The sequence below is a fragment of the Bacillus sp. NPDC077411 genome, from assembly GCF_044543425.1.
GTDB classification, from domain to species: domain Bacteria; phylum Bacillota; class Bacilli; order Bacillales; family Bacillaceae_G; genus Bacillus_A; species Bacillus_A bruguierae.
Genome location: NZ_JBITWA010000002.1, coordinates 306,464 through 364,134, shown reverse-complemented (window position 1 = coordinate 364,134; position 57,671 = coordinate 306,464). Strand labels below are relative to the sequence as shown.

General features: G+C 37.6%; 55 protein-coding genes and 1 other annotated feature (2 of these 56 running past the window's edge). Of the genes, 5 read left to right on the top strand and 50 right to left on the bottom strand.

Annotation, left to right across the window (positions count from 1 at the left end; all coding sequences use genetic code 11):
- Window positions 1-73 carry the beginning of a translation elongation factor Ts gene (gene tsf, locus ACIGHG_RS05235; protein ID WP_336473207.1) on the bottom strand. Its footprint begins 815 nt before the window's first position, so the window shows 73 of its 888 coding nt (coding positions 1-73); its start codon is at window positions 71-73; its stop codon lies off the left edge, out of view.
- An 80-nt stretch (window positions 74-153) separates the two neighbouring features.
- A complete protein-coding gene (rpsB, locus tag ACIGHG_RS05230; protein ID WP_090912758.1) occupies window positions 154-855 on the bottom strand; it encodes a 30S ribosomal protein S2 in 702 nt (233 codons plus the stop codon).
- Window positions 856-1,205: 350 nt separating this feature from the next.
- Between rpsB and ACIGHG_RS05225 the strand changes: the two genes are divergently transcribed.
- The gene (locus ACIGHG_RS05225) at window positions 1,206-1,370 is read left to right on the top strand and encodes a hypothetical protein (protein ID WP_170857638.1); all 165 of its coding nucleotides are present in this window, start codon (window positions 1,206-1,208) and stop codon (window positions 1,368-1,370) included.
- A gap of 46 nt (window positions 1,371-1,416) precedes the next feature.
- On the opposite strand, the gene codY is transcribed toward ACIGHG_RS05225, so the two are convergent.
- The 30 genes from codY to ACIGHG_RS05075 all read right to left on the bottom strand — a co-directional run bounded on the left by codY (window position 1,417) and on the right by ACIGHG_RS05075 (window position 33,071).
- Window positions 1,417-2,196, bottom strand: coding sequence for a GTP-sensing pleiotropic transcriptional regulator CodY (gene codY / locus ACIGHG_RS05220; RefSeq protein ID WP_090912755.1), 780 nt, complete (start codon window positions 2,194-2,196; stop codon window positions 1,417-1,419).
- Window positions 2,197-2,273: 77 nt separating this feature from the next.
- On the bottom strand, window positions 2,274-3,671 hold the full coding sequence (gene hslU / locus ACIGHG_RS05215; protein WP_090912751.1) for an ATP-dependent protease ATPase subunit HslU: 1,398 nt from the start codon (window positions 3,669-3,671) through the stop codon (window positions 2,274-2,276).
- A gap of 22 nt (window positions 3,672-3,693) precedes the next feature.
- Window positions 3,694-4,236, bottom strand: coding sequence for an ATP-dependent protease subunit HslV (gene hslV / locus ACIGHG_RS05210; protein ID WP_090912750.1), 543 nt, complete (start codon window positions 4,234-4,236; stop codon window positions 3,694-3,696).
- Window positions 4,237-4,427: 191 nt separating this feature from the next.
- Complete coding sequence (gene xerC, locus ACIGHG_RS05205) at window positions 4,428-5,333, bottom strand: tyrosine recombinase XerC (protein ID WP_336473206.1); 906 nt, start codon at window positions 5,331-5,333, stop codon at window positions 4,428-4,430.
- Window positions 5,334-5,398: 65 nt separating this feature from the next.
- Window positions 5,399-6,703 carry an FADH(2)-oxidizing methylenetetrahydrofolate--tRNA-(uracil(54)-C(5))-methyltransferase TrmFO gene (gene trmFO / locus ACIGHG_RS05200; protein ID WP_336473205.1) on the bottom strand — a complete coding sequence of 435 codons (1,305 nt, stop codon included), beginning with the start codon at window positions 6,701-6,703 and terminating at the stop codon, window positions 5,399-5,401.
- Between the two features lie 51 nt (window positions 6,704-6,754).
- Entirely contained in the window at window positions 6,755-8,833 is a 2,079-nt protein-coding gene (gene topA / locus ACIGHG_RS05195) for a type I DNA topoisomerase (RefSeq protein WP_336473204.1), read from the bottom strand.
- A 380-nt stretch (window positions 8,834-9,213) separates the two neighbouring features.
- Window positions 9,214-10,101 (bottom strand): DNA-processing protein DprA, encoded by an 888-nt coding sequence (dprA, locus tag ACIGHG_RS05190; RefSeq protein ID WP_336473203.1) that lies wholly within the window; start codon window positions 10,099-10,101, stop codon window positions 9,214-9,216.
- Window positions 10,102-10,190: 89 nt separating this feature from the next.
- Entirely contained in the window at window positions 10,191-11,093 is a 903-nt protein-coding gene (gene sucD, locus ACIGHG_RS05185) for a succinate--CoA ligase subunit alpha (RefSeq protein WP_396547437.1), read from the bottom strand.
- Between the two features lie 20 nt (window positions 11,094-11,113).
- Window positions 11,114-12,274 carry an ADP-forming succinate--CoA ligase subunit beta gene (gene sucC / locus ACIGHG_RS05180; RefSeq protein WP_336473201.1) on the bottom strand — a complete coding sequence of 387 codons (1,161 nt, stop codon included), beginning with the start codon at window positions 12,272-12,274 and terminating at the stop codon, window positions 11,114-11,116.
- A 195-nt stretch (window positions 12,275-12,469) separates the two neighbouring features.
- Window positions 12,470-13,246, bottom strand: coding sequence for a ribonuclease HII (locus tag ACIGHG_RS05175; RefSeq protein WP_336473200.1), 777 nt, complete (start codon window positions 13,244-13,246; stop codon window positions 12,470-12,472).
- Between the two features lie 167 nt (window positions 13,247-13,413).
- Window positions 13,414-14,277 (bottom strand): ribosome biogenesis GTPase YlqF, encoded by an 864-nt coding sequence (gene ylqF, locus ACIGHG_RS05170; protein ID WP_336473199.1) that lies wholly within the window; start codon window positions 14,275-14,277, stop codon window positions 13,414-13,416.
- A gap of 22 nt (window positions 14,278-14,299) precedes the next feature.
- Complete coding sequence (lepB, locus tag ACIGHG_RS05165) at window positions 14,300-14,851, bottom strand: signal peptidase I (RefSeq protein ID WP_090912732.1); 552 nt, start codon at window positions 14,849-14,851, stop codon at window positions 14,300-14,302.
- 102 nt (window positions 14,852-14,953) lie between these two features.
- Entirely contained in the window at window positions 14,954-15,298 is a 345-nt protein-coding gene (gene rplS, locus ACIGHG_RS05160) for a 50S ribosomal protein L19 (RefSeq protein WP_035428999.1), read from the bottom strand.
- Window positions 15,299-15,439: 141 nt separating this feature from the next.
- Complete coding sequence (gene trmD, locus ACIGHG_RS05155; RefSeq protein ID WP_336473198.1) at window positions 15,440-16,174, bottom strand: tRNA (guanosine(37)-N1)-methyltransferase TrmD; 735 nt, start codon at window positions 16,172-16,174, stop codon at window positions 15,440-15,442.
- Window positions 16,174-16,689: a ribosome maturation factor RimM gene (rimM, locus tag ACIGHG_RS05150; protein WP_336473197.1), complete on the bottom strand. Its 516-nt coding sequence runs from the start codon at window positions 16,687-16,689 to the stop codon at window positions 16,174-16,176. Before rimM ends, trmD begins: the two co-directional genes overlap by 1 nt.
- A gap of 120 nt (window positions 16,690-16,809) precedes the next feature.
- The gene (locus ACIGHG_RS05145; RefSeq protein WP_090913677.1) at window positions 16,810-17,037 is read right to left on the bottom strand and encodes a KH domain-containing protein; all 228 of its coding nucleotides are present in this window, start codon (window positions 17,035-17,037) and stop codon (window positions 16,810-16,812) included.
- A 14-nt stretch (window positions 17,038-17,051) separates the two neighbouring features.
- Entirely contained in the window at window positions 17,052-17,324 is a 273-nt protein-coding gene (gene rpsP / locus ACIGHG_RS05140; RefSeq protein WP_090912726.1) for a 30S ribosomal protein S16, read from the bottom strand.
- Between the two features lie 101 nt (window positions 17,325-17,425).
- Entirely contained in the window at window positions 17,426-18,775 is a 1,350-nt protein-coding gene (gene ffh / locus ACIGHG_RS05135; protein ID WP_090912724.1) for a signal recognition particle protein, read from the bottom strand.
- Between the two features lie 12 nt (window positions 18,776-18,787).
- Entirely contained in the window at window positions 18,788-19,120 is a 333-nt protein-coding gene (locus ACIGHG_RS05130; protein WP_020059181.1) for a putative DNA-binding protein, read from the bottom strand.
- Between the two features lie 141 nt (window positions 19,121-19,261).
- Window positions 19,262-20,251, bottom strand: a complete 990-nt coding sequence (gene ftsY, locus ACIGHG_RS05125; RefSeq protein WP_336473196.1) for a signal recognition particle-docking protein FtsY — start codon at window positions 20,249-20,251, stop codon at window positions 19,262-19,264.
- A gap of 15 nt (window positions 20,252-20,266) precedes the next feature.
- Window positions 20,267-23,836 (bottom strand): chromosome segregation protein SMC, encoded by a 3,570-nt coding sequence (gene smc / locus ACIGHG_RS05120; RefSeq protein WP_396547509.1) that lies wholly within the window; start codon window positions 23,834-23,836, stop codon window positions 20,267-20,269.
- 55 nt (window positions 23,837-23,891) lie between these two features.
- Window positions 23,892-24,629: a ribonuclease III gene (gene rnc / locus ACIGHG_RS05115; RefSeq protein ID WP_090912720.1), complete on the bottom strand. Its 738-nt coding sequence runs from the start codon at window positions 24,627-24,629 to the stop codon at window positions 23,892-23,894.
- 60 nt (window positions 24,630-24,689) lie between these two features.
- Window positions 24,690-24,923, bottom strand: coding sequence for an acyl carrier protein (acpP, locus tag ACIGHG_RS05110; RefSeq protein WP_020059185.1), 234 nt, complete (start codon window positions 24,921-24,923; stop codon window positions 24,690-24,692).
- A 132-nt stretch (window positions 24,924-25,055) separates the two neighbouring features.
- Window positions 25,056-25,799: a 3-oxoacyl-[acyl-carrier-protein] reductase gene (gene fabG, locus ACIGHG_RS05105; protein WP_336473195.1), complete on the bottom strand. Its 744-nt coding sequence runs from the start codon at window positions 25,797-25,799 to the stop codon at window positions 25,056-25,058.
- Window positions 25,799-26,743 carry an ACP S-malonyltransferase gene (gene fabD / locus ACIGHG_RS05100; RefSeq protein ID WP_336473194.1) on the bottom strand — a complete coding sequence of 315 codons (945 nt, stop codon included), beginning with the start codon at window positions 26,741-26,743 and terminating at the stop codon, window positions 25,799-25,801. The genes fabG and fabD overlap by 1 nt, the downstream gene beginning before the upstream one ends.
- Window positions 26,744-26,758: 15 nt before the next feature.
- Window positions 26,759-27,751, bottom strand: coding sequence for a phosphate acyltransferase PlsX (plsX, locus tag ACIGHG_RS05095; protein WP_336473193.1), 993 nt, complete (start codon window positions 27,749-27,751; stop codon window positions 26,759-26,761).
- Complete coding sequence (gene fapR / locus ACIGHG_RS05090) at window positions 27,748-28,338, bottom strand: transcription factor FapR (RefSeq protein ID WP_090913673.1); 591 nt, start codon at window positions 28,336-28,338, stop codon at window positions 27,748-27,750. The genes plsX and fapR overlap by 4 nt, the downstream gene beginning before the upstream one ends.
- Before the next feature lie 87 nt (window positions 28,339-28,425).
- Window positions 28,426-30,474, bottom strand: a complete 2,049-nt coding sequence (recG, locus tag ACIGHG_RS05085) for an ATP-dependent DNA helicase RecG (RefSeq protein ID WP_336473192.1) — start codon at window positions 30,472-30,474, stop codon at window positions 28,426-28,428.
- 535 nt (window positions 30,475-31,009) lie between these two features.
- Window positions 31,010-32,686 carry a DAK2 domain-containing protein gene (locus tag ACIGHG_RS05080; protein ID WP_336473191.1) on the bottom strand — a complete coding sequence of 559 codons (1,677 nt, stop codon included), beginning with the start codon at window positions 32,684-32,686 and terminating at the stop codon, window positions 31,010-31,012.
- A gap of 22 nt (window positions 32,687-32,708) precedes the next feature.
- Complete coding sequence (locus tag ACIGHG_RS05075; protein WP_000021111.1) at window positions 32,709-33,071, bottom strand: Asp23/Gls24 family envelope stress response protein; 363 nt, start codon at window positions 33,069-33,071, stop codon at window positions 32,709-32,711.
- Between the two features lie 374 nt (window positions 33,072-33,445).
- Between ACIGHG_RS05075 and rpmB the strand changes: the two genes are divergently transcribed.
- Window positions 33,446-33,634 carry a 50S ribosomal protein L28 gene (gene rpmB / locus ACIGHG_RS05070; protein ID WP_012094952.1) on the top strand — a complete coding sequence of 63 codons (189 nt, stop codon included), beginning with the start codon at window positions 33,446-33,448 and terminating at the stop codon, window positions 33,632-33,634.
- A gap of 71 nt (window positions 33,635-33,705) precedes the next feature.
- Here the strand turns inward: rpmB and spoVM are convergent, their stop codons facing one another.
- The 17 genes from spoVM to ACIGHG_RS04985 all read right to left on the bottom strand — a co-directional run bounded on the left by spoVM (window position 33,706) and on the right by ACIGHG_RS04985 (window position 52,222).
- Window positions 33,706-33,786, bottom strand: coding sequence for a stage V sporulation protein SpoVM (gene spoVM, locus ACIGHG_RS05065; RefSeq protein WP_020059192.1), 81 nt, complete (start codon window positions 33,784-33,786; stop codon window positions 33,706-33,708).
- A gap of 63 nt (window positions 33,787-33,849) precedes the next feature.
- The gene (locus tag ACIGHG_RS05060; RefSeq protein WP_090912708.1) at window positions 33,850-34,491 is read right to left on the bottom strand and encodes a thiamine diphosphokinase; all 642 of its coding nucleotides are present in this window, start codon (window positions 34,489-34,491) and stop codon (window positions 33,850-33,852) included.
- Window positions 34,492-34,806: 315 nt separating this feature from the next.
- Complete coding sequence (gene rpe, locus ACIGHG_RS05055) at window positions 34,807-35,451, bottom strand: ribulose-phosphate 3-epimerase (RefSeq protein ID WP_090912706.1); 645 nt, start codon at window positions 35,449-35,451, stop codon at window positions 34,807-34,809.
- A 2-nt stretch (window positions 35,452-35,453) separates the two neighbouring features.
- Window positions 35,454-36,335 carry a ribosome small subunit-dependent GTPase A gene (gene rsgA, locus ACIGHG_RS05050; protein WP_336473189.1) on the bottom strand — a complete coding sequence of 294 codons (882 nt, stop codon included), beginning with the start codon at window positions 36,333-36,335 and terminating at the stop codon, window positions 35,454-35,456.
- A gap of 352 nt (window positions 36,336-36,687) precedes the next feature.
- Complete coding sequence (gene pknB, locus ACIGHG_RS05045; protein WP_336473188.1) at window positions 36,688-38,655, bottom strand: Stk1 family PASTA domain-containing Ser/Thr kinase; 1,968 nt, start codon at window positions 38,653-38,655, stop codon at window positions 36,688-36,690.
- Between the two features lie 8 nt (window positions 38,656-38,663).
- Window positions 38,664-39,416, bottom strand: a complete 753-nt coding sequence (locus ACIGHG_RS05040) for a Stp1/IreP family PP2C-type Ser/Thr phosphatase (RefSeq protein WP_090912699.1) — start codon at window positions 39,414-39,416, stop codon at window positions 38,664-38,666.
- 4 nt (window positions 39,417-39,420) lie between these two features.
- Window positions 39,421-40,509: a dual-specificity RNA methyltransferase RlmN gene (gene rlmN, locus ACIGHG_RS05035; protein ID WP_090912696.1), complete on the bottom strand. Its 1,089-nt coding sequence runs from the start codon at window positions 40,507-40,509 to the stop codon at window positions 39,421-39,423.
- 4 nt (window positions 40,510-40,513) lie between these two features.
- Window positions 40,514-41,848 carry a 16S rRNA (cytosine(967)-C(5))-methyltransferase RsmB gene (gene rsmB / locus ACIGHG_RS05030; RefSeq protein WP_090912694.1) on the bottom strand — a complete coding sequence of 445 codons (1,335 nt, stop codon included), beginning with the start codon at window positions 41,846-41,848 and terminating at the stop codon, window positions 40,514-40,516.
- Window positions 41,845-42,789 carry a methionyl-tRNA formyltransferase gene (gene fmt / locus ACIGHG_RS05025; protein ID WP_396547426.1) on the bottom strand — a complete coding sequence of 315 codons (945 nt, stop codon included), beginning with the start codon at window positions 42,787-42,789 and terminating at the stop codon, window positions 41,845-41,847. Before fmt ends, rsmB begins: the two co-directional genes overlap by 4 nt.
- A gap of 16 nt (window positions 42,790-42,805) precedes the next feature.
- Window positions 42,806-43,282: a peptide deformylase gene (gene def, locus ACIGHG_RS05020; RefSeq protein WP_090912690.1), complete on the bottom strand. Its 477-nt coding sequence runs from the start codon at window positions 43,280-43,282 to the stop codon at window positions 42,806-42,808.
- Window positions 43,283-43,422: 140 nt separating this feature from the next.
- Complete coding sequence (gene priA / locus ACIGHG_RS05015; protein WP_396547424.1) at window positions 43,423-45,828, bottom strand: primosomal protein N'; 2,406 nt, start codon at window positions 45,826-45,828, stop codon at window positions 43,423-43,425.
- Window positions 45,825-47,030: a bifunctional phosphopantothenoylcysteine decarboxylase/phosphopantothenate--cysteine ligase CoaBC gene (gene coaBC / locus ACIGHG_RS05010; RefSeq protein WP_336473185.1), complete on the bottom strand. Its 1,206-nt coding sequence runs from the start codon at window positions 47,028-47,030 to the stop codon at window positions 45,825-45,827. The genes priA and coaBC overlap by 4 nt, the downstream gene beginning before the upstream one ends.
- A 323-nt stretch (window positions 47,031-47,353) precedes the next feature.
- Complete coding sequence (rpoZ, locus tag ACIGHG_RS05005) at window positions 47,354-47,566, bottom strand: DNA-directed RNA polymerase subunit omega (protein ID WP_090912684.1); 213 nt, start codon at window positions 47,564-47,566, stop codon at window positions 47,354-47,356.
- A 1-nt stretch (window position 47,567) separates the two neighbouring features.
- Window positions 47,568-48,185: a guanylate kinase gene (gene gmk, locus ACIGHG_RS05000; RefSeq protein ID WP_090912682.1), complete on the bottom strand. Its 618-nt coding sequence runs from the start codon at window positions 48,183-48,185 to the stop codon at window positions 47,568-47,570.
- A gap of 13 nt (window positions 48,186-48,198) precedes the next feature.
- Window positions 48,199-48,462 carry an extracellular matrix/biofilm regulator RemA gene (gene remA / locus ACIGHG_RS04995; RefSeq protein ID WP_020059206.1) on the bottom strand — a complete coding sequence of 88 codons (264 nt, stop codon included), beginning with the start codon at window positions 48,460-48,462 and terminating at the stop codon, window positions 48,199-48,201.
- 66 nt (window positions 48,463-48,528) lie between these two features.
- Entirely contained in the window at window positions 48,529-49,404 is an 876-nt protein-coding gene (locus ACIGHG_RS04990; RefSeq protein ID WP_396547420.1) for a YicC/YloC family endoribonuclease, read from the bottom strand.
- 97 nt (window positions 49,405-49,501) lie between these two features.
- A complete protein-coding gene (locus tag ACIGHG_RS04985; protein WP_396547418.1) occupies window positions 49,502-52,222 on the bottom strand; it encodes a calcium-translocating P-type ATPase, SERCA-type in 2,721 nt (906 codons plus the stop codon).
- Window positions 52,223-52,326: 104 nt separating this feature from the next.
- Between ACIGHG_RS04985 and ACIGHG_RS04980 the strand changes: the two genes are divergently transcribed.
- The 3 genes from ACIGHG_RS04980 to ACIGHG_RS04970 all read left to right on the top strand — a co-directional run bounded on the left by ACIGHG_RS04980 (window position 52,327) and on the right by ACIGHG_RS04970 (window position 56,013).
- A complete protein-coding gene (locus ACIGHG_RS04980; protein ID WP_396547417.1) occupies window positions 52,327-54,036 on the top strand; it encodes an Rqc2 family fibronectin-binding protein in 1,710 nt (569 codons plus the stop codon).
- 250 nt (window positions 54,037-54,286) lie between these two features.
- Window positions 54,287-55,354 carry a M24 family metallopeptidase gene (locus tag ACIGHG_RS04975; RefSeq protein WP_396547415.1) on the top strand — a complete coding sequence of 356 codons (1,068 nt, stop codon included), beginning with the start codon at window positions 54,287-54,289 and terminating at the stop codon, window positions 55,352-55,354.
- Window positions 55,355-55,482: 128 nt separating this feature from the next.
- Window positions 55,483-56,013, top strand: a complete 531-nt coding sequence (locus tag ACIGHG_RS04970; RefSeq protein WP_336473181.1) for a DinB family protein — start codon at window positions 55,483-55,485, stop codon at window positions 56,011-56,013.
- Between the two features lie 91 nt (window positions 56,014-56,104).
- Here the strand turns inward: ACIGHG_RS04970 and ACIGHG_RS04965 are convergent, their stop codons facing one another.
- Window positions 56,105-57,451 (bottom strand): amino acid permease, encoded by a 1,347-nt coding sequence (locus tag ACIGHG_RS04965; protein WP_336473180.1) that lies wholly within the window; start codon window positions 57,449-57,451, stop codon window positions 56,105-56,107.
- Between the two features lie 148 nt (window positions 57,452-57,599).
- Window positions 57,600-57,671: a binding site (T-box leader), on the bottom strand; it runs 217 nt beyond the window's last position.

The window sequence follows — 57,671 nt, the reverse complement described above, 5'->3', positions numbered from 1 at the left end:
CTTTTTTGCAATCCATCATACCTGCGCCAGTTTTTTCGCGAAGTTCTTTTACCATTTGTGCAGTAATTGCCATACTTTTCATCCTCCTAAAATATGTATATACCTTAAAAAAGGTGATAAAAGGCCTACCCCCTTATCACCTTTCTAAATTTGTTACGCAGTAACAGTTTCTTCACCTTGTTTTGCTTCAAGGATCGCGTCTGCCATTTTAGATGTAAGAAGTTTTACAGCACGAATTGCATCATCGTTTGCTGGGATTACATGATCGATTTCATCTGGATCACAGTTTGTATCAACGATACCGATGATTGGAATGTTTAATTTGCGTGCTTCAGCAACAGCGATACGCTCTTTACGAGGGTCTACTACGAATAATGCATCTGGAAGACCTTTCATATCTTTAATGCCGCCTAAGAATTTTTCAAGACGCTCTAATTCTTTCTTAAGTTGTACAACTTCTTTCTTAGGAAGTACTTCGAAAGTGCCATCTTCTTGCATTCTTTCGATGTCTTTAAGGCGTTTAATACGCTTTTGAATTGTTTGGAAGTTTGTTAATGTACCACCTAACCAACGTTGGTTAACGAAGTACATACCAGCGCGAGTTGCTTCTTCTTTAATAGCATCTTGTGCTTGTTTTTTTGTACCTACGAATAATACGTTACCGCCGTTAGCAGCGATGTCTCTCATTACGTTGAATGCTTCTTCAACTTTTTTCACAGTTTTTTGTAAGTCGATGATGTAGATACCGTTACGCTCTGTGAAAATGTAACGTTTCATTTTTGGGTTCCAACGACGAGTTTGATGTCCGAAGTGAACACCAGCTTCAAGCAATTGCTTCATAGAAATTACTGACATAATTTAGTTCCTCCTAAATGGTTTTTGATATCCTCCGTTCACTTCATCTTTAAGCGAAACTACAAGCGTAGCACCAACACTTAAATCAATGAACGTGTGTACTTTGTACTGACACCACTGACAACTATATCACAACAAAATATCACAATCAAGTCGAAAATACATACATTGTCAAACTTTCTTTTTCATTGCTCTTTTTTTCTATGAAATCATTACTCACTCTTTATAACATTTCCATTTTTCATTCTGTTTACGCTAGTATTCCACTGAAAAAAATAGTTTTATGTCGATTTTTTAATTGGGATTTATGTATGAATCCCTTTTGATTTTTCAACATAGAGATTGCTGTTATGAAAAAAGAACCTGCACTCGCTTACTCTCTCTGGTTTTCACTGCGCATGTGGCAGAAAAAGGCCCTGACCGCTTCTATGCACGGTCAGTTCCTCTCTCCTCCCCCTAAAAAAGGATTTTATATCCGTTTTTCAGCTTGTATTTATATATGCTACTCCTACTAAAAAAAGCTCTTCTGCATTACACAGAAGAGCTTTTAGTCTATTGAAATTAGTTTGTTTTTAATTTTGCAAGTTCATGTAAAAACTTGTCATTTAATACTTTGATGTACGTTCCTTTCATACCTAAAGAACGAGACTCAATTACACCAGCACTTTCTAATTTACGAAGTGCGTTTACAATTACAGAACGTGTAATACCTACACGATCAGCAATTTTACTTGCAACAAGTAAACCTTCTGTTCCATTTAACTCTTCGAAAATATGTTCAATCGCTTCTAGTTCACTGTATGATAATGAACTAATCGCCATTTGTACAACCGCTTTACTACGTGCTTCTTCTTCAATTTCTTCCGCTTTTTCACGTAGAATTTCCATACCTACTACAGTAGAGCTATATTCAGCAAGAATTAAATCATCGTCTAAAAATTCTTGACCAAGACGCGCCAATACTAATGTACCTAGACGCTCACCACCACCAACGATTGGTACGATTGTTGTTAAACCTTGACCAAATAACTCTCTGTTTTCTACAGGGAACGCTGTATATTCACTGTTTACTTCTAAGTTTGGAGATGTTTCAGTTACATTGAATAAATTCTTTGTATACTCTTCTGGGAACTGACGCTCAGCAAGCATTTGTTTCATACGCTCGTTTTCGATTTGTTGGTGAATTGCATATCCTAATAATTTCCCGCGACGACTTACAACAAACACGTTCGCTTCAATTACTTCACACATCGTGTCAGCCATTTCTCTAAAGTTTACTGGTTTTCCTGCTGCGCTCTGTAATAACGCATTTAACTTTCTTGTTTTTGCTAATAATTCCATTTCTAAATTTCCTCCTACACATTATTCACATGCTTTTTAATCACTTGGAAACTAGGGCGAGTCACCTGATGATACTATTACAAAATAAACTGGCTCACATCTTTATTTTTAGCAATTGTCGCTAACTTTTCCTCTACATACTGAGGTGTTATCGTTACCTTTTCTAACGTAATTTCAGATGCTTCAAACGATAAATCTTCAAGAAGTTTTTCCATAATGGTATGGAGCCTTCTTGCTCCAATATTATCTGTGTCTTGATTGACTTGATAAGCAATCTCGGCAATCTTACGAATAGCTTCGTCAGAAAATTCAATTTCTATACCTTCAGTTTCCAATAATGCTATATATTGTTTCACTAAAGCATTATCTGGCTCTACAAGGATTTTCACAAAGTCCTCCGCTGACAATTTCGTCAACTCTACGCGAATTGGGAATCTTCCTTGCAGTTCTGGAATTAAATCTGACGGCTTTGACATATGAAAAGCGCCCGCTGCAATGAATAAAACATAATCCGTTCTTATCGGTCCATATTTTGTCACAACAGTCGATCCTTCCACAATCGGTAAGATGTCGCGCTGCACGCCTTCACGTGATACATCAACGCTATTCGATTGTTTACCAGCAATTTTGTCAATCTCATCAATAAAAATAATCCCAAGCTGTTCAGCACGATAAACGGCTTCTTGTGTAACTTCATCCATATCAATTAAGCGCTGTGCCTCTTCATTTGTCAAGACTTTTCTTGCTTCTTTTACAGAAACTTTACGTTTTTTCGTTTTTTTCGGCATAAAACTTCCAAGCGCATCTTGAAAATTCATGCCCATTTGTTCCATTCCCGTACCTTGAAGCATATCGAACATAGATGATTGCTGTTCCGTCACTTCAATTGTAATCATTTCTTCTTCGAGTAAACCCGAAGCAAGCTGCTTTTCCACTTCTTTTCGTTTTTGCTCAACTTCTCTCTCATCTTGCTGTTCTGATGTTGGAGCTGTGTTTTGATTTTGATATCCACCAAATAACATTTCTAACGGATTTTTAAATCCCGATTCTTTTTGCTTATGCGGCACTAAAATTTCAACAATTCGTTGGTTAGCTTGCTCTTCCGCTTTGTCTTTAACATGAATCATTTTTTCTTCTTTCACAATTCGAACGGAAGTTTCCACGAGATCACGAACCATAGATTCCACATCACGACCAACATAGCCTACTTCTGTAAATTTCGTGGCCTCTACTTTAATAAAAGGGGCACCAACAAGTTTTGCAATTCGCCTTGCTACTTCTGTTTTTCCAACCCCAGTCGGTCCAATCATTAAAATGTTTTTTGGTGCAATTTCATCACGAAGTCCTTCTGCCAATTTGCTGCGGCGATAACGATTTCTAAGCGCCACTGCAACTGCTTTTTTCGCATCTTTTTGACCAATGATATATTGATCTAGCTTTTCTACAATTTGTCGCGGAGTAAAATGTAAATGCATATAAAATGCCTCCCTTACAGTTCTACAGTTCTTCCACAATAATATTTTCGTTTGTATACACACAAATATTGCTAGCGATTTCTAAACTCGCCTTCGCAATTTCTCTCGCTGTAAAATGGGAACCTGCATGTTGTTTTAAAGCGCGTCCTGCTGCAAGTGCGTAATGTCCACCAGAACCAATTGCTAAAATGCCATCATCAGGTTCAATTACTTCACCTGTTCCTGAAACAAGCAATAGCGTATTTTTATCCATAACAATTAACATTGCTTCTAATTGGCGAAGCATCTTATCTCCTCGCCACTGCTTTGCCATTTCTACGGCAGCTCGCTGTAAATTACCATTGTATTCTTCAAGCTTTCCTTCAAACATCTCAAATAGTGTAAAAGCATCTGCTACAGAGCCTGCAAAACCAGCTAACACTTTACCATGAAATAACTTTCGAACTTTACGAGCTGTATGCTTCATAACAACAGCATTCCCAAGCGTAACTTGCCCGTCACCAGCCATTGCACATTCTCCATTATGGTGAATCCCAAATATCGTTGTAGCATGGAAGTTTCCCATAGCAAAAAAACTCCTTTATTTGTTTTTATCTGGCTATTAACAAGCAATTAAACCTTGAAATTCTGATAAATCAAAAAATAGTTAAAGGTTAACTACCCGTTAGAGCCTGATTGGTTCAACTAACTATTAGTGAGGAAGAAAAAGCCCTCTTCCATTAATAGAAGTTTCACTTTATAGCTTTTAAAAGCAATTTATGCGCGAGGATGGTGCATCATGTAAACCGAGCGCAATCTTTCTTTTGAGACGTGCGTATAAATTTGTGTCGCCGATAAATTCTCATGTCCTAATAATTCTTGTATAGCTCTTAAATCCGCCCCTTCATTTAACATATGGGTTGCAAATGTATGTCTTAACATATGCGGACTTATATGCATTGTAAGAGATGTTTTTTTTATTAGTTCATTTAAAACATATCGAACACCTCGATCAGTTAGCGGTGTGCCTTTCGCATTTAAAAACACCGTTTGCGAGTGTTCTTGCGATTTTTTCTCCAATTGTTTTCTCCCATTTTCTATATAAGTTACTAAAGCATCTTGTGCATAACTTCCGAAAGGAACATAGCGTTGTTTCTTTCCTTTCCCCATTACCAAAATCGTACCTGTTGAAAAATCAATATCCGTAAGCTGAAGCTTCACGAATTCGCTTACACGAATCCCCGTCGCATACATAAGCTCCAATAAAGCCTGATCTCGTTGCCCTAGTGGTTTAGAAGTATCCGAAACTTCGAATAACTTTTCTAATTCTTCATCGTACAAAAATTTTGGAATTGACCATTCTTTTTTGGGGAGCGCGGCAAGTGCAAATGGATTATCTTCCCGATATCCTTCACGCATCAAGAAGCGATACAGACTTCGTAAACTCGAGATTTTTCGTGCTACAGACTTCCTTGCTAACTTTTCATTATGTAAAGTTGTTAAATATAAACGAACATCAACGTACGTAACATTCTCAAAAGTCAAAATACCTTCTCGCCTCATAAATTGTACAAAATGTTCTAAATCATTTTGATAACTTGCAATTGTATATTTTGAATAATTTCTTTCAATTTGTAAATATCCGACGAATAATTGTAACATTTTATTCACATCTTCATTCATACTCTTCACCTCAATAAAGGCTACTAAATCGTATCACAATTTAGTAGCCTTTGCAAGAAATTTGACTAAATATTTACAAAATTTTGAATTGTTTCTAATGCGCGATTTGCATATGCTTCATTACGCTCTTGCTTCTTTTTAATTTTCTTTTCTAGCGGTGCAAATAGCCCGAAATTCGCGTTCATCGGTTGGAAGTTTTTCGCATTCGTCGTTGTAATGTAATTCGCCATACTCCCCATCGCTGTTACTGCTGGTAACACAGCCGGTTCTTCACCTTTCACAAGGCGAGCTGCATTTATGCCTGCTAACAAGCCCGAAGCAGCTGATTCTACATATCCCTCTACTCCAGTCATTTGTCCTGCAAAGAATAAATCATCACGATTTTTATATTGGTATGTTGGACGAAGTAATTTCGGTGAATTAATAAATGTATTACGATGCATCACACCGTAACGTACAATTTCTGCATTTTCTAGTCCAGGAATCAATTGTAACACTTCTTTTTGTGGTCCCCACTTTAAGTGTGTTTGGAAACCAACAATATTGTATAACGTTCCTGCTGCATCATCTTGACGTAATTGCACAACGGCATACGGTGTTTTCCCTGTTTTTGGATCTTCTAATCCGACTGGCTTCATCGGCCCAAATACTAATGTTTGTCTACCACGACTTGCCATTACTTCTACCGGCATACACCCTTCAAAGAAAATTTCCTTTTCAAATTCTTTTAATGGCACTGTTTCTGCAGCAATTAACGCATCATAAAAACGGTTAAATTCTTCCTCTGTCATCGGACAGTTTAAATATGCTGCTTCCCCTTTATCATAACGGGATTTTAAGTATACTTTCTCCATATCAATGCTATCTTTTTCTACAATCGGCGCTGCTGCATCATAGAAGTAAAAATAATCCTCGCCTGTTAGCTCTTTCAGTTGCGCTGCTAAACCTGATGAAGTAAGAGGCCCTGTTGCAATTACAGTAGGTCCTTCTGGAATTTCTGTAATTTCTTCATTCACTACCGTCACGTTCGGATGATTTTTCACATATTCCGTTACCTTAGCAGCAAATTCATGACGGTCAACAGCTAGCGCACCACCTGCTGGCACTGAACATTCGTCTGCTGCACGAATAATAACAGAATCCATACGGCGCATCTCTTCTTTAATTACACCAACCGCGTTTGTCAATGTATTTGCACGAAGCGAGTTACTACATACAAGCTCAGCAAATTTATCCGTATGATGAGCTGGTGTTTGTTTTACTGGTCGCATTTCATATAACCTTACTTGAACCCCGCGCTTTGCGATTTGATAAGCTGCTTCACTTCCCGCAAGACCTGCGCCAATTACGTTTACTACTTGTGTTGTCATATGTCTCACCTTTCTTTTTTCATTTCCCGAAAAAAATGTGAGCTGGTAGGCTCACATTTGTTGTTCTTCTTCATAATCACAAGAAATACACTGTACCTGAACGCCTTTTTTCAACTTCTTCTCAACAAGCATACCTTCACACTTTGGACATTTCCGACCAATTGGTTTATCCCAAGAAACGAAGTCACACTCTGGATATGTACCGCAGCCGTAAAAAAGACGTTTCTTTTTGTTGCTTCTTCGTTCAATAATTTGCCCTTCATTACATTTTGGACATGTAACACCGATTTCTTTTACAATCGGTTTCGTATTTCGGCAATCCGGAAAATTAGAACAAGCCATGAACTTTCCGAATTTACCCATTTTGAAGACCATTGGATTGCCACACAGTTCACAGTCTTCCCCGGCAGGTTCATCTTTAATTTCTACTTCGCGCATTTCTTTTTCCGCCTTTTCTAAACGCGGTTCAAAACCTTTGTAGAAATCATCGACAATTTGTACCCAATTTGCTTTTCCATCTTCCACTTCATCAAGATTTTTCTCCATATTGGCCGTAAACTCAATGTTAATAATTTCAGGGAAAAACTCTAAAATAAGTTCAATTACAATTTCGCCAAGTTCAGTCGGAACAAATCGCTTATTGTCTAACCCTACATACCCACGTTTTTGAATCGTTTCTAGCGTTGGTACATATGTAGACGGTCTACCAATTCCAAGTTCCTCTAACGTTTTTACTAGACGCGCCTCTGTATAACGTGGTGGCGGCTGCGTAAAGTGTTGTTTCGGTTCGACATCTTTAGAAAAGACTGTTTCCCCTATATCTAGATGCGGTAACATTCTATCCTTCTCTTCTGTCCCGTCATCTTTTGATTCCACGTACACCTTCATGAATCCCGGGAACTTCACAACAGATCCATGCGCACGAAATTGAACAGAATTGTTTATCAGTGTAGCTGTAACGGTATCCATTATAGCAGATGCCATCTGACTTGCAACAAATCGCTCCCAAATCAGTTTATATAAACGATATTGGTCACGACTCAAATAACTTTTTAGTTCGTCTGGTTTACGTAAGACAGATGAAGGGCGAATTGCTTCATGCGCATCTTGCGCATTTGGTTTTTTCGATTCTTTCTTTTTTTGTGCTCCTATGTAGTCTGCACCAAATGCTTCTTCAATATAAGAACGTGCTTCTTGCTGCGCAGTTTCTGAAATTCTCGTTGAATCCGTTCGCATATATGTGATTAATCCAACCGTTCCTTGCTTTCCAATATCGATACCTTCATAAAGCTGCTGCGCAAGCATCATCGTTTTCTTTGCTCGCATATTTAACTTTCTCGCAGCTTCTTGTTGCAGAGAAGATGTCGTAAATGGTAATGCCGGATTACGTTTCCGCTCTTTTTTCGTTACATTTTCAACCGAAAAAGCATTTTCTCGCATTTTTTCAATGATTTCATTTACTTGTTGTTCATTTGTTAATTCTACTTTTTCCCCGTTTATTCCATAAAAGGATGCTTCAAACGTCTCTTTCCCTTTTACAAATTCAGTTTTAATTGTCCAGAATTCTTCTGGGATAAACGCTTGAATTTCTTTTTCGCGTTCTATAATTAAGCGAACTGCAACAGACTGCACACGACCTGCACTTAATCCTTTTTTTACTTTCTTCCATAATAAAGGACTAATATTATAACCGACAAGTCTATCAAGTACACGTCTCGCTTGCTGTGCATCCACTAAATCCATATTAATTGCACGAGGGTGTTTAAAGGATTCTTTAATCGCATCTTTTGTAATTTCATTGAATACAACTCGGCAATCCGACTCCACATCTACATTCAGCGTATTTGCTAAATGCCAAGCAATCGCTTCTCCTTCGCGATCTGGATCGGCTGCAAGATACACTTTTTTTGCTTTTTTTGCCGCTGTTTTCAAATCTTTTAAAACAGGCCCTTTACCACGAATGGTAATATACTTTGGGGTGAAATTATTTTTCACTTCTATCCCCATTTGACTTTTAGGTAAGTCGCGAACATGGCCCATAGACGCGACTACTTTGTATTTTTTCCCTAAATATTTTTCAATAGTTTTCGCCTTAGAAGGCGACTCCACGATTACAAGGTAATCTGACATGCTAGTGCCTCCTTAAGAGGTGGATTCAAGTCTTCATCTTTATTCACACAAAAGTTCCTTCCTCAAAGTTCCTAAAACCTTTTTGGATGGATTATTGACTAATATTATTGATTTCTCTCGTTTTTGTCAATCAACAATGAATATAACATACAGTGACTATCTACTATTTGTCAATAATTGTTTAATAAAAAACATGAAATATACTTTATAAATTCAATTAAAAAGAGACATAAAACCCATTCTTTTTAGGTGGGCGAGAGCAACTGGCCATGTATAGGAGCGGTCAGGGCCTTTTTCTGCCACATGCAAAGTGCAAACAAAGGGAAAAAGCGAGTGCATACTCCTTTTTTCTGCATAGCAGTAATCTATATGTCAAAAAATCAAAATGGATTTATTTTATAATTTGAAAATTCTTCTATCACATCTTCGGCACATTGAATTAATTTTGCTCCTTGTTGAATGAGCTGATTCGTTCCAACCGCACTTTCAATATAATTAGGACCCGGCATAGCAAATACTTCTCTATTTTGCTCTAAGGCGTAATCTGCTGTTATAAGAGAACCACTCCGCACTTTCGCCTCTACTACAAGAACACCTTGACAAAGCCCGCTTATAATACGATTTCGTCTCGGAAAATACCATTTTTGCGGCGCATAATGCGGGGGATACTCCGTTACAAGCAAGATTTGCGCTTTCCATTTTTCATAAAAATCTCGATTCTTCTTTGGATACATATATTGTAAACCATGTCCTAATACTGCAATTGTCGCAAAACGGTGTTCTACTGCAATTTCATGAGCAATTGTGTCAATTCCATTTGCAAGACCACTCACGATTAGCCATTCATTGTTCATAAGCGGTTGTAAAATAGATTGTATGCTTCCTTTTCCATATAAAGACGGATTTCTCGTTCCAACAACAGCTAATTTTTTTGTCCATTGCAATATTTCCTTCTGTCCCTTTCCATATAAAATAAACGGGGGATCAGGAATTTGGCGCAATAAACTCGGATAATCATCATCCCATATCGTCATATAAAAAACGTGTTCATCTTGTAATTGTTGAATGCAAAAAGAAGGGGATGTTTTTTGGAGATAAGAAACAAGTGCAGAGGCTTTTTGCATAGGCAGCCCAAGATATTTTTCAATTTGAGGAGCTTGAAAGGAGTAAATTTCCGTTAACTGCGGATCAATAGCTAATAAACGCCTAAGTACTTTCCACTGATCTGCCAAGCAGTAATGAAGATGCAATAATCTTTCACGTTTCATATACATTCTCCTTACCCATAATTGTTATTATGTTAACTATAAAAAGGATAAAAGACACCCTCTTTTACAGAAGGTGTCTTTCTAAATAATTAATAATTTTTACAAGTTTCAAATAAGCCTTTTTCTTTTAAAACAGAAATTAAAGTTTCACCCATAACAGCTGGTGTTTCAGCAACTTTAATACCGCATGCTTCCATTGTTTTAATCTTTTCAGCAGCTGTACCTTTACCACCAGAAATAATCGCACCAGCATGGCCCATACGTTTTCCTGGAGGTGCTGTTTGACCACCGATAAAGCCGACAACAGGTTTCGTCATGTTCGCTCTTACCCATTCAGCAGCTTCTTCTTCTGCCGTTCCACCAATTTCACCAATCATAATAACAGCATGTGTCTCTTCATCTTCATTGAACGCTTTTAAAGCATCGATGAAGTTTGTGCCATTTACAGGGTCACCACCAATACCAACTGCAGTTGATTGGCCGATTCCTTCTTGTGTTAATTGATGTACAGCTTCATATGTTAACGTACCTGAACGAGATACGATACCAACATGACCTTTTTTATGAATGTATCCTGGCATAATACCAATCTTACACTCATCTGGCGTAATAACACCTGGACAGTTTGGTCCAAGAAGACGTGTCTTTTTGCCATGCATATATTTCTTAACATTTACCATATCCAATACAGGGATACCTTCTGTGATACATACTACTAAATCAATTTCTGCATCAACAGCTTCCATAATTGCATCCGCAGCAAAAGCAGGTGGAACGTATACAACAGAAGCATTTGCACCTGTCGCTTTTACAGCGTCTTCTACTGTATTAAATACTGGTACACCTTCGATTTCAGTACCACCTTTACCAGGCGTTACACCACCGACAATTTTCGTACCGTATTCAATCATTTGTTTTGTATGGAATAAACCTTGAGAACCTGTAATACCTTGTACAATAACTTTTGTATCTTTATTAACTAATACGCTCATTTTTTCTCCCCCACTTTCTATTAGCCTACTAGTGAAACAATTTTTTGCGCACCGTCTGCCATAGATTCTGCTGCAACAATATTTAAGCCAGATTCATTTAAAATTTTCTTTCCTAGCTCTACATTTGTACCTTCTAAACGAACAACAAGCGGTAATTCAAGACCTACTTGTTTTGTCGCTTCGATAACACCTTCTGCAATTACATCACATTTCATAATACCGCCAAAAATGTTAACGAAAATACCTTTTACATTTTTGTCAGAAAGAATAATTTTGAAAGCTTCTGTAACTTTTTCAGCTGTAGCACCACCGCCAACATCTAAGAAGTTAGCTGGGTCACCGTTATAATGTTTAATAATATCCATCGTTGCCATTGCAAGTCCTGCACCATTTACCATACAACCAATATTTCCGTCTAATGAAATATAGTTAAGGTCATACTTAGAAGCTTCTACTTCTTTCGGATCTTCTTCATCAAGATCACGAAGCGCTAAAATATCTTTATGACGATATAAAGCATTAGAATCAAAGTTTAATTTTGCATCTAACGCCATAACTTTTCCGTCACCTGTTGTAACAAGTGGGTTAATTTCTGCAATAGAACAGTCTTTTTCAATAAACGCACGGTATAAGCCCATCATAAACTTCACAGCTTGTCCAACAAGCTCGTTTGGAATATTGATATTAAACGCAATACGACGCGCCTGGAAGCCTTGCAGACCTACCGCAGGATCAATATATTCTTTAAAGATTTTTTCTGGTGTTCTCTCTGCTACTTCCTCGATTTCTGTTCCGCCTTCCTCAGACGCCATTAACACAACTTGAGAAGTCGCACGATCTAACACAAGACCAACATAATATTCTTTTTTAATATCGCATCCTTCTTCGATAAGTAAGCGCTTTACTTCTTTACCTTCAGGACCTGTTTGATGGGTTACAAGTGTTTTCCCTAAAATTTCCTCTGCATATGTACGAACTTCTTCTAAGTTCTTTGCTACTTTTACACCGCCAGCTTTGCCGCGTCCGCCAGCATGAATTTGTGCTTTTACTACACATACACTCGTTCCTAATTCTTTCGCTGCTTCTACAGCTTCTTCTACTGTGAAGGCAACCTTCCCGTTCGGAACACTTACCCCATAGTTTCTAAGGACTTCTTTACCCTGATACTCGTGGATATTCATGGTCCCATCCTCCCCTATTTTTCTGTTTTACTCGAAAAGTTTTTTAATGTTTTTAAACATTACATTAGTCATTGTATAAAATGATTGCCATGCTGTCTACAATAAAGTGTCAGAAAACTGAAATCGCTTTATTCTTTTTTTAAAAATAATAATGTTAATATACAAAAATAAAAAAATAAGCTGTGAATTCACAACTTATTGTTCAATCATATCTTTAATTGGAGCAAACGTTTTTCGGTGCTCATCTAACACACCATAAGCTTCAATCGCGTGTAAATGTTGTTTCGTTCCATAACCCATATGTTGCTCAAATCCATACTGTGGATACCGTTTTCCAAGTTCCTTCATCATACGATCTCTCGTTACTTTCGCAATTACAGATGCAGCTGAAATCGAAATACTTTTCGCATCTCCCTTAATAATAGACGTTTGCGGGATAGACGTCGGAAGTTCCATTGCATCAATTAGCAAATGCTCTGGTTTGCATGATAAATTACTTACAGCCTCTAACATCGCTTGTTTCGTTGCTTGATAAATATTTATCTCATCAATAACATGAGATGGAATAATCCCAATCCCAATTGCTAACGCCTGCTCTTTAATTCCATCATAAAACCGCTCACGCTTGGCCTCACTCAGTTTTTTCGAGTCATCCAAACCAGGCATATAGAAATCTTCTGGGAGCACAACAGCTGCCGCAACAACAGGCCCTGCTAAAGGTCCTCTTCCGACTTCATCAATACCAACAATAGATACAAGCCCATTTTGACGAAGTGTACTCTCATACGTTGACATCTTAGCGAATTTTTGTCTTTCTTTTTCTTTATCACCTTGCTGTTTTTTCCATTTTAAAATAAGTCTCTGCACACCTTTTCGTTCGTCTGCTAATAACATACTAAAACGCTCGTCGTCTTCTCGTTCAATTTCTTGTAATAAAGCTTCAATTTCTTGAATTGTTTGTTTTTTAGACATACGTAGTTCCTCCTACAAGTAAGAAAAGGTGCGCAATTGCGCACCTTTTCTCTCCCATTTAACAGCAGCAATTCTTATCTCTGCATTCAGAAAAATGAAAGATGCTAAACTAAAAATAACTACTCGTAAAATCCATCGAATGAGATGAACTAAATAGAAGTTTCGCTCTATGCTTCTTCCATTATTTCTTCTGGTGTCTCAAATGTCATTTTCCCAAGTTTACCAGCGCGAAGTTCACGAAGAACAAGTTCTGATGTTTTATCATAATCAACAAGTCCTCCGCCCATTAAACAGCCTCTATTTTTTCCAATCGCATCAAATAGCTCTACAATATCTTCTGGAATTTCATTTAACTTATAACGCTCTTTCAAACGTTCGGGATAATGTTTCTCCATAAAGCGAAGTGCATACACAACCACATCTTGCAAATTTAAAATAGAATCCTTAATCGCTCCAGTCGTTGCGAGACGAAGTCCAACCATTTCATCCTCAAATTTTGGCCATAAAATACCTGGTGTATCTAATAGTTCCATTTCTTTTCCTACTTTAATCCATTGCTGTGCTGTTGTTACGCCTGGACGATCGCCCGTTTTAGCAATATTTTTCTTCGCTAATTTATTAATTAATGTCGATTTTCCAACGTTCGGAATACCAACAATTAAAGCACGAATTGCTCTTGGTTTAATACCTTTTGCTATCATTTTATCAAATTTTTCTTTCACAAGTTCTTTACAAGCCGCTGTAATTTCTTTCATACCTTGTCCAGCTTGCGCGTTAATAGAGATTGCTTTATGGCCTTTTTCTCCAAAATAAGCGATCCATTCTTTTGTTACACGATCATCTGCCATATCCGCTTTATTTAAAACAACAAGTCTTGGCTTGTGCGTAATAATTTCATCAATCATTGGATTTCGTGATGATAATGGCAACCTTGCATCAACAAGTTCAATTACCACATCGATTAATTTTAATTTCTCTGTTACTTGGCGCCTTGCTTTAGCCATATGACCAGGAAACCATTGAATTACCATATTTCCACCTTCTTTTCTACATTCATTTTACAATACGTGCATCTTTTAACGGCCAATACAATATATTAGCTTTCCCAATTACCTGGTCTATTGAAATCGTTCCAATTGTACGACTATCCTTACTAAAACGGCGATTATCTCCTAATACAAATAATTCTCCTTTTGGAACTGTTGTCTTCCCTGTAATTTCTTCAAGCTTAAAATCATACGTTAATGGACCATCAGCAAGCTGCTTTTTCTGCTTCTCTAAATACGGCTCCTCATACGGCTTTCCGTTAATATAGAGTGTGTCATTTCGATATTCTATCTGATCACCAGGCAAACCAATAATACGTTTAATGTAATCTTTATCTTCTGTCGCTTGAAACACAATGATATCAAAGCGTTTTGGTTCTCCAATGTGATAACCTATTTTATTGACAATCATACGATCACGATCATGAAGAGTCGGTGCCATAGATACACCATCTACAAGAATCGGTGCAAAGAAAAACTGTCTAATAATCCAAGCTAAGACAACAGCAATCAAAATAGCTTTTGTCCATTCCCAAAGCGTACTTTTTTGTTTCGTCATGCGATTCCCCTCCACGGTTATGTAAGCTGTTTATTATATGTAAGTAAAAACACAGCTAGATTGGAAAAAGGGAGCTTGCAAATACAAGCTCCCATACATGTCTTATCGAATTTCTTTAATACGTGCTTTTTTACCGCGAAGGTTACGTAAGTAGTACAACTTAGCACGACGTACTTTACCACGGCGAAGTACTTCGATTTTCGCGATTCTTGGCGTGTGAACTGGGAATGTACGTTCAACACCTACACCGTAAGAAATCTTACGAACTGTGAATGTTTCGCTAATTCCGCCACCACGACGTTTAATTACAACACCTTCAAAAATCTGAATTCTCTCACGAGTACCCTCTACTACTTTTACGTGTACGCGTAAAGTGTCACCAGGACGGAATGAAGGTAAATCAGTTTTTAATTGATTTTTTGTAATTTCTGCGATTAATTGTTGCATATTCAATTCTCTCCTTCCAAACAGATGCTCATACAAAGTCATTTCATAAATTGCAGCGGAACACCGTTGTTAACGGCTACTCTCTATAAGTAGCACAAGTGTTATAATAGCATATTGCTCAGTTTGTTGCAATAGCATTTTTTACTTCTTTTCTTTAAATTCTGCTAACCATTTTTCCTCTTGTTTAGATAAACTACGTTCCCCTAATAAATCAGGGCGACGCATAAAGGTACGGCGCAATGATTCTTTTTGACGCCATTCTTCAATATATTTATGATTTCCAGACAGAAGTACATCTGGTACTTTCATTCCACGAAAATCCGCTGGTCTTGTATAATGCGGATGTTCTAGTAACCCTGTACTAAATGAATCTTCTATTTGTGATTGTTCATTTCCTAAAACATCAGGTAATAAGCGGACAACACTATCTGTAATAACCATAGATGCCAATTCTCCGCCTGTTAATACATAATCACCTATTGAAATTTCATCGGTTACAAGATGCTCACGAACACGCTCATCATACCCTTCGTAATGGCCACAAATGAAAATTAGATGTTCTTCTTCAGCTAATTCTTCAGCTTTTTTTTGGGTAAAACGCTCTCCTTGCGGACACATTAACACAACGCGTGGTTTACGTTCCGTTTCCTTTGTTAACTCTTCTACCGCATCGAAAATGGGTTGTGGTGTTAATACCATTCCAGCTCCGCCGCCGTACGGGTAATCATCCACACTATTATGTTTATTAGTTGAATAATCACGAAAATTAACAACTCTTAGCTGCACTGCTTCTTTTTCTTGTGCTTTTTTTAATATAGAAGAACCAAATACACCTGTAAACATTTCTGGAAACAATGTTAAAATATCAATTTTCATTACAGTAATCCTTCCATCACATGAATGGTCACAAGCTGTTCATTGATGTTTACTTGTAAGACAACTTCCTCAATATACGGAATTAAAATATCTTGGCCTTTTGGCTGTTTAATGACCCAAACGTCGTTTGCGCCAGGAGAAAGAATTTCTTTAATTGTACCAATTGTCTCTCCGTCTTCTGTTACAACTGTACAACCAATAATTTCATGATAATAATACTCTCCTTCAGCCAATTCTCCAAGCTGGTCCTCTGGGACTTTTAATAAAGAACCTTTCCACTGTTCTACTTCATTTACATTGTTATAGCCTTCGAATGTCAATAAATCAAAAGACTTATGACTACGATGAGAAGTAATCTTTACAGCTAATGGCTCAGCGCCCTTCTCTTGCCATATGTATAATATGTTTCCTATTTTATAACGCTCTTCTGGAAAATCTGTACGCGAAACGACACGCACTTCTCCTCTAACACCGTGAGTATTTACAATTTTTCCTACATTAAACCATTTCGTCATAAACAGCACGTCACCCCTGTTCGTTATATGTCGTTAGCATCTCCATTCTCTTTGCTGAAGATGCGATTTATCTTAAAATGTTAAAAAAGGGTGAGGAACAGATCCTCGCCCTTTTTATACTTATTGAATTTCCAGCGTGACTTTTTCATTTTGATGATGTCCCGCTGCATATAAGATCGTTCGAATTGCTTTTGCAACTCGCCCTTGTTTCCCAATGACTTTACCCACATCCTCAGGATGTACGGTTAATCGATACTTCATCTCTCCGTTGTACAGTTCCTGTGTAACCTTTACATCTTCAGGATGATCCACAAGGGGTTTAACAATTGTTTCGATTAACCCTGACATAGCCATTGCTTCAATTACTTACCTTGTTTAGATAAGTGGAATTTCTCCATGATGCCTTGCTTAGAGAATAGGTTACGAACTGTATCAGATGGTTTCGCACCGTTTCCTAACCATTTTAATGCTGCTTCTTCATTAATTTTAACTTCAGCTGGCTGAGCAACTGGATTGTAAGTTCCGATTTCCTCGATGAAACGTCCGTCACGAGGAGAACGAGAATCTGCAACAACTACACGATAGAAAGGAGATTTTTTAGCTCCCATACGTTTTAAACGAATTTTAACTGCCATTTATAAAGCACCTCCGAATATATTTCACACAGATAATAATATTAGCAAAAAGAGTGACCCTTTGTAAAGTATAATTTCTTAACAGAGCCATCTTTTTTTCCTTACATAAATGGAAACTTCAAACCACCTAGTCCTTTTTTCTTACCTTTTTGCATACCAGACATCGTTTTCATCATCTTTTTCATATCTTCAAATTGCTTCAAAAGACGATTGATCTCTTGCACAGTTGTACCACTACCTTTAGCAATACGTTTCTTACGACTAGCGTTAATGATTTCCGGTTGTTCACGCTCTAATTTTGTCATCGAGCGAATAATCGCTTCGATGTGTCCGATTTGCTTTTCATCAACTTGGACATTTTTTAATCCTTTAATTTTCCCAGCACCAGGAAGCATATTTAATAGCTCATCAAGTGGTCCTAATTGACGCACTTGTCCTAATTGCTCTAGAAAATCATCCAACGTAAAGGAAAGTGTGCGCATTTTTTGCTCAAGTTCTCTTGCCTTTTCTTCATCAACTGTCGCCTGCGCCTTTTCAATTAACGTCAGAACATCACCCATACCTAAAATACGCGATGCCATGCGTTCTGGATGAAATACCTCTAGTGCATCTAATTTCTCACCCATACCAGCAAATTTAATCGGTGTGTTTGTAACAGCTTTAATAGATAGTGCTGCACCTCCGCGCGTATCACCATCTAATTTCGTTAATACAACACCTGTTAAACCTAGCTGTTCATGGAAACTTTGCGCAACGTTTACCGCATCTTGTCCTGTCATTGCATCAACAACAAGGAAAATTTCATCCGGCTTTGTTACTTCTTTCACTTGTGCTAATTCATCCATAAGCTCTTCATCGATATGCAGTCGACCTGCTGTATCAATAAGAACATAATCATGATGATCTTCTTTTGCTTTTGCAATTGCTTGCTTTGCGATTTCAACAGGACTTACTTTGTCTCCTAAAGAGAAAACTGGCATATCCAATTGCTTACCGAGTGTTTCAAGCTGTTTAATTGCCGCTGGACGATAAATGTCAGCTGCAACAAGCATCGGTTTCCGATTATGCTTTTTACGAAGTAAATTCGCAAGTTTACCTGTTGTCGTCGTTTTACCCGCACCTTGCAATCCAACCATCATAATAACGGTTGGCGGACGGTTAGAGACAGCAATTTTACTCTGCTGGCCGCCCATTAATTCTGTAAGTTCTTCCTGTACCACTTTAATAACTTGCTGTCCAGGCGTTAAACTTTTCATTACATCTTGTCCGACAGCACGCTCAGACACACGTTTAACAAAATCTTTTACTACTTTAAAGTTAACGTCTGCTTCCAAAAGAGCAAGACGAACTTCTCTCATCATTTCTTTTACGTCGGCTTCAGATACTTTCCCTTTACCGCGAATTTTTTGCATTGTCTGTTGAAGTCGGTCGGCTAATCCTTCAAATGCCATATTGCCGCCCTCCTAATCTAAATTTTCGATAGCTTCAACAACTTGTTTTACTTGTTCATCTACATGCTCTTCTTCGCTGATTAGCTGCTTTAACTTTGCAACAAGTTGCTGCCTTTCTTGAAACTTTTGAAGTAATAATAACTTTTCTTCATATTCTTCAAGCATCGCTTCTGTCCGTTTAATGTTATCATACACTGCTTGGCGGCTTACTTCAAATTCTTCTGCAATTTCACCAAGCGATAGATCATCGAGATAGTAAAGTGACATATAACTTCTTTGTTTTGGCGTTAACAACGATTGATAAAAATCAAACAAATAATTCATTCTCGTTGTTTTTTCGAGCATGTTGAATCACCCTTTGTTAAGTGAATTACCTTTACATGAATTAGTTTACATGGAGAGTAAATGTGTGTCAAGTTTTTTTCTTAACAACTTAATTTAAATTCAAAAAGAAAGAGCGATAAACACCGCTCCCTCTTTTTCTACTTATTCCACTGCTGTTTCTACAAGGTCCGCAAATAATCCATATACATATTGTTCTGGATCAAATGCTTGCAAGTCATCCATTTGTTCTCCCAGACCAACAAATTTCACCGGTACATCCATCTCATTACGAATCGCCAATACAATTCCACCTTTAGCAGTTCCGTCCAATTTTGTTAGGACAATACCCGTTACATTTGTTGCCTCACGGAATGTCTTCGCTTGGCTTAAACCATTTTGTCCTGTTGTTGCATCAATGACAAGTAGTACTTCATGAGGAGCACCAGGAACTTCACGTTCAATTACACGTTTTACTTTCTCTAACTCTTTCATTAAGTTGACTTTGTTTTGCAAACGTCCCGCTGTATCACATAACAAAACATCAACTTTTCGCGATTTTGCAGCTTGAATTGCATCATACATAACAGCTGCTGGGTCAGAACCTGATCCTTGTTTAATTACATCTACACCAACACGTTCCCCCCACACTTCTAGCTGCTCGATTGCACCAGCACGGAATGTGTCGCCAGCTGCCAATAATACAGATTTTCCATCTGATTTAAATTTATGTGCCATTTTTCCAATAGTCGTTGTTTTTCCAACACCGTTTACCCCGACAAATAAAATAACTGTCAATGCGTTTTCTTGCACATTTAATTCATTATTAAAATTACCGTCACCTTTATAAATCTCAACTAATTTTTCAGAGATAACAGCTTGCACTTCTTTTGGGTCTTGAATATTACGATGCTTCACTTCGTCTCTTAATTGGTCAATTAACTCCATTACTGTGGACACACCCACGTCCGCACCAATTAAAATTTCCTCTAACTCTTCGAAGAACTCTTCGTCAACTTTACGATAACGATATACTAAATCATTTACTTTTTCAGCAAAAGAGTTTCTCGTTTTCTCTAAACCTTGTTTAAACTTCTCTGTTACCGTATCTGTTTGCTTCGAAATTTTTTCTTTTAATTTTTTAAAAAAACTCATTCTTTCCCATCCTTCCTATTTGCTCGTAACAAGCTCTTCTCCATCATCTAAACGAACGGAAACAAGCTTGGACACACCAGACTCTTGCATCGTTACACCGTATAATACATCAGATTCTTCCATCGTACCCTTTCGATGTGTAATAACAATAAACTGCGTTTCATTACTAAATTTTTTCAAATACTGCGCAAAACGAGCAACATTTGCTTCATCTAGTGCAGCTTCAACTTCATCTAGCACACAAAACGGTACAGGACGAACTTTTAAAATACCAAATAGCAACGCAATGGCTGTCAATGCTCGTTCTCCTCCAGAAAGAAGACCTAAATTTTGTAACTTTTTCCCTGGCGGTTGTGCAACAATATCAATTCCTGTATTTAATAAATCTTTCGGGTTTGTCATAACTAAATCTGCACGCCCACCGCCAAATAATTCACTAAATACAAACTGGAATTCTGTGCGAATTGCTTCGAACGTATAAGAAAAACGTTTTTTCATTTCTTCATCCATTTCGTCAATTACTTGATGCAACGTTGTTTTCGCTTCTTGCAAATCATCCCGTTGCTCTAATAAGAACGTATGACGCTCAGATACCCGCTCAAATTCATCAATGGCACCTATATTTACTGTACCGAGTTCTTCAATGGATAATTTAATTAATTTCACTTTTTTACGAGCTTCCTCGCTAGACATTGTCATCGTATATTTTTGTTTTGCAGCTTCAAAAGAAATGGTATACGTTTCCCGTAAATGTTGCAAGCGATTTTCTAACTCCACGTCTAAACGATTTATTTTCACTTCTTGATCTTTTAATACATCAAGCAAATATTTATGCCTACGTTTTGCTTCTTTTACCTCTAACTCTAGATGTTCTAATCGCCCTTGTAAATCAAGACGTTGTTCACGGCGTGAGCTAATTAATTCCACAGTTTGATTTCTATCGTGCGTTTTCTTTTCAATCATACTTGTAATTTGTTCTTCGCCGCTAGAATTCGATGTCATTTCTTGTTTTAAGAATGCTAAATCTTCTTTTGTCTTTATAAGATTCTTTTTCGTTTCATCTCGTTCTTTTGTAAGGCGTTCTACTGTCTCTTTTTGGTTTGATAATCGTTGTTGCTCTTCAGCTGCTTGTACTTTTAGCTCTGTAATCTCTTTCTGTACTTTTTCCTTCGAAGAATGCTGCTCGCTCTTTTGTTTTGTTAACTCTGTAATCGTTATATCGAGTTGCATAATTTTTTCTTGCAGCTCAGTAAGCGTTTCTTCTAGCTCAGTTTTTCGCCCTTGTATCTTTGCTTGATCTTGCAAAAATCCTTCTAGCTCTAAATCATAAATAGATAAACGCTCTTTAATGCGATGTTCTTCTAGCTCTAACTGATTCATTTCTTCTTTGTACTTTTGTTCGTCTACACGCTTTTCATCAATATATTGTCGAAGTTCCTTCAACTTCACTTCTTTTTCTTGTATTTCTTGTTTTAGCGCTCTAACATAGTTCTCTAGCTTCTCAGTCTTTTCTTCCATATCTATCAACTTTTCATTCCACTCTTCCAATTCTCGTTGACGTCCTAATAAAGAAGAATTTGTTTGCTTCACAGCACCGCCTGTCATTGAACCTCCTGGATTTACAAGATCTCCTTCTAATGTAACAATACGATAACGATACTGCAGCTGCTTTGCTAATTCATTTGCTCCTCTTAAATCATGGGCAACTATTACTGTACCTAATAAATTTGTAATCACATTTCCATATTTATTATCATACTGTACAAGCTCCGAAGCTATCCCTATAAATGAAGGATGCTGGTTTATAATACGAAGTTGCTCTATATTAAGCGCTCTGCCTTTTATAACACTTTGTGGTAAAAAAGTCGCACGGCCATGGCGATTTTGCTTTAAGAATGTAATTGCACGGCGCGCATGTTCTTCTGTTTGTACAACCACATGCTGCATTGCTGCTCCAAGTGCAATTTCCATCGCCACTTCATATTTTTTCGGTACAGTAAGAAGTTCTGCAATCGCACCTTCAATACCATGCAACTTGCTGTCACGCGCCTTTAATACTTCACGGACACCTTGATAAAAGCCCGAATAATCTTCTTGCATTTCTTCAAGCATTTCTTTACGAGAACGAGCTTGCTGAACATATTGATATGCTTGATACAGCTTGGTCTCATTTTCACTATATTGCTCTTTACATTTCCCAAGCGTAGCTTCCGTTTGCTGCATGCTCGACAACAGATTTGTGATTTGATCTTTTATATGTTCATATTTTTCAACAAAAGTTGATTTTTGCTGTGCAATCGCTATGCCCATCTGCACATATTTTTCATTTTCTTTATCAAGACGCTGATTTTTGAAATCTCGCTGTTTAAATTGTTCCTCTAACATAGAAAGTTCATTTCGATAGCTAGCTTGTTGATTTAAAAGTTCAATATAATCACCTTTTAAATGTTCAATTTTCTCATCCAAATTTTGTTCATATGTAGACAACAATTGTTCGCTGTCATGTAACTTCTGTTCTAACTCTTTCACATGACTTGCTAATTTTATTAATTCCCCTGTTCCTTGCATGGCACTTCCTTCATATGCAGAAACTTTTTCTGTTAATTCATGAATGAGTGTTTCTAACTGCGCACAATGTGTTGTTGCATTGCGCTTTCTTTCTTTCAGCAGTTCACGTTGTCCCTCTAACTTTTCAAGTTCTTTACTAGAAAGAAGAAGAACCTCTTGTAAAGATTGAACAGACTCATCAATAGCTTGTACATTTCCACGTACTTCTTCTAAATCCGCTTCATTTTTTTGAAGCAGTGTCGATAACTCCACTTCTTCATCTTTGTTATGTTCAAACTGCTCACGAAGCGCTTCCCATTTTTCATGTAATTCTTCAATTTCATACACAATTAATGCCGCTTCGACTTTTTCTAGTTCATCTTTTTTCTCTAGATAATCTTTCGCAATAGAAGCTTGTCTTTCAAGAGGTTCTACTTGTGTACTTAATTCATGAATAATATCTTCTACACGATTTAAATTATCTTGTGCCTCTGCTAATTTCCCTTCTGCTTTCTTCTTGCGAATTTTATATTTCAACACACCAGCCGCTTCTTCAAAAACACTACGGCGGTCTTCTGCTTTACTACTTAAAATTTCTTCCACTTTACCTTGACTAATAATAGAAAACGCTTCACGCCCCATACCGGAGTCCATGAATAAATCAACAATATCTTTTAAACGACAAGACTGTTTATTAATAAGAAATTCACTGTCCCCAGAACGATATACTCGTCTCGTTACGCTTACTTCGTTATATTCAATTGGTAAACGTTGGTCCTCATTATTTAATGTTAATGTTACTTCTGCAATATTTAACGCTTTACGTGTATCACTTCCAGAAAAAATAATATCTTCCATTTTCGCACCGCGCAGCGACTTTACAGATTGTTCACCAAGTACCCAACGAATTGCATCTGTAATATTACTTTTCCCGCTTCCATTTGGACCTACTACAGACGTTACGCCTGGTACAAAGTCAATCGAAACACGTTCCGCAAAAGATTTAAATCCAACTATCTCTAACCGCTTTAAAAACACGAAAGGCTTTCCCCCTTTATGCACAAGGAATCCCCCTAAGTATAAGGGGGATTCGCTATAAGTGCTCTTTTAATTTTTCCAACGCTTCTTGGGCAGCATGCTGTTCTGCCTCTTTCTTAGACTTCCCACTTCCAAGACCTAATGATTCGCCGTTTAATGTAACGCGCGATACAAATTCTCGATTATGAGCTGGTCCTTTTTCTTGCAGAATTTGATATTCTATATTCCCGCTACCATCACGCTGAATTAACTCTTGGAGTTGACTTTTAAAATCCATCACATGAGAAAAAGCACCTTCATTAATTTTCGGATAAACAACTGTTTTTAAAAATCCCCATACCTTGTCCAAACCTTGGTCCAGGTAAAGTGCGCCAACAAACGCTTCAAAGACATCCGCTAATAACGCTGGACGTTCACGCCCTCCTGTCATTTCCTCTCCTTTTCCTAAAAGGACAAGATTTCCAAATGATAGCTCATTTGCAAAACGAACGAGAGAAGGTTCACATACAATAGCAGCGCGAAGTTTTGTTAATTCTCCCTCACTCATTGTCGGATATTTTTGAAACAAATATTGCGAAACTGTCAGTTCTAATACCGCATCTCCAAGAAATTCAAGACGCTCGTTATCTTCATGTGGCTTTTTCCGATGCTCATTCACATAGGATGAATGCGTAAATGCTTGAATCAACAACTTTTCATTTGTAAATGTAATACCTATTTTCTCTTGAAACTTTTTAAAAGCCTCTCGATATTTAGCTTCATGCTTCTTATCTCTATACTTTCTGTACGGCATAGGTCCCTCCAGGTATATATGCTGAGAAAGCCCCGTATATAAACGGGACTTCATCAAGCATTATAGATGACTCTCTATGTAAGTCACAGCATCGCCAACAGTAGCAATCTTTTCTGCTTCCTCATCAGAAATTTCCATTTCAAACTCATCTTCTAGTTGCATCACAAGTTCTACTACATCTAGGGAGTCAGCACCTAAATCTTCTTTAAAGTTTGCAGCTGGTGTTACCTCTGTTTCGTCTACTCCTAAACGATCTACGATGATTTTCGTTACACGCTCTAAAACGTCTGCCATATTCATTCACCTCCTTTAAAAAGTATAGACAAACTACTACTTTTTTAAATTCATCCGCTCTTCTCAAGACATTATATTTAATATTGTACAGAAAAACGAGATGAAATCAACCTATTTCTACAGTTTCTTCTCTTACATTACCATGCCGCCGTCAACATGAAGTGTTTGTCCAGTAATATAACGACTCGCATCTGATGCTAAAAAGGCAACTGCATTTGAAATATCTTCTGCTTCTCCAAATTTTGCAATTGGAATTAACTTTAACATTTCGTTCTTCACATCTTCCGCCAATACCTCTGTCATATCTGTTACGATAAATCCAGGAGCGATCGCATTTACTGTAATATTACGACTTGCCAGCTCTTTTGCTGCAGTTTTTGTTAATCCAATTACACCAGCTTTTGCTGCAACGTAATTTGCTTGCCCCGGATTCCCAGTAACACCGACAACAGAAGCGATGTTAATAATGCGCCCATAACGTTGACGCATCATATAACGAGATACAGCCTTTGTACATAAAAAGACACCTTTTAAGTTTGTATTAATAACCGCATCCCATTCTTCCTCTTTCATACGCATTAACAAATTATCTCTCGTAATGCCAGCGTTATTTACAAGAATATCAATTTGGCCAAATGTATCAACAGTTTGTTTTACCATGTCAGCTACTTCTTCGCTACTAGCAACATTTGCTTTTATTGCCATTGCTTCTGAACCTAAATTTTTAATCTCATCAACAACTTCATTTGCTTTCATTTCGTTTCCTGCGTAGTTTACAACTACTTTTGCACCTTGTTTTGCTAAATCTAATGCGATGGCACGGCCGATTCCGCGAGATGCTCCCGTTACTAATGCAACTTTGTCTTTTAATAACATTAGCCTTCTCCTCTCAGTTTTGAAATGGTATCTTTCATCGTTTCCTCATCGTATATTGCATATACTTTCGTAGACGGAGCGATTGATTTCATAAGACCAGCTAAAACTTTTCCAGGTCCAATTTCAATAAATGTATCTACGCCAAGCTCCACCATACGTTCAATGGATGGGTACCATAATACAGGGGAATAAAGTTGCTCAATTAACTTTTCTTGAATGTCTTCTTTACGCGTAATGCAATCTGCCGTTACATTTGCAATAACTGGAATTTCCGCATCCTCGATCTTAATTTCATTTAGCACACCTCGAAACTTCTCAGCTGCCGGTTTCATAAGTGATGAATGGAATGGACCGCTAACACGCAGTGGAATTGCACGCTTTGCACCGTTTTCTTTCGCTCTTTCTGAAGCTAATTCTACACCTTGTTTTGTACCAGAAATTACAATTTGCTTTGTGCTATTCATGTTCGCAACTTGAACAGGATAACCTTCACGCGTTACTTCTTCAGTTACCCGCTTTAACATATCAGGATCTGCTCCCATAATAGCCGCCATTGCACCTTCACCACTTGGCACAGCTTCTTCCATGTATTCACCACGTTTTCTTACAGCGTATACACCGTCTTCAAATGACATAGCACCTGCTGCCACTAGTGCGCTATACTCACCTAAACTATGTCCTGCAACATAGTCAGGTGTAATATCGTACTGTTCCAACACCTTTAAAATCGCAATACTTGTTGTTAACAATGCCGGCTGTGCGTTAGTCGTTAACGTCAATGTTTCTTGAGGACCCTCAAAAATAAGTGATGAGAGAGAATCTTTTAAAATCTCATCAGCCTGATGAAATACTTTTGCAACCTCTTCATAACTTTCTGCTAATTGTTTTCCCATTCCAACTGCTTGTGAACCTTGTCCCGGAAAAAGAAATGCTAGTTTTCCCATTTCAAACCCTCCTCATTATTGAAGCGGTTCCTCCTCCATTACGCTCGTAATAGTAGGAATAACTTCCTTCGCTACCATTTCTCGAGTTTGACGAATCGCACTAAAAATCGACTGGTCATTAGAAGAACCATGCGCTTTGATGACAGGAGCTTTCAATCCAAATAAAGCAGCTCCTCCATATTCTGAATAATCCATTTTATCTTTTAACACCCTAAGTTTTGGTTTTAATACGCTTGCCGCTAGCTTGCTTGTAAATGAACTCATCAATTGCTCTTTTAGCATAGAGAATAATGCAATTGCAGTCCCCTCTAACGTTTTAAGGGTAACATTTCCAGTAAATCCGTCACAAACAACCACATCAGCTACACCTTGTAATAAGTCTCGTGATTCTACATTTCCAACAAAGTTAAGCGGTGCATCTTTTAGCATTGCAAAGACTTGTTTAGAAAGCTCGTTTCCTTTTCCATCCTCAGTTCCTACATTTAAAAGACCTACGCGAGGATTAGAAATCCCTCTTACTTTCTCTGCATATACAGATCCCATTACAGCATACTGGTATAAATGAATTGCTTTCGCATCGACATTCGCACCAACATCTAGCATAACAAAGCCTTTTCCATCTACTGTTGGCATCGTAGGAGAAAGAGCAGGGCGCTCTATCCCTTCTATACGTCCTACCACAAATAATCCAGCTGCCATAAGAGCCCCTGTATTCCCAGCTGAAATACAAGCGTCAGCGGCACCTTCTTTTACTTGCTGCGCAGCAAGTACCATAGAAGCTTGTTTTTTCCGACGCACTGCTCGTACCGGCTCGTCTGTTCCTTCAATTACTTCCTCTGTGTGCAGCACCGTAATACGCTCTTCACTTGTTAAATACTTACGAATTTCGTCTTCTTTTCCAACTAACGTAATATGTAAATCTGAATATTCTTTAACTGCTTTCATTGCTCCAAGTACGACAGATTTCGGCGCATGATCGCCGCCCATTGCATCTATTGCGATTCTCATAAATTACTACCTTCCTCACTATAATTACTAGATCGATACATTTCAAAAGTGCCTGTAAATACAAGTTCGTCTCCAACAAAACTACGGACTTTGACAACCGTCCGTCCTTTATCATTCTCTACATCTTCAACACGTGCTTTCGCAACAACACGCTCTTCTAATTTTACAGGACGAATATATCGAATGGTAGACTTCGCAGTTAAAGCTAATTCTTCATCAATAACCGCAACAGCTAATGAGTTTGCTTGTGCAAATAAATGATGCCCGCGAGCAATTTGATTACGTTTAAAGACATGTTCTTCTTTCACCTCAAAAATAGAAATCGCATGTCTATCTAATTCTATATCAATAATTTCTCCTACCACTTCATCAAGCGGTAAAGATTTTACATCTTCTTCATGTTGTTTTGTTGCCACATGTTTAATTCGTTCTCGTAATTCTGGAATCGAAAGTTCCATACGATCAAGACGAATTGTTTGAATACTCACTTGAAATTGTTCAGCTAATTCTTCATCCGTAATAAACGGATTTGCTTCTATTGTTTGTTGTAATAACTCTTGTCTTTCTTTTTTCCTTCTCTTTTTCATTCCGCACCATCCATTTTTATGACTAGGTACTAACAGTAGTATATAAGCATTAAATACAGAATGCAACATTTTTTTACGTATTGCGCTTTAATCTAGCTTTTCTCCTTGAAAAACCCCTGATTTCTCTAAATATCTACGCAGCATTTCATACTGTTTACTTTGCCAAAACGCAGTCGAATCAACAAGTAGCGCAGCATCTTGCCTTGCTGTTTCTAACGCTCGATAATCATGTACCATATCAGCTAATTTAAATTCAGGTAAACCACTTTGCTTGCTCCCAAAAAAATCTCCAGGACCACGCAATTCTAAATCTTTTTCCGATAGGACAAATCCATCATTTGTCTCTGTCATAATACGCATACGTTCTTTTCCTGTTTCCGATTTCGGATCAGCAATTAAAATACAATAAGATTGTTCACTGCCACGTCCCACACGACCACGAAGTTGATGAAGTTGCGATAGCCCAAAACGCTCTGCATCATAAATAACCATCGTTGTTGCATTTGGCACATTCACACCAACTTCTACAACCGTTGTCGAAATGAGAATTTGCACTTTATTTTCGCTAAATTGGTGCATTACTTCATCTTTCTCCTGAGAAGAAAGGCGGCCATGCATCAGACCAACTTGAAATTTCCCTTGATAATGATGCGTCAACATACTATGCAAATCAATTGCATTTTGCACATCCAATTTCTCCGATTCTTCAATTAATGGACAAATGACATACGCTTGTCGTCCTTTTTTTACTTCTTTCTCTACAAATCCAAGAACACGTTCAAACATATCATGTTTCGCCCAGTATGTTTCAATGACTTTACGACCCGCCGGCATCTCATCAATAATTGATACATCCATTTCACCAAACGCAGTAATTGCTAATGTACGAGGAATTGGCGTTGCTGTCATAAATAAAACATCAGGATTTTCCCCTTTTTCCCTCAATACACGACGCTGCGCTACACCAAAGCGATGTTGTTCATCCGTAATTACAAGCCCAAGCCTGTGAAATATGACTTCATTTTGAATTAAAGCATGAGTTCCGACGAGAATATCAATTTCTCCTTGTTCTAGTCTAGCTAGTATCTCGCGGCGACGCGCTCCCTTTACAGAGCTTGTTAATAATTCAATATTCATATTAAAATGAGAAAATATAGATACTAACGATTGATAGTGTTGCTCTGCTAAAATTTCTGTCGGTACCATTAATGCCCCTTGATATCCAGCTAATTTCGCTGCATACAAAGCAATTGCAGCCACTACCGTTTTTCCAGAACCTACGTCACCTTGTAGTAAACGATTCATTCGATACGGGGATTCCAAATCTTTCATAATTTCTGTAACAACACGCTGCTGTGCATTCGTTAACGGAAAAGGAAGGGCTCCTATAAACTCTTCTAATTGTTCAAGAGATACGTCTTTTTTTGTTCCCTTCGAACTTTCCCGCTCCATTTTACGAAGTGCCTGCATCTTCAATTGAAACAAGAAAAATTCTTCATATACGAAGCGGCGACGCGCCTGTTTCATATCTTCTTGTCCACTAGGAAAATGTAAAGCATATAGTGCTTTATAACGAGATAATAATTTGTAACGCGACAACAATCCTTCTGGCAACACTTCTTTCACAAAAGAACCATACTCTTTAAACGCCCCCGCAATAAAGCGACGCATTTGTTTTACTGTCAATTTACCCTTAACTGAATATACTGGTTCTACTTCTTGTTGACGAACAACCGGCCCAAAGTGAAGTTCAGATACCGAAATCGTTTGACGATGTTGATCCCATTTTCCAGATATCGTTATCGTTTCATCAATATTTAACTTCTGCTTATAGTAGGGTCGGTTAAAGCATACAGCTGTAATTAAATAGCGCCCAACCAGAACACGTACAGTAAGACGAGATTTCTTTTTTCCATAATATTGTAAAAGAGGTGCACTATGTACCTTTCCCTCCACAGTTACCCGTTCTTCATGTTTAACTTCAGCCAAATCCTTCATCGCATAGTCTTCATAACGATACGGAAAATGCTCTAGTAAATCAGAAACCGTAAAAATCCCCATCTCATTTAGTAATACAGCTGTTTCTTCTCCAATCCCTTTCACATCCGTAATTGGAATTTGCACCACTTCACCCAAGATCTTCACGCCCCGTCAAATCTTATTCCTAACCTTTCATGTATAACGCTCATCTTCTTTACTTGCAGGTTATATCTCAACAATAGATTACATATTTTCATTTTCACTTTGAATATGCAATCACTACCTCTCCTATTCTACCATAGCATCAAGAAAGCATAGTAGTCATTTCACCTTCCCCTAGTCGCATATATATTCATTTTAATTTTCCAACATATAAGTCCTGCTACGCAAAATACAACATGACCGCTACTTGCTTTCTCCTTTTGTTTTAACCTCGCATGTAACAAAAAAGACCCTGACCGTTTCTATGCGTGGACAGTTATCCCCTACCTATCTTCCTTGCTTCTTTCTCAATCTTGAGGTGGGGTCTTACTGCCCACGAATAGCGGGATAAATAAAACCATACCGATGGAAGTTTCACTTTATTCCCCAAAAGAAAGAGAGCCTCACCATATTTATTAGCAAGACCCTCTCATCACTTATATTAGTTCATCTCATTATAGAGTAAGTACATTTTAAACGAAATAAAAATTTATTCTACAGAAAAAATGAAAGAATATAAAGGTTGATTTCCATTATGAACTTCCACTTCTACATCTTCAAATTTTTCTTCTACAAATGTTACTAATTCATCTACTTCTTCTTCTGATGCATCTTCACCCTGTAAAATTGTTAAAATCTCTGCATCTTCATCAAGCATATTTTCTAACAGTTTTTTCGCAGCTGTAATTTTTTCTACATCTGTAGATACAATTTTCCCATCTGCAATGCACATGAAGTCATCTTTATTAATTGTTACACCATCAATTTCTGTATCACGAACCGCATACGTGATTTGGCCTGTTTTCACATGAGCAAGCGCTTCGTTCATTTGCGCTTCGTTTTCTTCAAGAGTTCCTGCTGGATTAAAAGCAAGCATCGCTGCCATACCTTGTGGAACTGTTTTTGAACGAACAACAATTACTTCTTGGTCCACTACAGAAGCTGCTTGCTCTGCAGCCATTACAATATTACCATTGTTCGGTAATATAATAACTTTTTCTGCATTTGCTTCTTCAATCGCTTTTACAATATCTTCTGTACTTGGATTCATCGTTTGACCGCCTTCAATAACTACCTTCGCACCGATGCTTTCAAACAATTCTTTAATACCAGAACCCATTGCCACAGTTATAATTCCATAAGGCTGTTTTTCAGCAGGTTGTTTTACTTCTACATGCATCGCCATAGGCTCATCTAATAAAGCAGTATGTTGTTCACGCATATTTTCTACTTTAATTTTAATTAAGCTTCCATAACGTTGTCCGTAGTTCATCGCATCTCCAGGATGCTCTGCATGAATATGAACTTTTACGATTTCATCATCAGATACAACAAGCAATGAATCACCATACACACTAATCTCTTCACGGAATTTTTGCTCAGAGAAATTATGCTCTTTCATTTTCTCATCGTCTAACTTAACCATAAATTCTGTGCAGTAGCCGTATTTAATATCCTCTGTACTCAATTGGCTTTGTACACTACGGTGATGTTCTGCACGTACCATTTCGTTCATAGATGGTTGTGTTGGCTGATTAGAAGCGATTGTTTCACCCTTTAAGTCCGCTAGAAATCCTTCATAAACGACAACAAGACCTTTCCCACCGCTATCTACAACACCAACTTGCTTTAATACAGGTAATAAATCAGGTGTACGATTTAATGATGCATTCGCTTCTTTCACAACTTCTTCCATAAATAAAACAAAGTCGCGCTGTTTTTTCGCAACTGTGATTGCATGTTTACTCGTTTCCCTTGCAACAGTTAAAATTGTTCCTTCAATTGGCTTCATAACTGCTTTATATGCCGTTTCTACGCCTGCTTCTAACGCATCAGCAAAATCAATTGTTGTTAATTCTTCTTTTTGTTCAATGGATTTCGAAAAACCACGGAACAACTGAGATAAAATAACACCTGAGTTACCACGCGCTCCCATTAATAATCCTTTGGCTAAACTTGTTCCGACTTTACCAGCGTGTTGTGAAGGATTTCCTTTCACTTCGCGCGCACCTGAAGTCATTGATAAGTTCATATTTGTACCCGTATCGCCATCTGGAACTGGAAAAACGTTTAAAGCATCAACAAGTTGAACATTGTTTGTTAAATTATTTGCTCCTTGTATGATCATTTGTGACAAACGTTTTCCATCAATTTTTTGAATTGACACAGTTCTTCCTCCTTAATGCACATTACAAGTTTATTACTTTAACTCCTTGTACGTAGATGTTTACAGAATCTACTGCTAGTCCTACCGTTTGATCTAGTGTATATTTCACTTTCGTTTGGACGTTATGTGCTACCTCTGAAATTTTTGTACCATAGCTCACGATAATATACATATCAATATGTACTTCATCTTCGTCTTTACGAACAATAACGCCTCTAGTGAAGTTTTCTTTTCGTAAAATTTCTGTCAACCCATCTTTTAATTGGTTTTTAGAAGCCATACCGACGATGCCGTAACAGTCTACTGCAGCGCCTCCAGCAATTGTTGCAATTACATCTGTACTAATATCAATTTGACCGTACTTCGTTTTAATTTCAATTGACATCTCGTTTCCCCCTTCTGAAATGGTGAAAGTGAGCTAGACTACTTTATTTACTATCATATAATCTTTTTAAAGAAAATTCCATCGTTCTTTCTTTTCGCTCTCACATTTATATAAAAAATAGCATTTTTTATGGTGAGCAAAATAGTCCATTGTTATTATACAACATATATCACTACAATATGTCAAGTAATTTTTCTTGATTTCAACTTTTAATTCCTTACATATAGTGTCAAGTAATTTTTCTTGATTTCTTTTTTATACACTGTTGCATTCTCTTTTTAGTTGTGTTAAATTATAGTAGTGTTTTTAGCATCGCATAAAAGACTAACATTGAAAATTACGTAGGTTACGGTAGTTAAGGGAGGGAAATATAGATGGCTCGTGTTTGTGCTATTACTGGAAGAAAAGCTCGTTCTGGTAACTCTCGTTCTCACGCAATGAACGCTACAAAACGTAAATGGGGCGCTAACCTTCAAAAAGTTCGCGTACGCATTAACGGTAAAGTTCAACGTGTTTACGTTTCTGCTAGAGCATTAAAATCTGGCAAAATCGAACGTGTTTAATAATAAAAAAGAGAGCCTGTTGGCTCTTTTTTTATTATGCTCATGAAAAAAGCACCGGTAATAGGTGCTTTTTATCCTTTTTTAAAGGTATTCAATACCGCGCGAACAATTCCACCAAGAAATTTCGGTAACTTAATTGTATAAAATCTCATGGTTTCCCTCCTAATCCCATTACTCCACTTGTTTACTATAGACGCCGCAACAAAGGTATTCCTTCAATCAGTGCTTCTTATCACCATTAATATGCCAGAGGTAAATGAAAAAGTACCTTTTTCCGCAACGAGTTCATTACTAATACAAAGTGTCGATCCCCATTTTATCGTTTTATCATTAAGGGGATATTTAAAACCACGAAGTGTAATTCCCGTTACTATTTCTGTCATTGGAACAAAGGATATGTAAGGAAATGATGAATTTTTTTCAATTGTATATGTACCGGATTCCCTAACTGAAATTTCATTTTTATAATCTACAATACTTATATTGATATTGGATTGTAAACCTTTTATTAACATTTGAATGTTTGCTAAACTATGATCCAACCTTCCACCTGTTGCACCAAAAATACGAATTTGTTCTGGTTGTTGCTTTAAAGCCCAGTTAATCGCAATCTCTAAATCAGTTTGATCCTTTTCTTTCGGTACAATATGCAGATCATGTTTCTGCTTTTGCATCCATACTAGTTCCTCTTTTGTAACAGAATCATAATCACCAAACGCTACTTCTGGCATGATTCCAAACTGCAACAAATGGTATACTCCGCGATCAACAGCTGCCCATACAACCTCTTCACTCTCATATTTAGAAAAATCTGCCCAGCACTCTACTGGACCCCCAGCTAAAATATGAATAATCACGTTCTCTCTCCTCCTATAGAAAAAAGGCAATCTGCTAATAGCTAGATTACCTTTTTCTTTTAAACAATATTCCTATCTACTGCTTCCTTTTTATCCCGCTATTTTTGGGCAGTAATACTCCCATCTCAAAATTCAGCGAAAGCATTGTCCAGCTCCAGTGGCTAGAATGTTCGGTGGCTTCGCTTCTTCCTACGAGGTAAAAAACCCCTCTACGTCAGAAGCTCCATCCCCCTCACATTCTGAACGAGCCACTTCCGCTTTTCTTAAAAAGTTAGGTGGGGGATGAAGAAAACCCCCACTGATTAAAGTTTCACTTTATCCGCGAATCGCAGCAATTGCTGCCCCGCGATCTTTTTCATTATATACTGCAGATCCAGCAACGAGAACATTCGCTCCTGCTTCTACACATAATTTTGCTGTTTCTACATTCACGCCGCCATCAACTTCAATCTCTACTTGCAAATTACGTTCACGAATCACATCAGCAACTTGTTTAATTTTCGGCAATACAGAATGAATGAACTTTTGTCCGCCAAATCCTGGATTTACCGTCATAAATAGCACCATATCTACATCTTCTAATACGTGTTCAATCATAGAAACCGGTGTATGTGGATTTAAAACAACACCCGCTTTAATGCCTTGTGATTTAATTAATTGAATTGTACGATGCAAGTGCGGGCAAGCTTCTACATGTACCGTAATAATGTCAGCGCCTGCTTTCGCAAAAGTCTCAATATACTGATCCGGATTTTCAATCATAAGATGAACATCTAATGGTAAAGAGGTAATCGGGCGAATAGCTTCCACAATTAACGGTCCAATTGTAATGTTTGGAACAAAATGTCCGTCCATTACATCGACATGTATGTAATCTGCTCCGCCTTTTTCTACATCTTTAATTTCTTCTCCCAATCTTGAAAAATCTGCTGATAAAATCGATGGTGCAATTTTAATCATAATTAATACCTCGGCTTTCTTTCTCTAATTTCTTCAATAAATTGCACATAGTGCTCATAACGATAGTTTGTAATATTCCCTTCTTCTACCGCTTCTTTCACCGCACACTTCGGTTCAGAAAGATGTGTACAACCTCTAAATTTACAGTATTGACTCTGTTCTTTCAACTCTGGAAAACAATATGTGAGATCTTCTACTTCTATATCGATGAAATCGAGTGAACTAAATCCAGGTGTATCCGCCACAAGCCCACTTCCTACTTCAATTAATTCCACATGTCTTGTTGTATGCTTACCTCGTCCTAAATGAGCTGAAATCCCACTCGTTTTTAGTGCTAAATCTGGACGTAACACATTTAAAAGCGAAGATTTCCCTACACCAGATTGACCTGCTACAACGGAAACACATCCTTCTAAAAACGGCTTTAACACTTCTATACTTTCTGATGTTGTCGTTGAAGTGAATATAACGTCATATCCAATTTCCATGTAATCCTTCGCATATGCCTCAATCATTTCACGTGTTTTCACATCTATTAAGTCCATCTTACTAATACAAATAATTGGCTTAATATTATGAAACTCAATTAAAACTAAAAACCGATCTAATAGCAATGGATTGAATTCTGGTTCTACGGCTGAAAACACAAGAAGTGCTTGATCAATATTCGCAATCGGTGGACGCACAAGTTCATTTTTTCGTTCTAATATCTCTAGAACATATCCTTCACTCGGATTATCAGCTTGAAATACAACTTGATCACCAACAAGCGGTGTAATCTTATGCTTGCGAAATATACCTCGTCCGCGGCACTGTGTTATCCCTTCTTCATGCTGCACATAGTAGAACCCACTTAAAGCTTTTATAATTTTCCCTTCTGGCATACGTTCTCTCCTTTATTTATCCCGCTATTCGCGGGCAGTAATACTCCCATCTCAAAATTCAGCGAAAGCATTGTCCAGCTTCAGTGGCTAGAATGTTCGGTGGCTTCGCTTCTTCCCCCTCACATTCTGAACGAGCCACTTCCGCTTTTCTTAAGAAGTTTGGTAGGAGATAAACTGCCCCTAAAAGCCCGATTGGTTCAACTAATAATCAGTGGGGGATGAAGAAAATCCCACTGATTAAAGTTTCACTTTATCTTGTTCTAAAAGACATAAAAATAGTTATTCACAATAGACTTTAGAACGAGATTCGTTCAACTCACCATTTATAATTATTTTTAATAGGAGTTTCACCTTATTGCGTTGGATACAAAACTTCTTTTTCAATTAAGGTCGTTCCGTCACGAACAATTTTGTAACGCCCTTTTTTTCCTTCTTGAATAATAAAGTCAAGAGAGACTGTCGTTGACTCTGTTATCGTTCTCGTTTCAAACGGTTTATCCATAGTATTTTGCATATCTTCTTTATATATTTCAATTTTTTGTGGTGTTTTCTCTCCAGTTGCTGGTCCTTGATACTGAATCGGAATATTGTCAACTTTTACAATTTTTGTTGGTTTTTCTTTTTGTCCTTCAGAGACAGTAATTGTTACTTTTGCCCCTTCTTTTAAGTTCGTGTCTGGCTTTGGTGATTGAGAAATAACAAGCCCCTTCTCCACTGTATCAGAATACTCTCTCTTTATTTCTGGCACTAGCTTTTTCTCGTTTAAAGAGCTATTTACACTACTTTCTGTCCAACCAGAAAAATCAACGAGTCGTATTTGTTTTGGTCCTTTACTAATCCAAACCTTTACCTCTTGCTCTTCTTCTACAATAGATTGCCCTGCTTCTGGACTTTGTTCCACAATTTCACCTTGCGGCTTGTCACTTTCAATATAATAAGGAATAACCCCTTTATATGGAGTCAATTCATCTTTAATCTTTTCATAATCTTTCCCTATTAAATTAAGCATTTTTTTCTTTTGCTTTCCACCTGATTTGAAAATCGTAATTTTTGTATTTGCTCGTACAACTCGTCCTGCCGCTGGACTTGTTTTAATAACCTTACCTTCTTCCACTTCATTCGTATATATAACTTGCGGTGATGATGTCAATTCAAATCCTTTATTCCCAAGTATATTCACTGCTTTTTCATATGTCATTCCAGACACATCTGGCACTTTAACTTCCTTTGGAATAAAGAAACCTGGAATCACCGTCACTGCCAATATTCCACAAACAACTAAAAATAGGAACGTCGTTAACAAAATTTTAAGCCAACGATTGCTTTTTTTCTTCTTTTGTTCTTCTGGTTCGTCCTGCTGCTTTTCTTCTTTCGACTTTCCAGGTAAAACAATTGTTTCTTCAGTATTTGCACTTATTAACTGTTCCTGCTGAATGATAGGAATCGCTTTTGTTGCTTCCATATCTTCTGGTATATAGAAAGGTTGTTCATTTATTCGTTCTGGATATAATGCAGTTTCAATATCACGTTTCATTGCATTTACAGACTGATAACGATGAAACGGATCTTTCGCTGTTGCTTTTAAAATAATATTTTCTACACTTTGCGGAATATCAGGATTCCACCTTTTGGGAGATGGTGTTTCATTTTGTAAATGTTTAAGCGCAATAGAAACAGCAGATTCTCCAGAAAACGGCGGCCTTCCAGTTAATAATTCAAACATTACAATCCCAAGAGAATAAATGTCTGATTGCTTATTTGCAACACCACCTCTTGCCTGTTCAGGAGATAAATAATGAACAGAACCAAGCACAGAATTTGTGTGTGTTATAGTAGTTGCACTTGTCGCAGTTGCAATCCCAAAGTCCGTAACCTTCACAACACCATCATTTCGAATTAAAATGTTATGAGGCTTAATATCACGGTGGACAATTTCAAAATGATGCGCATGAGCCATCGCAGCAGTTAATTGTTCCATAATATTAATCGCTTCTTCTACAGGAAGAAGACCTCGCTGTTGTATGTATTGTTTTAACGTTTGACCTGGTACATATTCCATAACAAGATAATAGATTCCATCTTCTTCTCCAACATCATACATATTCACAATATTTGGATGCGATAACGTTGTAACCGACTGTGCTTCTCGATGGAAACGCTTAATAAATTCTTCATTATTTGAATAGTCAAGCCGCAGCATTTTTACAGCTACATCACGATCGAGTATGTCATCATGTGCCAAATATACATTGGCCATTCCCCCGCCGCCAATCATTTTTAGTAGCTTGTAACGGTCATTTAGGCGTCTTCCAATCATCACGTTGTCATTCACCTACTTTCGTTCGCCGAGTCCGCATAATCAATAATGACAAGAGTAATATTGTCTTCCCCTCCAAAATCATTTGCAAGCTGCACAAGCTGCTCACTTTTTGCTTGCAGAGGCTCATCAGATTTTAAAATCTCTTGCATATTACTCATTGCAACTTTATTAGATAACCCATCCGAACAGAGTAACAGTTGATCTCCCTCTTCTAATACTAAGGTTTTCACATCTAATATAACGGTTTCTTCCGTACCAAGTGCCCTAAGTAAAACATTTTTTCTAGGATGATATTCGGCATCTTCTTTTGAAATTTCTCCATGCCGAACGAGTTCATTTACAAGGGAATGATCTTCTGTAACAAGTGACATATAATCATCTGATAACATATAACAGCGACTATCTCCAATATGACCAATCGTAACAAAAGTATCCGTACATATAGCAGCAACGATTGTTGTCCCCATTCCACTACATTCTGGATGTTCTCCAGAATATTTATATACTCGTTCATTAATAATTTGAGCATGATTATGTAACCATTGTTCTGCTTTTTTAGGCGTATCCATATTATACGTTTGTTTCCAATAGTCATGGAACAATTGGATTGCCATCGAGCTAGCAACATCGCCTGCTCGATGACCTCCCATTCCATCTGCTACAACAGCTAAAACCTCTCCATCTAAATTATGAAATACTCCTGCACTATCTTCATTATGTTGACGAACCTTCCCTTTATCAGATAGAAACACGGTTTTCATTATCTCACCTCGTCTCTTCTTTGCGCTCCTTTGCACGCAATTGACCGCAGGCTGCATCAATATCATGACCTTGTTCACGACGAATTGTTACGTTAACACCACGATCTTTTAATGTTTTTTCAAACAAGAAAATTTGTTCACGCGGCGTTCTCACATAATCGCGTTCTGGTACGTAGTTAACTGGAATTAAGTTAACATGACATTTTACACCTTTTAACAGCTGAGCTAATTCTACAGCATGTTCGACTTGGTCATTTTCTCCTCCAAATAAGCCATATTCAAACGTAACACGGCGCCCTGTTTTTTCAGTATAATATTTAATAGCTTCCATTAAATCTGGCAGCTTGTACGCTCGGTTAATTGGCATTAATTTTGAACGTAGCTCTGTATTTGGAGCATGTAAAGAAACCGCAAAATTAATTTGTATGTTTTCTTCCGCAAACTTATAAATTTTCGGGATAATCCCACTTGTTGATACCGTCATATGACGCGCTCCAATGTGAAGTCCTTTTTCATGATTCACGATGCGTAAAAACGCCATTAAACTATCATAATTATCAAATGGTTCTCCAATTCCCATCACGACAAGAGAGCTGACACGCTCATCTGTAGCGTCTAACTCACGTTGTACTTCGACAACTTGTGCAACAATCTCACCAGCTTCTAAATTACGTTTTAAACCGCCAAGTGTTGATGCACAAAACGTACAGCCAATTCGGCAGCCAACTTGTGTTGTCACACAAATTGAATTTCCGTATTCATGGCGCATTAATACTGTTTCAATAGAATAGCCATCATGCAGTTGAAATAAAAATTTAATCGTTCCATCTGAAGACGTTTGTTTTACTAATGTTTTTAAAGTTGTAATATCAAAGGAATTCGACAATTTTTCACGCAATCCTTTAGAAAGGTTTGACATATCCTCAAAAGTTGTTACTCTTTTTTTGTATAGCCAATCAAAAACTTGACCGGCACGGAATTTAGGTTCTCCTTGTTCTTTTAACCATTGTTCCATATCATGAAGCTGCAAGGAGTAAATAGATGGTTTTTTTTCTTCTAATTCTTTTTTTTGTTTTTTCACAGTTGTTTCCATGATGCTACACCTTCTTTCTTAAACAAGCAATATAAAATCCATCCGTTGCAAAGTAATGCGGCAAAATTTGCAATCCACCTTCTACTACATACGGATGCACAGCTTTTGGCAGTCGTTCTTTCACCGTTGTATCCCATTCAAATTCAGGATGTGATTGTAAAAACTGCTCTATTACTTGTTCATTTTCTACTTTCTCAATTGTACACGTACTATAAACAAGGCGCCCTCCCTTTTTCAACAAAGGCGCTACCTTTTCTAAAATGGATAGTTGAATATTGGCAAGTCTTTCACTATCTTCTTTTTGTTTTCCCATTTTAATATCTGGTTTACGGCGAATTACCCCAAATCCAGAACAAGGGGCATCTACTAATACTTTATCAAAGCTCTCTTGTTCAAAATGCTCTTGCACTTTCCGTGCATCAAGTGCTTTTGCTTCTACATTCTCTAGTTGAAGGCGCTTTGCTTGCTGCTGAATTAAACGCACTTTATGTGGGTGTAAATCAAGAGAAATAACTTTTCCCGTTCCTCCTAAACGTTCAGCAATATGCGTCGTTTTCCCACCAGGAGCAGCGCAGCTATCAAGAATTATCTCTCCTGCTTCTGGATCAAGCGCACGAGCTACAAGCATAGAACTTTCATCTTGGATAGATAACACTCCTTCTTGAAATGCTTCTGTATGAGCTACATTCCCTTTTTCAATTTGAATCGCATCTTCCGATAAATCGCCACGCTTTACCTGAATTCCTTCTGTTTCTAACATTTTGAGCGCCGCTTCTACAGACGCTTTTGCTACGTTAACCCTGGCTGTCGGAACTGGCGGGAGTAAGTTTACTTCACACATTTGCCTTGCTGTTTCAATTCCGTACGCTTCTATCCACTCTTTTACAAGCCATTCTGGATGACTAGTTGCAATAGCAAGGCGCTTTTCTGGACTTTTAATCTCATCTAGCGATGGAACACCTTCACGCTGAATCGAACGAAGTACTCCATTCACAAGTCCGGCGATTCCTTTATGACTACGACGCTTCGCAATTTCAACTGCTTCATGAATGGCTGCCCGCTCTGGAACACGATCTAAATACAACATTTGATATAAAGAGAGACGAAGCAATACTTTTACCCATAGTTCAATCTTTTTTCGTAAAAACGGCTGTAAATAATAATCAAGTGTATCACGTCTTTGGATTGTTCCATATACAATTTCAGTTAACAATCCAACATCTTTTTTATCAATGCTACTTTTTTCAATAAGGTTATTTAAAAGCAAGTTGCTATATGCGCCGCTTTTTTCAACTTGCACTAAACCGTCAAGAGCTAATTCACGAACATTTTGTTTCATGCGTCTTCTCCTAACTTCGTACCTATTTCAGGTTTTGTTCCACGTAAAAATTGTGAACAATCCATACGTTTTTTACCAGACGGTTGCAACTCAGTAATTTTAATTGCCATTTCATTTCCTGTTGCCACAACGAAACCATCCTCTTCAATTGCAACAACTGTTCCCGCTTCAGCTTTCTCTGTTACAGGAACTTTTTCTCCCCACCATACTTTTACAACTTGTCCTGCTAATGTCGTATAAGCAACTGGCCAAGGATTTAATCCCCGAATATGATTGTAGATCTCTTCTCCTGTTTTCGTCCAATCAATCTTTTCCTGCTCACGTTTAATATTATAAGCAAATGTTGCTTCTTCCTCATTCTGTTTAATTGGTTCTAACTTTCCTTGTATTAAAAGCGGAACCGTTTCAGATAATAAATGAGCTCCAGCTACGCTTAATTTATCAAATAACGAGCCGGTTGTTTCACGTTCTGTAATTTCCACTTCTACTTGCGTTAAAATATCACCAGCATCTAATTTTTCAACCATATACATGATTGTAATGCCTGTTTTTTCTTTTCCTTGCATAATAGAATAATGAATAGGTGCACCACCGCGAAGTTCTGGAAGTAACGAAGCATGAACATTAATACATCCATATTTCGGCGCTTCTAAAATTTCATTTGGTACGATTTGTCCAAATGCAGCTGTCACAATCAAGTCCGGCTCTAATGCCAACACCTGTTCATATTCCTCTTTTTCACGAATCTTTAACGGTTGTAACACCGGAATACCATGTTTTTCTGCTTCAACTTTCACAGGCGTTGGGGTTAACACCTTTTTTCTACCTACCGGACGATCAGGCTGTGTCACAACACCAATCACATCATATCCATCTTCAATAAGACGACGAAGCACCGGCACTGAAAAGTCCGGTGTTCCCATAAATACAACTTTCACCATTTAAAAAACTCTCCTTTTACATCTCTTCTAATTCATTTTCCTCATAATATCGCGTTACTTTAGATGTAAATAACACACCATGTAAATGATCGATTTCATGTTGAATTGCACGGGCCAAAAAGCCGTCTGCTTCTAATAAAAACACTTTCCCGCGGCGATTTTGGGCACGTACTTTAATATACTCAGCACGTGTTACATCACCAAAAAGCCCCGGAAAACTTAAGCAGCCTTCGGGACCTACTTGTTCACCACGTTGTTCTAAAATAACAGGATTAATTAATTCAATTTTCCCGTTATCATCATCGATGTCTACAACAGCAACTTGCAGACTTACACCAACTTGCGGCGCTGCTAATCCAACACCATCCGCAATTAACATCGTTTCGTGCATATCTTTTAAAAGCTTCACTAACTTTTTATCAAAATTTATAACACGTTCACACGGCGTTTCTAATACTTCATTTGGATGTTTTACTATTTCTAATGTTGCCATACTGCTCTCCTTTTCAACATACAATCAGATTGAAATAAAGTGAAACTCCCATCAATGAGGGCACTCCTTACTGATGATTAATCTCCCTACTTGTAAATGTTCCACTTTATTTTATCCATTTCCCTCTAAATTCAGTTCTACTACATCAACATAGTTGGATTAAAATCAATTGAGATTTGCAAGTCTTTTTGCATTTCTGCTTGATAATGTTCATTTACCATTTTAAGCACGTACTTTAAGTTTGGTTCCCGTTTGTATTTTATCATGCATTGGTAGCGATATCTATCTTTTATACGAGGAATTGCCGAAGCAACCGGACCTAAGATCATCGTTTGCTGTGAACAATGTTGTCTTAAAAAACCAACAATTTTCTCTGTTACCTGCACTGCTTTTAACAATTCCGGATGAGATACTGTAACTAATGCAACGTAATAATATGGTGGATATTGCCGCATTTTCCTCATATACATCTCACGTTCAAAAAATATATCATACTTCTGCTGTTTTGCTAATTCTATACTATAGTGTTCAGGCGTATACGTTTGAATCACTACTTCTCCTGGAAGTTCGTGACGTCCAGCTCGACCGCTTACTTGTGTTAAAAGTTGATATGTTTTTTCACTTGCCCGGAAATCCGGCAAATGCAGCATTGTATCTGCTGTCAATACACCTACAAGCGTCACATTTGGAAAATCAAGACCTTTCGCAATCATTTGCGTTCCAAGTAAAATATCTGCCTCGCCTGCCCCAAATGACTTCAGAAGCTTTTCATGCATCCCTTTACGACTTGTCGTATCCACATCCATTCGAATAACGCGTGCTTCTGGAAACAATTTTGTAATTTCCTCTTCAACCTTTTGTGTTCCTGTTCCAAAGAAGCGGATATAGGTACTATTACAAGCAGGACAAGCATTCGGCAAATTTTCCTCATAACTACAATAATGACATTTCAAGCGGTTATTCATTCTGTGATATGTAAGTGAAATATCACAGTGCGGGCATTGCACGACATATCCGCAATCACGGCACATAACAAATGTCGAATGTCCTCTTCGATTTAAAAAAAGCACCATTTGTTCTTTTTTCTCTAATCGATCCGCTATCTTCTCATGAAGAAGCTGAGAAAACATCGAACGATTGCCATCACGAAGCTCTTCTCTCATATCAATAATCTCAACTGCCGGCAAATCCTGTTCATTCATCCGTTTTGTCATCGTAAGAAGTGTATATACACCTTTTTGGGCACGAGCAAACGATTCTAGTGTAGGTGTAGCACTTCCTAATACAACAGAACAATTGTGATATTCTCCCCGCCGAATTGCAACAGAACGTGCGTGGTAGCGTGGATTGTCCTCTTGTTTGTAACTCGATTCATGTTCTTCATCAATAATAATAATTCCTAAATTCTCAAATGGTGCAAAAATTGCTGAACGCGCCCCTACAACTACTTTAACTTCTTTCCGTAAGATTTTACGCCATTCATCATATTTTTCCCCAACAGACAATGCACTATGAAGAACTGCAACTTGCGAGCCAAAACGCCCTTTAAAACGATCCACCATTTGCGGCGTTAACGAAATTTCAGGTACAAGTACAATGGCTTCTTTTCCTTTTCTAAGCACTTCTTCAATTGACTGTAAATAAACTTCTGTTTTTCCGCTTCCTGTGACACCGTACAGTAAAAACGTCTCATGCTGCTCTTCTGTAATAGAAGTTAAGATCGGTGTAATCACCTGTCGTTGCTCTTCTGTAAGCGGGAATGGTTTTGTACGCTCAAAAGCATCATCATCATACGGATTCCGGTATACTTCCACATATTTTTCAGCTAACAAACCTTTTTTCACAAGAGATTTAATGGGAGCATCAGTCATTTGCAATTCTTCCATTACTACTTTTAACGGTACGGACTGATGGTGTTCCATGAAATAATACAATACATCTTGCTGCTTTTTACTCTTTAGACGAAAGGCCGTTTCCTCTAATTCTTCATGAGGCAAAACAGGTTGAATCATTTTTTGTTTTTTCTTTTGCGCCTTATCCTTTACTTCATAAACAACTTCTACATTCCCTTTTGCAATTTCTGTTTGCACTGCACGGTACATCTGTGGTTGTTCATCAAGCACATTCCAATCGATGCTTTCTTTTCCTTGAAAGAGCAATTTCACATTGGCCGCTACGTCTTCCGGTCTATGAAGACGTAGCTGTTTTTTATATGTCGCTTTAATTGCTGTTGGCAACATAACTTGGAATGCTGAAATTGTGAAACAAAGCGTTTCTTCTGTAAGCCAACTTCCAAGCTGCAACAATTCCTCATTTAATACAGGTGTAACGTCTAACAATTCATGCAATGTTTTTAACTTATTTACATCTACATCTACTGTATCTTTTATCCCGATGACAAATCCTTGTAATTTTCGCGGTCCAAATGGAACAACGACTCGCATACCCGTTTGAACAAGATCTTCCCAACGTTTAGGAATAATATAATCGAATGGCCTATCCGTTTGCCTTGCTGGAACATCGACAATTACACTTGCAAATTTCATGCAGGATCCTCTTCCAGCATTCTTTCAACATGTAGTAAAATTTCTCTCGCTACTTCCAGCTTTGTTAATAGCGGCAATTCAACCACGGCACCATTTCGTTTATACATCGTCACAATATTTGTGTCCGTACCAAATCCTGCCCCTTCTGCTTTTACATCATTGGCAACAATCATATCAGCATTTTTCTCGCGTAATTTTTTCGTTGCATACTCTTCAACGTTTGTTGTTTCTGCTGCAAAACCAATGAGTAATTGATGTTCCTTTTTCTCACCTAATGTTTTCAAAATATCTGTCGTTCTTTCTAATTCAATAACTGTATCGCCGCTTTTCTTTTTCATCTTCTCATCGTATACAAACTTTGGACGGTAATCCGCTACTGCTGCTGTTTTGATTACAACATTCATATTGGCATAATGATGTAAAACTTCCTCTAACATATCTTGTGCAGATTGTACTTGTATTGTCGTTACATTCGCAGGGGGCGTTAGCGCCGTTGGACCAGAAATAAGAATGACTTCTGCACCAAGACTTGCCGCAACTTCCGCAAGTGCATATCCCATTTTCCCAGAAGAAAAATTCGTCATAAAACGAACTGGATCAATTTTTTCACGTGTCGGACCTGCTGTCACCAATATTCGTTTTCCTTGAAGCGGCTTCTCTTGTGAAAAATGCATTTCTAACATTGACACAATATTTTCTGGTTCTTCTAATCGGCCTTTGGCAACATATCCGCAAGCTAAAAAGCCTTCTCCAGGCTCAATAAATGTATAACCTAACTGTTTTAACGTTTGCATGTTTTTTTGGACAACTGGATTTTCGTACATATGAACATTCATCGCAGGTGCAATCCACACTGGAGCCGTTGTTGCAAGAAGCGTCGTTGAAACCATATCATCGGCAAGACCATTTGCAAATTTACCAATAATGTTTGCTGTCGCCGGTGCAACAAGAACAATATCAGCCCAGTCTGCTAAATCAATATGAGCAATAACTGCTGAATCTTTTTCATCAAATGTATCTGTGTATACATCATGGCGAGAAAGCGCTTGAAACGTAAGCGGTGTAACAAACTTCATTGCCGATTCACTCATCATCACTTTCACAAGCGCACCTGCCTGTGTTAATTTACTTGTGAGCGCAGCTGCTTTAAATACAGCAATGCCTCCTGTGACACATAAAAGTATTTTTTTCCCTTTTAGCATAAGCCTCGTCCTCTTTCTTTTATGAAACTTAGTCCTATATGAATCCATTTTGATTTTTCGACATATAGATCTCTGCTATGCAGAATACAACATGACCGCCACTTGCTTTCTCCCTTTGTTTTAAAACCTCGCATGTGGTAGGAAAAGGCCCTGACCGCTTCTATGCATGGCCAGATGCTCTCGCCCATCTAATAAGAAAGCTTTTATGTTGGTTTTTTCACTTATCTATATCGTAAAAAAATAACAACCTACTTGTAAATAGGTTGTTACTGTTACATAGAAAAGTATAGTATCTATGCCTCTATTTGTCGAAAAAAAAAGCTTTATTTATGGTTGTTATCTTCACTTGGTTCGTAGTTTAATAATTGCGCATTAATTTCTTCTAACGCTTTTCCTACAAATTTATGCGATACTGGTTGTTCAACACTGCAATCGTTATGCTCTTGCATTTCACGAGCACGTTTTGCAGCTACTGTTACTAGCGTATATTTAGAATCAATTTTTTGTAACAATGAATCAATAGATGGGTTTAACATATTACATTTCCTCCGTCATTTCTTTATAATATTTTGCTACTCGCTCACGGCGACAATGTTCACCTACCACAATTGCATTAATACGTTCGCAAGCAAGTTCTACTTCATCGTTTTCTACTACGTAGTCATAAGCATCCATCATTTCGATTTCTTCTTTTGCTACTGTTAAACGATTTTGAATTACTTCTTCTGTTTCTGTACCACGGCCCACAATGCGGTTTTTTAGTTCCGATAAACTCGGAGGAGCTAAAAAGATAAATACTCCTTCTGGAAAAGCTTTCTTTACTTGAATTGCACCTTGCACTTCAATTTCTAAGAAAACGTCTTTCCCTTGCTGCAATGTTTGCTCTACATAATCAATTGGTGTTCCGTAATAGTTTCCAACAAACTCCGCCCATTCAAGCAGTTTATTGTTACGAATCATCTCTTCAAACACTTCTCTCGTTTTAAAGAAATAATCAACACCATCTACTTCTCCTTCACGCGGTTTACGCGTTGTTACAGAAATAGAATATTGTAAATTTGTATCTTCTTTACTGAACAATTCCTTTCGAACTGTTCCTTTTCCAACACCAGAAGGCCCTGAAAGAACAATGAGCAACCCTCTTCTACTTCTCATATATATGTTAAACCTACCCTTCGTCACTTAAATCTTCTTTATTGTTTAACCGATGTGCAATTGTTTCCGGTTGTATTGGGCTTAATACAATATGCCCATCATCCATAACAATCACTGCTCGTGTTTTTCGACCATAGGTAGCATCAAGCAGCACGTTTTGTTCACGAGCTTCCTGCACTAACCTTTTAATCGGTGCTGATTCCGGACTTACAATGGAAATAATTCGATGTGCTGATACGATATTTCCATATCCAATATTTAAAAACCGCATGGCCATAATTTGCGCCTCCTAGTAAGTCTATCCGATTTCTCCCTCTCGTATAACTTCATATACAATTGACAGCTACTCAATATTTTGTACTTGTTCACGAATTTTTTCAAGATTATTTTTCATTTCAACAACATATTTTGAAATTGTTAAGTCATTTGCTTTTGAACCAATTGTATTAATTTCACGATGCATTTCTTGTACGATGAAATCCAACTTTCTTCCAACTGGCTCTTGACTTTGCAGCGCCTCTTGAAATTGTTCTAAATGACTTTGCAAACGAACTAATTCTTCATGAATATCACAGCGGTCTGCAAATACCGCTATCTCTGTAAGTAATCGTTGTTCTTCTAATTCTTGATTATGTAATTCTTTCAAACGGTTTTCTAAGCGCTCACGATATTTTTGAATAACTGACGGCGCATATGGGACAATGGCACGCACACACGCGTAAATTCCTTGTAAACGATGCTCCAAATCTTTATGCAGTCGTTCCCCTTCACCATCACGCATCGTTTTTAACATACTAGCAGCACAGCAAACCGCTTCATACAAACTATGTTCAAACGCTTCATTTACATTTTCAACTTCTTCAATTGCTGTCACTTCCGGCATAGCAATAAGCTGCTGTAATGTAATCGGATCCTGTAATTGAAATTTTCCCTTCGCTTCTTCCATAATGAGCTTATATTGCTCTAAAAGGGACCAATCCACGCGTAATTTCCGTTCAATGAGTCCTTGTCCTTCAACAATAATCGATACTTCAATACGTCCGCGGCCTACTTGTTCTGCAATTAATTTGCGGATTTTATCCTCGAACACCATCATTTGCTTCGGAAGACGAATGTTCATCTCTAAAAAACGATGGTTGACCGACTTCATTTCTACTGTAATTTGAAACGCATTACTTTCTACTTTTGCGCGTCCAAAACCTGTCATACTCGAAATCATTTTATCACATCCAAGCCATGATCTTCCTCAATGAAAAAGGTAATAGAGATTCTACTCTACTACCTTTTAAAATTATAGCACACTTTTATCTCATTTACTATTTCAAGTTTACACCTCTTTTATATACAATTGGTTTCTTTTTTTCAGACTTCCCAGTTAGTAAAGATCCTACTAATAAAAATGTCGGAATAGAAGAGAGCCCAACAACCAAGAGCCAATCTCTCGCTTGAATTGGCATCGTACTAAAAATCGGTTGCAACGGCGGATAATATATCACTACTAGCATGAGTAAAATCGAAATAATTACTGCTCCTACTAAATACATATTTCCAAATGGGTTACGGTGAAAGACAGAATGTTCACTACGGCAATCAAACACATGAATAAGCTGAGCTAAAACAAGTGTTGCAAACGCAACTGTTTGCGCATACTTTAATTCATTCGGATGTTGATTGTATGCAATAATGAATGCTAAGAGTGTCATCGCACCAATTAAAAAACCACGGCTCACAATTTTCCATGCAAGCCCTCTCGCAAAGACCCCTTCTTTTGGATGGCGCGGTTTTCTTCGCATCACATCACCTTCTGCTGCATCAAGTCCGAGCGCCATGGCCGGCAAACCATCTGTTACTAAATTCACCCATAATATTTGAATGGGTACGAGCGGCAGGGGCAATGCTAATATCATTGCAAATAGCATAACTAAAATTTCCCCTACATTAGACGCTAATAAATAACGAATAAATTTACGAATGTTTTCGTAAATATTTCTTCCTTCTTTAATTGCTGCTTTTATAGTTGCAAAATTGTCATCTAATAACACAAGAGATGATGCTTCTTTCGCAACGTCTGTTCCAGTAATCCCCATCGCCACACCAATATCAGCTGCTTTTATAGCAGGCGCATCGTTCACACCATCACCGGTCATTGCCACAATATGATCTTTATTTTGCAACGCCTTCACAATTTTCAATTTATGTTCCGGAGAAACACGTGCAAAGACATATGTTTCATCAACAATATCTTCCAATTCTTCAATCGACATGTTTGCAAGTTCGATTCCTTCTACAACGCGACCACCATGTGACAAAATCCCAAGCTGCTCAGCGATTGCCATCGCTGTTACTTTATGGTCTCCTGTAATCATAATTGTTTTAATACCCGCATCTTTACATTCTTGTACCGCTTGCTTCACTTCCGGTCTTGGCGGATCAATCATTCCTTGCAATCCAATAAACATTAAATCTTGTTCCGCTTCTCGTTCACTTTGCAGGTGATCCGTTGTTTTTAATGGTTTAAAAGCAATTGCAATTGTACGAAGTGCTTGACTTCCTAAATGATGAATCGCCGTTTGTACTTCATTTCGATACAATTCTGTTAATGGCTGCTGTTTATTTCCCCATAAAATGGTCTGACTCATTTGTAATAAAACATCAGGTGCTCCCTTTGTTACCACAAATTTTTTCCCTGCCTTGTCACGAACGATTACACTCATCATTTTCCTCGTTGAATCAAACGGAAATTCGTGAATGACCTCAAATTGATCCTTTACCCCTTCTCTTGAAATACCAGCCTTCATTGCTGCTGCAACGAGTGCACCTTCTGTCGGATCACCGTCTAATACATATGTTTTTTTCTTTTTTACAATATTTGCGTTATTACATAAGCATCCAAATGTGAGAAGCTGATATAAAGAGCGAGCCGCTGTCGGATTTATTTTCTTATCACCCTTCATAAATTCACCTTTTGGTTCATAGCCTTGCCCCGTTACATTCCACGTTTCACCACTCGACCATACATGTGTGACCATCATTTTATTTTGTGTCATTGTCCCTGTTTTGTCTGAACAAATGACAGATGCACACCCTAATGTTTCAACCGCAGGTAGCTTTCTTACAATTGCTTTTTTCTTAATCATCCGTTGAACTCCAAGTGAGAGTGCTACTGTTACAATGGCTGGCAGCCCTTCTGGAATCGCTGCAACAGCAAGCGAAACACCCGCTAAAAACATATGATACATTTCATTTCCTTGATAAACACCAACTAATACAACGAGTGCCGTTAAAATTAATGCAACAATAATCAAAATTTTCCCAAGCTGCTCAAGTCTTCTCTGCAATGGTGTTTCATTTTGCTGTGCGTTTTGCAGCATATTTGCAATTTGTCCCATTGCTGTATTCATCCCTGTTCCAATAACAACTCCAATACCAGATCCTCTCGTGATCATCGTTCCCATAAATGCCATATTTGTTTGATCACCAATTGAAATATCAGCACCATGCAGAACATCCATTTTCTTTTGGACCGGCACTGATTCTCCGGTTAATGCTGACTCTTCAATATATAGACTTGAAGCTTCAATGAGACGTACATCCGCACCGATACGATCTCCACTTGAAAATTTAATAATATCTCCAAGTACAAGACCTTTCGAAGGAATTTTCATCCACTTCCCATTTCGAAGTACAGTTACTTGCGGGGCGGCAAGCTCTTTTAATGCTTCCAGTGATTTTTCTGCTTTTCTCTCTTGAAAAAACCCGAGAATGCCATTAATAATAACAATTGCTACAATCGCAATTGCATCAACATATTCTCCTAAAAAAGCAGAAATAACCGTTGCTCCAAACAAAACAAGTACCATAAAATCTTTAAATTGCGCCAAGAACACAAGAAGTGCAGAAGGCCGTTTTGCTTCTTGCAATTCATTTGGGCCTAGTTTTTTCAACCGAATTCCCACCTCTTGCTCCGTCAATCCTGTTTTTACATTTGTATTCGTTCGCTCTTCAACTTCATGTGCACGCAGTTCATACCAATTCATCTCGCCATCTACCTCCTGATTGCAGACATGCTCTAATGAAAGCTTATTCAGCCTCGTCCGAAAAAATGCTATAATTAACTTTTAGTGAGAAAGGAGTGTTTAACATGGCATTCGATGGATTATTTACAAGAGCAATCACACATGAAATTGCAAATTCTCTTCAAACAGGAAGAATTTCAAAAATATATCAACCATCAAAATATGAAATTTTATTACATATTCGGGCAAACGGAAAAAATCAAAAATTACTTCTTTCCGCACACCCAACATATGCACGGATGCATCTAACAACACAAAATTATGACTCCCCTGCATTACCGCCAATGTTTTGCATGCTTCTTCGCAAACATCTAGAAGGTGGATTCATTGAAAAAATTGAACAAATTGATTTAGAACGGATGATTCGAATTACAATTCGCAGCCGCAATGAAATTGGTGATGAATCATTAAAAACATTAATTATTGAAATCATGGGGCGTCATAGTAATATCATTTTAGTAGACTCCAAAACAAATATAATTTTGGATAGTTTAAAACACGTTTCTTTAGCGGTAAACCGTCACCGCACTGTATATGCCGGGTCTGAATATATTGCACCGCCAACGCAACAGAAAATCAATCCCTTGCAAATTGAAACGCAAGAAGAATTTATTCGACCGCTCGACTTTTTATCAGGAAATATGGATAAACAACTCGTAGGAGCTTTTATAGGAATCTCTCCATTATTTGCAAAAGAAGTAGTTGCAAAGGCTGGCATGGTGAATGAGCATGCATTATCTGAAGCATTTTTCACACTACAAAAACCGCTCTTACAACATCAGTATACGCCTTCGATGATTGTAGCAAATGGGAAAGAATTCTTTTATTTATTCCCACTTTCACACTTAAAAGGTGAAGAGAAAGCATTCTCATCTGTCAGTGAATTACTAGATCGATTCTTCTTTGGAAAAGCAGAGCGTGACCGCGTAAAGCAACAGGCCCATGATTTAGAGCGGTTTATGCAAAATGAAAAAGCAAAAAATGAAAAGAAAGTGATTAAATTACAAAAAACGTTAGAGGACGCGAGAAAAGCAGATAAATATCAACTATTTGGTGAATTGCTTACTGCTAATATGTACGCAATGAAAAAAGGCGACAAAGAAATTGAAGTTATCAATTACTATGATGAAAATAGCGGCACTGTAAAAATTACTTTAGATCCACTGCGCACACCATCAGAAAATGCACAGCGTTATTTCCAAAAATATCAAAAAGCAAAAAATTCCATCGCAATCGTTGAAGAACAAATCGAAAAAACAGACGAAGAAATCTTTTACTTTGACAGCTTATTACAACAAATGGAAGCTGCTTCTTCTAAAGATATTGAGGAAATTCGCGAAGAACTAGCTGAAGAAGGATATATGCGGAATCGCAAAGCGAAAAATGTAAAGAAGAAACCTGCGAAACCTATATTAGACAAATATATTGCAAGTGACGGAACAGAGATTTTAGTCGGAAAAAATAACAAACAAAACGATTATTTAACAAGTAAGCTTGCACGCCGAGATGAAATTTGGCTTCATACGAAAGACATTCCAGGATCACACGTAGTCATTCGTTCATTAGAGCCAAGCGACGAGACATTAATTGAAGCAGCAAAGCTTGCTGCTTACTTTAGTAAGGCAAAAGAATCGAGCTCAGTTCCAGTCGATTATACGAAAATTCGTCATGTGAAAAAGCCGAGCGGAGCAAAGCTTGGGTTTGTGACGTACGATAATCAACAAACAGTATATGTAACGCCAGATGCAGACACGGTGATGAAATTAAAGGCTTAAAGATAAAAAGAGATGATTACAATAGGGTAATCATCTCTTTTTCGTTCATTTTTTACACAATCATTTTTTTGTCAAATAATATAGACACAAAATCACCTTGTGTGTCTATATTATTTGACAGAGATTTAGCGAAACTCTTTTCTCAGCAGAACTTTACTCCCTATTCATGCTACATAAACAACTTTCCCCCTTATACAAAATGTTGGCATTATTATTGCTTTATGTAAGGGGATGAAAGGGAGGAATTAAAATGAATTCAAGAATTAAAAAAATACAAAAACAGCTACATCAATATGGAATAGACGGATTACTTATTACAAAAAAAGAAAATCGCAGATATACAACTGGATTTACAGGTACTGCTGGAGTTGTCTTAATCTCCCCTACAAATGCAGTATTTATTACAGATTTCCGTTATACAGATCAAGCGAAAGCACAAGTACATGAAGCAGAAATTATTATGCACAAAGGGAACATAGAACAAGAAATTGCCGCTCAAGTAGACAGATTACAAATTAAAAAACTAGGTATAGAAGAAAATAACATGACGCTAAAACAATACACAGCGTTGCAAAATTATATAAATGTCAAACTTGTTCATGTAGATGAAGTAATCGAGACGATTCGTACCGTAAAGGAAGAGTCTGAAATCGAAATGATTAAAATTGCCGCTCGCATCGCAGATGATGCCTTTGGGCATATTACAACTTTCCTAAAACCTGGCGTATCCGAACACGATGTAAGAGATGAATTAGAATTTTTCATGCGAAAACAAGGAGCTTCCTCTTCATCGTTTGACATTATCATAGCGTCTGGTACTCGCTCTTCTCTCCCGCACGGGGTAGCTACAAGTAAAATCATTGAAGACGGTGATATTGTTACATTAGACTTTGGTGCACTTTATAACGGATATTGCTCGGATTTAACGCGCACTGTTGCAATTGGCAGTTGTTCTAAAGAATTTGTAAAGATATACAACATTGTACTTGAAGCTTTAAAACGCGGCACTGAAGCAATCCGCCCAGGTGAGTCGGCAAAAACAATCGATGACGTTACAAGAAATTACATTACTGAACATGGCTACGGTGAATACTTCGGTCATTCAACAGGCCATGGAATTGGATTAGAACTTCATGAACCTCTTCGATTATCAAAAGACAGTACAGACACACTGTTAGAAGGAATGGTTGTAACCGTAGAACCAGGTATTTATATCCCAAACTTTGGCGGTTGCAGAATTGAAGATGATATTGTCGTGACGAAAACTGGGTATGAAGTGATTACACATGCGAATAGAGAACTTATTGTTTTAGGATAAAGTGAAACTTTCTTCACCCCTACTGTTCATTATATAAATACAAGTTAAAAAATCGACATAAAAACAGGAATCTCTTCCTATTTGGAGAAATTAAGTATAGGTCGGTTTTTCAGAACAGGGGGATTTCTATGGAGAATTTATTTTTAATTGATAAAATTGATGGATTAAGCGATGATTTTTCTAAACTTGTTTCAATGATGAACTATGCACGTTTCTCGACACTACAGGCTGTCCAAGGTTTAACAATTGAGGAATTAGACTATTTATATGATGAAAATACAAATTCAATTGGTATGCTTCTGTATCACATGGCGGCTATCGAATTTTATTATCAAATTCATACATTTGAAGACAGAGAACCGACAGAGGAAGAACTAGAACGCTGGTTACCAGGTGTTGAACTAGGTAATCTTGGACGCGAGAAAATTAAAAACCAGCCATTAGACTTCTACATCAATACATTACAAGAAGTGCGCGAGAAAACAATCGCTACATTTCAATCACTTCCAAACGAATGGTTATTTAAAACAACTACATTTTGGTATGATAAACCAGCAAACAATTATTTCAAATGGTTTCATGTATTTGAAGACGAGTTAAGTCATCGCGGACAAATACGAATTATTAAAAAAATGCAACAAGCTCATTCCGTAAAATAATATACAAAAAGCTGTATTATTGTATACGTGAAATAGTACAGCTTTTTGTTGTGGCTTTGATTTATCCCTTCATGGATTTAACTTATATGCTTTAATTGTGTGTCTTCTTTCTATTCCGTCCTTTAAGTAAAGCAAAACCACTTAAAATTGCTAAAGTTGTAAAACAAACCACTGTTCCGACTGAAATTCCATTACTAAACGTTGAACCTATGAAAATAATACATAATCCTACGATTCCAATAATAGTCGTAGTTGGAAAAAAACTCATTTTAAAATTAGGCATTGTTGAATAAGTTGGACGTAATTTAAGTTGTGCAAAGCAAATACTTAACCAAAGCAATAACATTGTAAATCCTGGAATTGTCATCATTGTTCTGATAATACTATCTGGAGCAAAGAATGCTAGTCCTGCCCCTATCAATAATAATAAGCCATTAAAAGCGATTGCAATGATTGGTGCACCTGATTTCGCAGTCTGTTTCAATATTTTTGGCGCTTCTCCTTTTTCAGCTAGCGCAACCATTGTTCTGGAAGTAGCAAAAACTCCTGAATTCGCAGCTGAAAGAACTGCAGTTAATAAAACAAAATTCATGATGTGTGCAACACCTGGGATACCAATAGCATTCATTACTTGTATAAACGGACTTTCATTTCCTGCAACTTTATTCCAAGGTATTAATCCCGCAATAATTGTAATGGGCAAGATATAAAATATGATAACGCGCCAAACAACACCCTTTATCACTTTAGGTAAAACCTTTTCAACGTCCTTTGTCTCAGAAATTGCTACCCCTATTAACTCAGATCCTCCGAATGAAAACATTACAATAAAACAAGCACTAAATACCCCTTTAATACCAGTTGGAAAGAATCCCCCATGCCCAAGTAAATGTTCCGTTGGTGTCGATGGAGCAAAACTCGTTAGTCCAAATAAGACTGCTCCGCCTAAAAGGATGAATAATATAAGTGCCAAAATTTTTATACTAGCAAACCAAAATTCCATTTCGCCATAAAATTTCACCTGAAAACTGTTAATTCCCACAACTAAAAGCGCACAAATAGCACTCAGTAACCAAAGAGGTACATTCGAAAACCAAAATTGTAAAAAAGAGCCTGCAGCTAATATTTCTACAATTGTAACAAGCGTCCAGTTAATCCAGTATAGCCATCCAACGACAAATGATACATGAAACCCAAAAGCCTTATGAACTAAATGTTGAACATTATGATTTGGATAAACAACAGCCATTTCAGCTAAAGCCACCATAACAATCATCATTAATAATCCACCAAGTAAGTACGAAATAATTACACCAGGCCCGGCAATCCCTAAAGTATCTCCACTACCTTTAAAAATACCCGTACCAATCATTCCCGCTAACGCTAAAAATTGCACATGTCTAGGTAATAACTCTTTCTTTAAACCATCTTTCTTCATTCTGTTCTCCTCTTTCTGTTCCTAATTTTTCAAATTGTTTTGCAAGTAATTTTACATAGTAATAGCCATCTTCCATAGCTATTCACCTCCTTTACATCACTATTGGTACTTAGTGGAGGTAAATAAAAAATCCCTACTGAAATTAATCAGTAGGGACGATTTTATTCGCGGTACCACCCTAATTATTGACAAATCCTATATGTCAATCTCTTCATTCTCT

Coding starts and splice junctions, on each gene's coding strand:
- rpsP (WP_090912726.1), bottom strand. CDS start 17,324: ATGGCAGTTAAAATTCGTTTAAAACGTATGGGAGCTAAAAAATCTCCT.
- rnc (WP_090912720.1), bottom strand. CDS start 24,629: ATGCCGTACAGAAAGTATAGAGATAAGAAGCATGAAGCTAAATATCGA.
- fabG (WP_336473195.1), bottom strand. CDS start 25,799: ATGTTATTAAAAGACAAAGTTGCATTAGTAACGGGAGCATCTCGCGGA.
- hslV (WP_090912750.1), bottom strand. CDS start 4,236: ATGGGAAACTTCCATGCTACAACGATATTTGGGATTCACCATAATGGA.
- codY (WP_090912755.1), bottom strand. CDS start 2,196: ATGGAATTATTAGCAAAAACAAGAAAGTTAAATGCGTTATTACAGAGC.
- ACIGHG_RS04985 (WP_396547418.1), bottom strand. CDS start 52,222: ATGAATTGGTATGAACTGCGTGCACATGAAGTTGAAGAGCGAACGAAT.
- sucC (WP_336473201.1), bottom strand. CDS start 12,274: ATGAATATCCACGAGTATCAGGGTAAAGAAGTCCTTAGAAACTATGGG.
- ACIGHG_RS05130 (WP_020059181.1), bottom strand. CDS start 19,120: ATGCTCGAAAAAACAACGAGAATGAATTATTTGTTTGATTTTTATCAA.
- ACIGHG_RS04970 (WP_336473181.1), top strand. CDS start 55,483: ATGGAGAATTTATTTTTAATTGATAAAATTGATGGATTAAGCGATGAT.
- rpe (WP_090912706.1), bottom strand. CDS start 35,451: ATGATTAAAATTGCACCATCGATTTTATCAGCAGATTTTTCAAGATTG.
- coaBC (WP_336473185.1), bottom strand. CDS start 47,030: ATGCTAAAAGGGAAAAAAATACTTTTATGTGTCACAGGAGGCATTGCT.
- ACIGHG_RS05075 (WP_000021111.1), bottom strand. CDS start 33,071: ATGTCAATTGAAATTAAAACGAAGTACGGTCAAATTGATATTAGTACA.
- def (WP_090912690.1), bottom strand. CDS start 43,282: ATGGCAACATTAGAAATAGTAAAACATCCAAATGAAGTATTAGAAACG.
- rlmN (WP_090912696.1), bottom strand. CDS start 40,509: ATGGAAACAACTGTGAAAAAACAAAAAAAAGAATTAGAAGAAAAAAAA.
- fabD (WP_336473194.1), bottom strand. CDS start 26,743: ATGGGAAAACTAGCATTTCTTTTTCCGGGACAAGGTTCACAAGCAGTT.
- ACIGHG_RS05145 (WP_090913677.1), bottom strand. CDS start 17,037: ATGTCAGGGTTAATCGAAACAATTGTTAAACCCCTTGTGGATCATCCT.
- lepB (WP_090912732.1), bottom strand. CDS start 14,851: ATGACGAAACAAAAAAGTACGCTTTGGGAATGGACAAAAGCTATTTTG.
- gmk (WP_090912682.1), bottom strand. CDS start 48,185: ATGAGAAGTAGAAGAGGGTTGCTCATTGTTCTTTCAGGGCCTTCTGGT.
- rimM (WP_336473197.1), bottom strand. CDS start 16,689: ATGACGAAATGGTTTAATGTAGGAAAAATTGTAAATACTCACGGTGTT.
- ACIGHG_RS04965 (WP_336473180.1), bottom strand. CDS start 57,451: ATGAAGAAAGATGGTTTAAAGAAAGAGTTATTACCTAGACATGTGCAA.
- fapR (WP_090913673.1), bottom strand. CDS start 28,338: ATGAAAAAGAGAAGGAAAAAAGAAAGACAAGAGTTATTACAACAAACA.
- ftsY (WP_336473196.1), bottom strand. CDS start 20,251: ATGAGTTTTTTTAAAAAATTAAAAGAAAAAATTTCGAAGCAAACAGAT.
- rsmB (WP_090912694.1), bottom strand. CDS start 41,848: ATGAAACAAAATGTTCGTGAATTAGCTCTTGACGGTTTAGTGCAAGTT.
- ACIGHG_RS04990 (WP_396547420.1), bottom strand. CDS start 49,404: ATGATTTCGAGTATGACAGGTTTTGGACGCGCAAAAGTAGAAAGTAAT.
- rpsB (WP_090912758.1), bottom strand. CDS start 855: ATGTCAGTAATTTCTATGAAGCAATTGCTTGAAGCTGGTGTTCACTTC.
- hslU (WP_090912751.1), bottom strand. CDS start 3,671: ATGCATTTACATTTTACTCCGCGACAAATTGTAGAAAAGCTAGATCAA.
- sucD (WP_396547437.1), bottom strand. CDS start 11,093: ATGAGCGTATTAGTTAATAAAGATACAAAAGTTATTGTACAAGGTATT.
- ylqF (WP_336473199.1), bottom strand. CDS start 14,277: ATGGTAATTCAATGGTTTCCTGGTCATATGGCTAAAGCAAGGCGCCAA.
- rpmB (WP_012094952.1), top strand. CDS start 33,446: ATGGCTCGTGTTTGTGCTATTACTGGAAGAAAAGCTCGTTCTGGTAAC.
- ffh (WP_090912724.1), bottom strand. CDS start 18,775: ATGGCATTTGAAGGATTAGCCGACCGACTTCAACAGACAATGCAAAAA.
- priA (WP_396547424.1), bottom strand. CDS start 45,828: ATGAAATTTGCAAGTGTAATTGTCGATGTTCCAGCAAGGCAAACGGAT.
- acpP (WP_020059185.1), bottom strand. CDS start 24,923: ATGGCAGACGTTTTAGAGCGTGTAACGAAAATCATCGTAGATCGTTTA.
- ACIGHG_RS04975 (WP_396547415.1), top strand. CDS start 54,287: ATGAATTCAAGAATTAAAAAAATACAAAAACAGCTACATCAATATGGA.
- fmt (WP_396547426.1), bottom strand. CDS start 42,789: ATGGTGAAAGTTGTATTTATGGGAACACCGGACTTTTCAGTGCCGGTG.
- remA (WP_020059206.1), bottom strand. CDS start 48,462: ATGGCCATGCGGTTTTTAAATATTGGATATGGAAATATCGTATCAGCA.
- ACIGHG_RS05040 (WP_090912699.1), bottom strand. CDS start 39,416: ATGAAAACCGTGTTTCTATCTGATAAAGGGAAGGTTCGTCAACATAAT.
- ACIGHG_RS05225 (WP_170857638.1), top strand. CDS start 1,206: ATGAAAAAAGAACCTGCACTCGCTTACTCTCTCTGGTTTTCACTGCGC.
- trmD (WP_336473198.1), bottom strand. CDS start 16,174: ATGAAAATTGATATTTTAACATTGTTTCCAGAAATGTTTACAGGTGTA.
- trmFO (WP_336473205.1), bottom strand. CDS start 6,703: ATGACAACACAAGTAGTAAACGTAATTGGCGCAGGTCTTGCGGGAAGT.
- ACIGHG_RS04980 (WP_396547417.1), top strand. CDS start 52,327: ATGGCATTCGATGGATTATTTACAAGAGCAATCACACATGAAATTGCA.
- plsX (WP_336473193.1), bottom strand. CDS start 27,751: ATGAGAATCGCAATAGATGCAATGGGCGGCGATCATGCGCCGAAATCT.
- xerC (WP_336473206.1), bottom strand. CDS start 5,333: ATGAATGAAGATGTGAATAAAATGTTACAATTATTCGTCGGATATTTA.
- spoVM (WP_020059192.1), bottom strand. CDS start 33,786: ATGAGATTTTATACAATTAAGTTACCGAAATTTCTTGGTGGAATTGTT.
- ACIGHG_RS05175 (WP_336473200.1), bottom strand. CDS start 13,246: ATGTCTAAAAAACAAACAATTCAAGAAATTGAAGCTTTATTACAAGAA.
- dprA (WP_336473203.1), bottom strand. CDS start 10,101: ATGAAACGTGAAAGATTATTGCATCTTCATTACTGCTTGGCAGATCAG.
- topA (WP_336473204.1), bottom strand. CDS start 8,833: ATGTCAGATTACCTTGTAATCGTGGAGTCGCCTTCTAAGGCGAAAACT.
- rpoZ (WP_090912684.1), bottom strand. CDS start 47,566: ATGTTAAACCCATCTATTGATTCATTGTTACAAAAAATTGATTCTAAA.
- rsgA (WP_336473189.1), bottom strand. CDS start 36,335: ATGCCAGAAGGGAAAATTATAAAAGCTTTAAGTGGGTTCTACTATGTG.
- rplS (WP_035428999.1), bottom strand. CDS start 15,298: ATGCAACAATTAATCGCAGAAATTACAAAAAATCAATTAAAAACTGAT.